The 57,671-nt window shown below is 70.4% G+C and carries 38 protein-coding genes, 1 pseudogene and 1 riboswitch; of the genes and pseudogenes, 24 read left to right on the plus strand and 15 right to left on the minus strand.

Annotated features, from left to right (window positions below; translation table 11 throughout):
- The first annotated feature begins 215 nt into the window (after positions 1-215).
- From QMZ92_RS25575 to QMZ92_RS25595, 5 genes are all read left to right on the plus strand, one after another.
- Complete coding sequence (locus QMZ92_RS25575) at positions 216-2,549, plus strand: phospholipase D-like domain-containing protein (protein WP_283299832.1); 2,334 nt, start codon at positions 216-218, stop codon at positions 2,547-2,549.
- Positions 2,550-2,951: 402 nt separating this feature from the next.
- Entirely contained in the window at positions 2,952-5,486 is a 2,535-nt protein-coding gene (locus tag QMZ92_RS25580) for a tetratricopeptide repeat protein (protein WP_283299834.1), read from the plus strand.
- Between the two features lie 26 nt (positions 5,487-5,512).
- On the plus strand, positions 5,513-5,821 hold the full coding sequence (locus QMZ92_RS25585) for a hypothetical protein (protein WP_283299836.1): 309 nt from the start codon (positions 5,513-5,515) through the stop codon (positions 5,819-5,821).
- 69 nt (positions 5,822-5,890) lie between these two features.
- Positions 5,891-6,526, plus strand: coding sequence for a nucleotide exchange factor GrpE (gene grpE, locus QMZ92_RS25590; RefSeq protein ID WP_283299837.1), 636 nt, complete (start codon positions 5,891-5,893; stop codon positions 6,524-6,526).
- A gap of 71 nt (positions 6,527-6,597) precedes the next feature.
- Entirely contained in the window at positions 6,598-9,099 is a 2,502-nt protein-coding gene (locus QMZ92_RS25595; RefSeq protein WP_283299838.1) for an Hsp70 family protein, read from the plus strand.
- A 9-nt stretch (positions 9,100-9,108) separates the two neighbouring features.
- On the opposite strand, the gene QMZ92_RS25600 is transcribed toward QMZ92_RS25595, so the two are convergent.
- On the minus strand, positions 9,109-9,585 hold the full coding sequence (locus QMZ92_RS25600; protein WP_283299839.1) for an ATP-binding protein: 477 nt from the start codon (positions 9,583-9,585) through the stop codon (positions 9,109-9,111).
- 248 nt (positions 9,586-9,833) lie between these two features.
- Between QMZ92_RS25600 and QMZ92_RS25605 the strand changes: the two genes are divergently transcribed.
- From QMZ92_RS25605 to QMZ92_RS25650, 10 genes are all read left to right on the plus strand, one after another.
- Complete coding sequence (locus QMZ92_RS25605) at positions 9,834-10,646, plus strand: helix-turn-helix domain-containing protein (RefSeq protein ID WP_283299840.1); 813 nt, start codon at positions 9,834-9,836, stop codon at positions 10,644-10,646.
- A complete protein-coding gene (locus QMZ92_RS25610; protein ID WP_283299841.1) occupies positions 10,643-10,861 on the plus strand; it encodes a DUF397 domain-containing protein in 219 nt (72 codons plus the stop codon). Before QMZ92_RS25605 ends, QMZ92_RS25610 begins: the two co-directional genes overlap by 4 nt.
- Before the next feature lie 148 nt (positions 10,862-11,009).
- On the plus strand, positions 11,010-12,749 hold the full coding sequence (locus tag QMZ92_RS25615) for an N-6 DNA methylase (RefSeq protein ID WP_283299842.1): 1,740 nt from the start codon (positions 11,010-11,012) through the stop codon (positions 12,747-12,749).
- Positions 12,750-12,808: 59 nt separating this feature from the next.
- The gene (locus QMZ92_RS25620; RefSeq protein ID WP_283299843.1) at positions 12,809-13,912 is read left to right on the plus strand and encodes a serine/threonine-protein kinase; all 1,104 of its coding nucleotides are present in this window, start codon (positions 12,809-12,811) and stop codon (positions 13,910-13,912) included.
- A 91-nt stretch (positions 13,913-14,003) separates the two neighbouring features.
- Complete coding sequence (locus tag QMZ92_RS25625; RefSeq protein WP_283299844.1) at positions 14,004-17,015, plus strand: DEAD/DEAH box helicase; 3,012 nt, start codon at positions 14,004-14,006, stop codon at positions 17,013-17,015.
- Positions 17,016-17,019: 4 nt separating this feature from the next.
- Positions 17,020-21,972 (plus strand): Eco57I restriction-modification methylase domain-containing protein, encoded by a 4,953-nt coding sequence (locus QMZ92_RS25630; RefSeq protein WP_283299845.1) that lies wholly within the window; start codon positions 17,020-17,022, stop codon positions 21,970-21,972.
- A gap of 9 nt (positions 21,973-21,981) precedes the next feature.
- Complete coding sequence (locus tag QMZ92_RS25635; RefSeq protein ID WP_283299846.1) at positions 21,982-28,731, plus strand: DEAD/DEAH box helicase; 6,750 nt, start codon at positions 21,982-21,984, stop codon at positions 28,729-28,731.
- Positions 28,731-30,872 (plus strand): UvrD-helicase domain-containing protein, encoded by a 2,142-nt coding sequence (locus QMZ92_RS25640; RefSeq protein ID WP_283299847.1) that lies wholly within the window; start codon positions 28,731-28,733, stop codon positions 30,870-30,872. Before QMZ92_RS25635 ends, QMZ92_RS25640 begins: the two co-directional genes overlap by 1 nt.
- 97 nt (positions 30,873-30,969) lie before the next feature.
- Positions 30,970-32,346, plus strand: coding sequence for an AAA family ATPase (locus tag QMZ92_RS25645; protein ID WP_283299848.1), 1,377 nt, complete (start codon positions 30,970-30,972; stop codon positions 32,344-32,346).
- 146 nt (positions 32,347-32,492) lie between these two features.
- Positions 32,493-33,089, plus strand: a complete 597-nt coding sequence (locus QMZ92_RS25650; RefSeq protein WP_283299849.1) for an HNH endonuclease — start codon at positions 32,493-32,495, stop codon at positions 33,087-33,089.
- A gap of 790 nt (positions 33,090-33,879) precedes the next feature.
- Here QMZ92_RS25650 and QMZ92_RS25655 read toward each other — a convergent pair.
- Positions 33,880-34,647 (minus strand): IclR family transcriptional regulator, encoded by a 768-nt coding sequence (locus QMZ92_RS25655; protein ID WP_283299850.1) that lies wholly within the window; start codon positions 34,645-34,647, stop codon positions 33,880-33,882.
- Between the two features lie 278 nt (positions 34,648-34,925).
- On the opposite strand from QMZ92_RS25655, the gene QMZ92_RS25660 reads away from it, so the two are divergent.
- Both QMZ92_RS25660 and QMZ92_RS25665 read left to right on the plus strand, forming a co-directional pair.
- Positions 34,926-35,447 carry a hypothetical protein gene (locus tag QMZ92_RS25660; protein WP_161239160.1) on the plus strand — a complete coding sequence of 174 codons (522 nt, stop codon included), beginning with the start codon at positions 34,926-34,928 and terminating at the stop codon, positions 35,445-35,447.
- A 435-nt stretch (positions 35,448-35,882) separates the two neighbouring features.
- Positions 35,883-37,088, plus strand: a complete 1,206-nt coding sequence (locus QMZ92_RS25665) for an ISAs1 family transposase (protein ID WP_283299852.1) — start codon at positions 35,883-35,885, stop codon at positions 37,086-37,088.
- A 210-nt stretch (positions 37,089-37,298) separates the two neighbouring features.
- On the opposite strand, the gene QMZ92_RS25670 is transcribed toward QMZ92_RS25665, so the two are convergent.
- Positions 37,299-37,538: a chaplin gene (locus QMZ92_RS25670; RefSeq protein ID WP_283299854.1), complete on the minus strand. Its 240-nt coding sequence runs from the start codon at positions 37,536-37,538 to the stop codon at positions 37,299-37,301.
- A 134-nt stretch (positions 37,539-37,672) separates the two neighbouring features.
- Positions 37,673-37,912: a chaplin gene (locus tag QMZ92_RS25675; protein ID WP_138054089.1), complete on the minus strand. Its 240-nt coding sequence runs from the start codon at positions 37,910-37,912 to the stop codon at positions 37,673-37,675.
- 298 nt (positions 37,913-38,210) lie between these two features.
- Here QMZ92_RS25675 and QMZ92_RS25680 point away from each other — a divergent pair, with 298 nt between their 5' ends.
- Complete coding sequence (locus QMZ92_RS25680) at positions 38,211-39,464, plus strand: glycosyltransferase family 4 protein (protein ID WP_502962136.1); 1,254 nt, start codon at positions 38,211-38,213, stop codon at positions 39,462-39,464.
- A 174-nt stretch (positions 39,465-39,638) separates the two neighbouring features.
- Here the strand turns inward: QMZ92_RS25680 and QMZ92_RS25685 are convergent, their stop codons facing one another.
- The 3 genes from QMZ92_RS25685 to QMZ92_RS25695 all read right to left on the minus strand — a co-directional run bounded on the left by QMZ92_RS25685 (position 39,639) and on the right by QMZ92_RS25695 (position 41,369).
- Positions 39,639-40,439: a chaplin gene (locus QMZ92_RS25685; RefSeq protein ID WP_283299855.1), complete on the minus strand. Its 801-nt coding sequence runs from the start codon at positions 40,437-40,439 to the stop codon at positions 39,639-39,641.
- 112 nt (positions 40,440-40,551) lie between these two features.
- A complete protein-coding gene (locus QMZ92_RS25690; protein ID WP_283299856.1) occupies positions 40,552-40,785 on the minus strand; it encodes a chaplin in 234 nt (77 codons plus the stop codon).
- A 173-nt stretch (positions 40,786-40,958) separates the two neighbouring features.
- The gene (locus QMZ92_RS25695; RefSeq protein WP_027734391.1) at positions 40,959-41,369 is read right to left on the minus strand and encodes a rodlin; all 411 of its coding nucleotides are present in this window, start codon (positions 41,367-41,369) and stop codon (positions 40,959-40,961) included.
- A 333-nt stretch (positions 41,370-41,702) separates the two neighbouring features.
- On the opposite strand from QMZ92_RS25695, the gene QMZ92_RS25700 reads away from it, so the two are divergent.
- Complete coding sequence (locus QMZ92_RS25700) at positions 41,703-42,113, plus strand: rodlin (protein WP_283299857.1); 411 nt, start codon at positions 41,703-41,705, stop codon at positions 42,111-42,113.
- Positions 42,114-42,262: 149 nt separating this feature from the next.
- Here QMZ92_RS25700 and QMZ92_RS25705 read toward each other — a convergent pair whose 3' ends face one another.
- Positions 42,263-42,505: a hypothetical protein gene (locus tag QMZ92_RS25705; protein WP_283299858.1), complete on the minus strand. Its 243-nt coding sequence runs from the start codon at positions 42,503-42,505 to the stop codon at positions 42,263-42,265.
- A 201-nt stretch (positions 42,506-42,706) separates the two neighbouring features.
- On the opposite strand from QMZ92_RS25705, the gene QMZ92_RS25710 reads away from it, so the two are divergent.
- Positions 42,707-43,114, plus strand: a complete 408-nt coding sequence (locus QMZ92_RS25710) for a rodlin (protein ID WP_283299859.1) — start codon at positions 42,707-42,709, stop codon at positions 43,112-43,114.
- A 142-nt stretch (positions 43,115-43,256) separates the two neighbouring features.
- On the opposite strand, the gene QMZ92_RS25715 is transcribed toward QMZ92_RS25710, so the two are convergent.
- From QMZ92_RS25715 to cobN, 4 genes and pseudogenes are all read right to left on the minus strand, one after another.
- The gene (locus tag QMZ92_RS25715; RefSeq protein WP_283299860.1) at positions 43,257-44,417 is read right to left on the minus strand and encodes a methyltransferase; all 1,161 of its coding nucleotides are present in this window, start codon (positions 44,415-44,417) and stop codon (positions 43,257-43,259) included.
- Positions 44,418-44,429: 12 nt separating this feature from the next.
- On the minus strand, positions 44,430-44,993 hold the full coding sequence (locus QMZ92_RS25720; RefSeq protein ID WP_283299861.1) for a DM13 domain-containing protein: 564 nt from the start codon (positions 44,991-44,993) through the stop codon (positions 44,430-44,432).
- A gap of 58 nt (positions 44,994-45,051) precedes the next feature.
- Positions 45,052-46,035, minus strand: a pseudogene (locus tag QMZ92_RS25725) (hypothetical protein); the annotation flags it as partial.
- Positions 46,036-46,106: 71 nt separating this feature from the next.
- Positions 46,107-49,748 carry a cobaltochelatase subunit CobN gene (gene cobN / locus QMZ92_RS25730; protein WP_283299862.1) on the minus strand — a complete coding sequence of 1,214 codons (3,642 nt, stop codon included), beginning with the start codon at positions 49,746-49,748 and terminating at the stop codon, positions 46,107-46,109.
- Positions 49,749-49,785: 37 nt separating this feature from the next.
- Positions 49,786-49,922: riboswitch (cobalamin riboswitch) on the minus strand.
- Positions 49,923-49,979: 57 nt separating this feature from the next.
- Here cobN and QMZ92_RS25735 point away from each other — a divergent pair.
- From QMZ92_RS25735 to QMZ92_RS25745, 3 genes are read left to right on the plus strand one after another with little or no spacing between them, the layout of a single operon-like run.
- The gene (locus tag QMZ92_RS25735; protein WP_502962137.1) at positions 49,980-51,296 is read left to right on the plus strand and encodes a ferredoxin-like domain-containing protein; all 1,317 of its coding nucleotides are present in this window, start codon (positions 49,980-49,982) and stop codon (positions 51,294-51,296) included.
- Positions 51,293-51,934 carry a precorrin-8X methylmutase gene (locus QMZ92_RS25740; protein ID WP_283299865.1) on the plus strand — a complete coding sequence of 214 codons (642 nt, stop codon included), beginning with the start codon at positions 51,293-51,295 and terminating at the stop codon, positions 51,932-51,934. Before QMZ92_RS25735 ends, QMZ92_RS25740 begins: the two co-directional genes overlap by 4 nt.
- Entirely contained in the window at positions 51,931-53,472 is a 1,542-nt protein-coding gene (locus tag QMZ92_RS25745; RefSeq protein WP_283299866.1) for a precorrin-2 C(20)-methyltransferase, read from the plus strand. The genes QMZ92_RS25740 and QMZ92_RS25745 overlap by 4 nt, the downstream gene beginning before the upstream one ends.
- 208 nt (positions 53,473-53,680) lie before the next feature.
- On the opposite strand, the gene QMZ92_RS25750 is transcribed toward QMZ92_RS25745, so the two are convergent.
- Positions 53,681-54,808 (minus strand): cobalt-precorrin-5B (C(1))-methyltransferase, encoded by a 1,128-nt coding sequence (locus QMZ92_RS25750; protein ID WP_283299867.1) that lies wholly within the window; start codon positions 54,806-54,808, stop codon positions 53,681-53,683.
- Positions 54,809-54,819: 11 nt separating this feature from the next.
- Here QMZ92_RS25750 and QMZ92_RS25755 point away from each other — a divergent pair, with 11 nt between their 5' ends.
- Complete coding sequence (locus QMZ92_RS25755) at positions 54,820-55,554, plus strand: cobalt-precorrin-6A reductase (RefSeq protein ID WP_283299868.1); 735 nt, start codon at positions 54,820-54,822, stop codon at positions 55,552-55,554.
- A 16-nt stretch (positions 55,555-55,570) separates the two neighbouring features.
- Here QMZ92_RS25755 and cobM read toward each other — a convergent pair whose 3' ends face one another.
- Positions 55,571-56,320 (minus strand): precorrin-4 C(11)-methyltransferase, encoded by a 750-nt coding sequence (cobM, locus tag QMZ92_RS25760; RefSeq protein WP_283299869.1) that lies wholly within the window; start codon positions 56,318-56,320, stop codon positions 55,571-55,573.
- Complete coding sequence (gene cbiE / locus QMZ92_RS25765; protein WP_283299870.1) at positions 56,317-57,558, minus strand: precorrin-6y C5,15-methyltransferase (decarboxylating) subunit CbiE; 1,242 nt, start codon at positions 57,556-57,558, stop codon at positions 56,317-56,319. The genes cobM and cbiE overlap by 4 nt, the downstream gene beginning before the upstream one ends.
- Positions 57,559-57,671: the final 113 nt, after the last annotated feature.

Genomic DNA, 57,671 nt, shown 5'->3' on the forward strand with positions numbered 1-57,671 from the left:
GGCGCGAGGCGGTAGTGTGCACGCAGAAAGTGCCTTCCTGCTGGGATGACAGAGACCTTCGACAAGCCTCATCTTCCCAGCTCAGAGGGCACTTTCGCGTTTCGGATCAAGATCCGGACACCGCGGCAAGTGAAACAGGCAGGCTAGCCTCCTGCCGGCGTGCGTTCCATCCCAAGGTCGTCCTTCTGATCGGAGAACACGCCTGCCGGCTCGCGGTGGGTTCGGGGAACCCGACGCTGTCCGGCTGGGGCGCCAACGACGAGCTGTGGACGGTGGTGGAGACCGAGGACGACGACTCCCACGCCCTCCTGGCCGACCTCGCCGACTGGTTGGACGCACTGCCCTCCGCCGTGGAACTGGCCCCCTGGTCGGCGAGTCATCTGGCGGAACTGGCTGCCCTTCTGACCGAACGGCATGTCAACGCCCCGGCCGGACCGGAATCCGGTGCCCGGCTTCTGCACAATCTCCAGGAGAGTCTGTTGGACCAACTGCCGCTCGGTCCTGTCGACGAACTGCACGCGTACGCCCCGTTCGTCGACGAGGCCAGTCATGCCCTCAGCGAGCTGGTCGGCCGTCTGACACCCCGCCGCACCATCCTCGGGCTCCAGCCTCGCTGGTCCAGCTATGACGCCGGAGCGATCAAGAGGGCACTCGGCGGCTTCGACGCGCAGATCCGTTTTCTCGAGGAGACTCGGATGCGGCACGGCAAGTTCGTCGAGTGGCAGGCCGGCGGCCGCCGATACGCTCTCACCGGGAGCCCGAATCTGACCCGCGCCGCGCTGTGCACCAGCACCCGGGACGGCGGCAACTGCGAGCTCGCCGTACTCGCCGCCGACACCGCGCCGCTGCTTCCCGAACAGGGGCGCGTCACCTCACTCGCGAGCCTGACGGGCCGCACCATCCGGCCCTTCCAGTCCACCGGTCACACGCTCGTCCTGCTGGGCGCGAAGGCGGACAGCGAAGGCCTGCACGTCTCTCTGGCGCACCCCCAGCCCCTGCCCGTGGTGATCAGCACGTCTCCGGACGGTTCACCGGGTTCCTGGACACGGACCGGAACCATTCCGGCGGGGGCGGCGGCCTGCTCCTTCCCGCTGCCCGAGGTTCCTGGTGCGGCGGTTCGCGCCACGTGCGCTCGTCCTGACGGCACCACTGCCGAATCCGCCGTCGTCTTCGTCTACAGCCCCGTGCACTGCGCACGGCGCCACAGCGCCGACAGCGGTCCCCGGCTGAGATACGACTACACGGTGCAGACCCTGTTCGCCGACGAGCGTGCCGCACGCCGTTTCGAAGCCGATCTGCTGCGCCTGCGCGAACTCACCGCCGGAACGTCCGCTCCCCGGGTGAGCCCGGCGGGAGAGGCGACAGCGGGCTCGGTGACATCGAGCGGCGTCGACCGCTGGGACGCCTACCTCGCCGACTGCCGCCGGATGATCGGGGCACCGTTGACGGATCTGGCGTTCGGCACCTCGCCGCTCGACCTGCCGCAGGCACCGTCGTCGCGGTGGATCGTGTCGGCGGTCACTCTTGGCGTGCGCGAGGAGGACGACGAAGAGCACGAGGACGAGACGGAGGAGGTGGACCTCCCCACCACGAGCGTGCCGGTCGCCCCGTACGTCGCGCCGGAGCAGCGTGCCCGTTTCCGCGCCTGGGCCCAGCGCTGGGTCGCGGCGCTCACGGGCCCTGACGATTCAGCCGCAGCACCGGTTCCGGTCCGGCTGCTCGTGGCCGGCCTGTACGTCCAGCTCCTGGCCGCCGGAGTCTGGGACGAGCAGGACCAGAGCTGGCGCGACGGGCTCAGCCGCCTCCTCGAAGCACTCGGTTCCGAAGACCTGACGGCCGAGGCGGACCACGATGATCCGCCCGAGACCCGGCGACGGCTGGACGCGGTGGCGGCCGTGGTGATGACACTGCTCGCCCAGGACGCCACCTTCACCGGCGGCGCCGAGCACGACGTACTGGCGGCCCGCACCTGGCACGGCAGCAAGACGATGATCGCGCGTGCCGAGCCCGCCGAGGCGGAGGACCTGATGATCCCGCCGGAGCGGGCGCTCGCCCGCGTCGCGCCCTGGAGCGAGGTGGACGGACTCATCGCGCTGGCGCAGGAGGACGACCCCTACGCGGAGGCGATCGAGGGGCTCACCGCGGCTGGCTGGTCGGTCGTGTGCGAGGACGGGCTCTGGGAGATCACGGGCTCCTTCGGCAATCCGCTTCCGGTCGTGGCCAAGGCCGCCGAACGACTCGGGCGGCACCACGCCGACGGCGTGCTTGTACGGGCCCGCAGCAAGAACCGCTGGGCCTTCATGGCATGGGCGGACCCCTACCTGGTCCTGCTGAATCCCCCGGCACGCGTCTGGCGCACCTACCAGGTACGACTCCCCGCCACACCGGAATCACGGTTCAGCGGCGGCGACCTTTCCGCGGTACCCGGCCGCGTCGGTTCCCCGGCCCCGCTGCAGAAGGGCCCGCCGGAAGCTCTCAGGAAGATTCTCGCCGAAGCAGGCCTCAGTTACCCGGATTTGGTCAGTCGCCTGTTCACACTCGACACGTGACGGGGAGGGAAGCGATCAGTGCCGTGACGCCACCGGTGACGGACCGTCGAGCGGCTGATTTCCCTCGGTCGACCTCGTCCCACCGTCACGCCGCTGCGCAAGGCGGGCAGGCGCGATCGCACTCCGCCGCCCGTACCGCTCGCCACTGCGCCGTCGGAACTCGTGCCGGTCGGCGCTTGTCTCAGCCAGCGAGATCTCTCACCGGTGCCCGACATCGCCTCGGCGGGCCATCTGCGGACTGATGGAAGTCCGGGCCGAAGTGGGCCTTTTCCAGACGGAGTTGATGCGGCAGTTGTTCGAGGACGCCACCTGAGACTCTATGCTGCACAGGCATATGCAGAGTCAACAGGGGGCCTTGGGCGACGGCGTCCGTGCCGACGGCAAAACCGGAGGGGAACGGTGGTGTCACACTCCGCGCCGAACGAGGGCGGGGTAAACGGGGGAACGGCCGAGAGGCCATCCGCTGCGTTCGAGCGGGCCGTTGCCGCCTACGCCCACGGAAACTTCGCGCTTGCCGTCAGCCATCTGCGGCTGTTGGAACGCGACGCCGACACCGGCCACGCGGTGATCGACGCCCGCCACGCTGCCTTGCGCGGGGCACTCGCGGCTCGCGCCGGCAACTGGACGGAGTGCTGTGACTGGTACATCCGGTCGCTGGTTCCTTCAGGAACCGTCGGTGCCCGTCCGCCCGAGTCGACCGAGCCCTGCCACAACGACGACTGCACCTCACCTGCCGACAACCGGTGTGGCCAGTGCTCCCGCTGGTTCTGCGCGGCGCACGGCGCCGAAAGCATGGACGAGGTCTCCCGCTGCGGCCCGTGCCTCGATGTGGCAGTGCACAACCTGGTGCATGCGGCGATTCTGGCCGACCGTGTCAAGGCCGCCGCAGAGGCGCTCGCTCCATGGGCCGGCGCTGCGAACTCGGCCACAGCGCAGGCACTGCTGGCGTGCCTCGCCCCGGAACATACCGTGGGCTTCGGTGAACAGAGCGACGTGCTCGACGCGTTCGCGAAGGAGCGGCGCAAGGCGCTTGTGCTGTACCGAGCGTCCATGACGCTCGCCGACACGGACCTGGAACGGGTGAGTGTCCCGGTGTCTGACACGGCGTCCTCGTCGTTCCCGGCACCGTACGAGTGGCTGCGCCATTGGAGGGCCCGTGGGCTGAGCCGTGCGGGTCGGCACGCCGAGGCGTGGCAAGTCCGGTACGAGGACTGGCTGGCGAGACCGGTCGACACCGTGGTCGTGCACGCCCTGGCCGTCGAGGCTCTCCGGGTCTTCGCGGACGACACCGAGACGGACAGCCGGAGGCGTCTGGCGTCCGTACGGCAGGCCATGGCCTGCTGGGCGATGGTTCTGCACTCCGCCTCTTACTGGCAGGAACTGGCACGGCGCTCCGGGCACCCATGGACGCCCGCCGAGCGGAAGGATGCCTCGGACCAGGTAGCCGAGCGTATCCGCCAGGTCCTGCGGGACGACGACAGGGCTGCGGAACGGCCGGTGGTGGACAGCCTGGAGCTGGCCTGGGATGTCGAGCTCGCCGCTGCCCGTTGCCTGGCCGGGGTCCTGGCCACGGCGGACTGCGGATGGCCCGTTCAAGCCGGCGGCGACCTCGCTTTCGGCCCCGGCTTCCTCGACCTCCTGCGGTCGGCCGGAGCCCCATGGAAGGCCCTGGCCGAGGAGGTCGACGGCTGGGTGTCGGACGCGGGCCGCTCGGGTGCGGCGAGCGGCGATCGGCTCCGTGATCTGATGTCACCCGAGGGGCGCTACACGGTGCTCCTGGAGACCGGCAGGTTCGACCAGGTCATCGCCGCACTCGAGGCCGGGACGGCGACGGAACCCCGGGCCCCGGGGGACGCCGGCCCTCCGCACGGCCCGCAGCGCGTCCTCGGCGCGGCACTGGTCGCTCGGGCGCTCGACCATCTGAAGGCCAAGCGCTGGTCCGACGCAGTACGGGACTTCGAGGACGCGGCGAGCGCTGGCGCCTCGCTCACCCTCCACGAGGAGGAGATCGGTCGGGCAGGCCGGCAGGCCGGACTCGCTCTGGTGCAGAACCGTGTCAGGCCGGACTGGCAGGCGTATACCGGCCTTCTCCAGCGCGCCCTCGACCTGGCACCGGAAGACGAGGAACTGAAGCGGAACCTGGCTGTCGGGTGCGTGCACCTGGGCCGGCAGGCCCAGCAGCAGGGGGACCAGGACAGGGCACGTGCCCGCTTCGCTCAGGCGTACGAGCTGGATCCTTCGAACGAATCCGTCGTCGCAGCGCTGAACGAATCCGACACCCGGTGGGCCGAAGACCTCCTCCAGAAACAGCCCGTGTCCGTGCTCACACGTGCCATCGCGGAGCTGCGCAGGATCCTTGACCGCGACGCGACCCTCCGGCCCGTCCGCAAGGCCTTGGCAACGGCTCTGTACGAGCGCTCCCTCGATGTGGCCCTGACCGGCGCCCGCGCCGAGGCCACGGGTCTGATGAGGGAGGCCCGCGGCCTCCTGGAGCCGGGCTCGGACGACTGGGCTCCGGGGCGGGGGCCGAAGGAGGCCGTCGCGAACGGACTCTGCGAACGAGCGTTTCCGGTCGACGTGTCCGACGAGGACGAGCTGCGGCACGCGCTTGACGTGATCGCCGTCGCCCGCACCTACGAAGTCCTCCCGGGTGTCGCCGACGAACAGGCCGCGCTCCTGGCCCACCTCGTAGGACTGTTGTGCCGGAACGAGGACTACGACGAGGCCATACGGTTCGTCCGCCGGTGCCCACGAGACGCCGAGGACCGGAGCGGATTCGACAGGGCCGTCGCCGAGGCCTACGCCGGACGCGCCCGACGACGCCTCTCCGAGGGCGACACCGTCGCCGCCCACGCCGACGTACGGGCGGTTCGCAAGTACGACCCGACGCATCCGCTGGCTCTTTTCGGGCCGGGTGATGCCGATCAGCTGTGGTGAGGGGACGACACGGGGTGACCATGTCCATGTTCGGCAATTCTCCGTACGAGGTACTGGGTCTGGAGGTCGGCGCGTCCAGGGCCGACGTCCTGGCCGCCTACCAACGGTGCTCGAAGGCGGCCCGGCGCGATCGTGAACTGCGCGACCGCCTCTCCCGGGCGCGCAACGCCCTCTCCCGCCCCGGAGAACGTCGGGTGGCGGAGCTGCTGACACCGCTGCCCGGCGCACTGCCGTCCGATGCGAGCGGTGCGCTGCTCGCCGAGGCCCGTCGGCACATGTCCCGAGTCGCCCCCCTGATGCCCGACCCGGCGAGCTTCGCCCCGCCGTCCGGCTGACGGCCCCACGACCGCTCGGTGATCCGCCTCTGTACGCCTCACGCCCCTTCAACGTCCCGGGAGCCCGCGTTGACCGCACCGTCCTCCGCACAGCCCGACTCCGACTCCGAACGTCTGATCGCGCAACTGCGCAGACGGTGCGAGGCGTTGGAGCGGCGGCGTGCCCAGTACGAGGACGAACTGGCCCGGAAGGACGCCGAGTGGGAGACGTCGCTCCGCCGCCTGCTCACCGGCCTGCTCGACGTCGACGACGCGCTCGCGGAGTCCCTGCGCTGGTCGGCACGCCGGCACTCCACGGTGCCGCATCACGCCGCCGCGCCGCTGGCGAGCCTGACGGAACAGGTGTCCGCCGCGCACAGGCTGCTGCGCCGCCAGTTGCTGACCGCGGATGTCAGGCCGATGGACCTCGTGCACCAGCGCGCCGAACCCGGGATCGCACGGGTCGTGGGTGCCCGTCCCACATCCAGGCACCCCGCCGACCTGGTACTGGAGGAACGCGTACCAGGCTTCTACCTGGGGCAGCAGGTGCTGCGGACAGCCGAGGTCGTGGTCGCCGTCCCCGGCTCCGACCCTGACATCGGCCCTGGCCCGGAACCGTCTCAGGAACCGGTGAGGGAGCCGGAGCAGCCCGGCCGGTCGACGACGGCACGACGGCAGCCTCGGCGGCTGCCGCGGCACAAGCGCCGTACTCGCCGCCGTTCCTGACCCGCCCACTGCGGAACCCCCTCCACTGCCCGGTACCGCAGCCCGCCCACTCCAAGAACAGGAAGCCTGAAGTGCACAGGACACTCGGAATCGACCTCGGCACCACCAATTCGGTCATGGCCTGGATCAAGGACGGCGAACCGGAGGTCATCGCGACCGCACCGGAGGAGAGCGGGACTCCGTCGGTCGTGGGCCTCTCCGGAGACGGAACCCTCCTGGTCGGGCGGGAGGCACTGAACTGGCTGGAGCGGGACGCCTCGCGGGTGATCGCCACGGTCAAGCGCCTCATGGGCCGCCAGTTCAAGGACCCGAAGGTGCGGCAGGCCGTCCTGGGTATGGGGCAGGTCGGTCCGGAGATCACCGAGGGGCCGGACGGCGGAATCCTGATCAGACTCGGAGACCACGACTACACCCCGGTCCAGATCTCCGCGATCATCCTCAGGCGGCTCAAGCGGGACGCGGAGGAACGCCTTGGTACGGAGTTCACCCGCGCCGTGATAACCGCGCCCGCGTACTTCGGCGAACGGCAGATCGCGGCCACCCGTGAGGCGGGCAGACTGGCCGGGTTCCACGTGGTACGAGTGCTCATGGAACCCACGTCGGCAGCGCTCGCGCACGGCCTCGGACGCGCTCATGATGCTGACCAGGCAACCGTCCTCGTCTACGACCTCGGCGGTGGCACCTTCGACGTCTCGATCCTGACGCTGATGCCCGGGTTCGTCGATGTGCTCGGCGTGGGCGGGGACAACCTGCTCGGCGGTACGGACTTCGACGGCAGCCTGGCCGATCACCTGCAGGGACTCCTCAACGAGCGCAGCCCCGGACACGAACCCCTGCCGGGTGACGCCTCAAAGATCCGGAAGGCCGCGGAGCACGCCAAGATCCGCCTGTCGGCGGCGTCCTCGACCGAGGTGATCGTGTCTCCGCTCGGCGAGTCGGGCGCCGTCCTCTCGGAGACCGTCGACCGGAAGCACTTCGAGAACCTGATCGCCGAGCGGATCGAGGAGACCGTCGACCTGACCCGGCGGACCGTGACGGAGGCGTCCCTGCTACCGGAGGACATCAACCAGGTCCTCCTGGTCGGTGGCTCGAGCGCCATCCCCCTGGTGGCGGAACGACTGGCGGAGCTCTTCGGCCGCGAGAAACTGCGTACGGACGTGGACCCGATGACGTGCGTCGCGCTCGGTGCGGCCGTCCAGTCGGCGCTCGTCGACACCCTTGACTGCCCCGACTGCCGCGCGACCTGCCCGTTGGACGCCGACACCTGTTCCGACTGCGCCACCCCGCTCGTCGGCACTCCGACGGTCGAATGCCCGGCCTGCCACGTCCCTGCGCCCGAGAACACCGGCTCGTGCCCCGTCTGCGCGTCGGACCTCTCCGCGCTCTCGGCCCAGCGGCCCGCACCGCCCGCCCCGTCCGTCTGCGGTGAGTGCGGAGAGGAGAACGGTCCAGACGCGATGGAGTGCGACCTGTGCGGGGCGAAACTGCGCGACAGCGGCGGTCTGAAATGCCCGAGCTGCGCGTTCGTGAACCAGCCGGGCCTCGCCTGGTGCTCACTCTGCAAAGCGGAGCTGCCCGTCGCGGCCCCGTCCGATGTGACCCCTCGTCCCATCGGCGTCCGTACCAGCGACGGCAGTCTGGTGGTTCTGGTCGAGGCGGGCACCCGCTACCCGACAGAGCAGCCGATCCGGCACGATTTCCAGCTCACCGCCAATCCCGGGGACATGCTGGAGATCGCCCTGCACGAGGGAGACCTCCAGCCTGCGGAGCGCAACGACCTCTGCGGCGTCTCCATGTACGAACTGCCCGAGGGAAGCACGGGCACCAAAGCCCTCACCATCGCCGTGCACCTGGACGGGGACCGCTCGATCCGGCTGGAGACCCGGCTCGACGGATCCTCGTTCACCCCGGCCGTCTTCCGACGCAACCCGCTGCCCCCGGAGTTCCGCAGGCGGGCGCGGGAGACACACGGACGGTTCCAGACGTTCCTCGCCGACTGGCGCCATGAGCTCACCCCGGCGGAATCCGCGGTCCTGGCAGAGACGGCGACCGCACTGGAGCAGGTCGTCAGGGGCGAGGCTCCCGGGCGTTCCCTGGACACACTCCTGGAAGATGCGGATGTCCTGCTGGAACGTCAGCAGAGCGTGCGCTGGGCCACGGCTCTAGCATACCGCTATCCGCATCACGTGGCCGAGCTGATGCCGGACGAGGACCTTGAGGCGATGCTGCGCCACCGCAGCGCCCTGAAGTCGATGCGCGAGGCGGCGGACTTCGACCGCGGACACAAGATCGCCGAAGAGGTGCTGAGCATCCGGCGCCGCCTCGGAGAGGACCTGTACAAAGTGATGAGCGCTCTGGCCTTCGCCTCGCACAACGGGGTCAACGCCGCGTTGCAGCAACGCATCCAGCAGACCGGCGACATGCTGACCGAGGCGGCTCGGCAAGGCGACCTCGCCCGGGTGGACGCGGCCAAGTCCCGGGTCACCGACCTCTACGCGGACATGCGCCGGGAGCAGGCGGAGTTCCGGGCGCCGGAGCGCAGGACCGTGCGTCCGGAGAAGCCGGCCCGCTGACCCGCCGGCTCAGCGCATCGCCGTTCCGCTCCGTCGTGGAGTCAGCTCCGCCCACACGGTCTTCCCGGGTGCGGCGGGGCGCGGGTCGGTGCCCCAGCGGGTCGCCAGCCGGGCCACGAGCAGCAGCCCCCGGCCGGACTCCGCATCGCCGGGCACTTCAGGAACGGACCGGGGCGGCACCCGCTCGGTGCGGGTGTCCGTCACCTCGACGCGGAGGGTGTCGCGGGTTGCCGTCAGCCGGAGGTGGAAGTCCCGGCCAGGCACGTGGCCGTGCCGCACGGCGTTGGCGGCGAGTTCGGCCGCGATGAGGGTGAGGGTCTCGTTCGCTGCGGAGTCGTGGGCGTATCCCCACTGGTCCAGCCGATGCGAGACGAGACGGCGGGCGAGGCGGGCACCGCGCCGTGTGGAGGTGAAACACATGGCGAACTCGTGTTGGGCAGCCGGTGGTTGGGGCGTCGGTGCGATGGCGGTGTCCGAGGATTCCATGGCAGCGAGCCTGACGGGGGCCGTGCGGCGCTGACCAGCGACGACGCCTGTACGGGGCTGGTCTGTACAGATCGTCGCGACGGACGTACAGGCAGGGGCAAGTCCTCGTACGGGGGAACTTGTGGACGTTCAGGCTCGACTGTTCCGCCACCGTGCGTAGCGTGCCCTATCGCGCTGCGTGCGGTGGCCTCACCGTGTACAGCCGCGTACCAGAGCCGTGGGCGGACAGGTTGCCGGAGGTGGCGGGCATGGCGGAGCAGGACGACGGGGCGGGCTTCCTGCGGTGCTTCGGGCAGCAGTTGAAGCTGCTTCGGGAGCGGGCCGGGCTGACCCGGGCCGAGTTGGGCTCCCGGCTCGGTTACGGGGAGGACCAGATCACGTCGGTCGAGCTCGGCCGACGCATCCCCAAGCCGGAGCTGATCGACAGGGCGGACGAGGTGCTGAACGCGGGCGGCGTCCTGCGGGCGATGAAGGAGGAGGTGGCGCGGGCGCGTTATCCGGCGTTCTTCCGGGATGCGGCGCGGCTGGAGGCCGAGGCCGTTGAGCTGCATGTGTACGCCAACCAGGCGGTGCCGGGTCTGTTGCAGACGGAGGAGTACGCGCGGGCTGTATTCGCGATGATGCGCCCACCCCTGGAAGAGGAAGTAGTCGACCAGCGTGTGGCTGCTCGATTGGCACGCCAGAACATCTTCACCAAACGCCCGGCGCCACTCATGAGTTTCGTCATCGACGAGTCGGTCCTACGAAGGCCGATCGGAGGACGAGGCATCCTGAGAGGCCAGTTGGAGCAGGTCCTTCTCACAGGCCAGAAACGAACGGTGGAGGTGCAGATCATGCCGCTGAGCCAAGAGGAGAACGCAGGACTGGCAGGCCCCTTCACCTTGACCGAGACCAGGGGAGGACGCAGGATCGCGTACGTCGAGGTACAGAACGTGCGCCACGTGCACACGGAACGACACCTCGTCCGGGGGCTTGAGGTGAAGTACGGGATCCTTCGTGCGCAGGCACTCACGCCTCGGGAATCGCTGGCCTACGTCGAGAAGTTGCTGGGGGCGCTATGAAGGTCGAGAAGGTCGAGTCGGCTGAATCTCGGCTGACGTGGATCAAGAGCAGTTACAGCAGCGAAGAAGGCGGCGAGTGCGTGGAGGTGGCGGCCTCGCGACGGACCGTCCACGTCCGGGACTCGAAGGCGGTCACCGGCCCCGCACTCATCATGGACCGCACCGCATGGGCGGCCTTCATCGGCTTCGCCGCGTGCCACGGCAACGAGGGTTGACCTTCTCACTCGTAGGCTGACCGTTTGCCCCCTTGAGGTGCGGTTCCTCGCTCCTTGGATTCCGAAATGGGCAGGAATGTCACCGCACTGTTAGCGATGTTAACGTAGGCATCTTGCCTATGCCCTTTGAGGTGTGTACGGTCCCGTCATGGCCGCCGACGAATCCGCCCCCGCGGCGGTCGTCACGGCTGCCGAGATCGCCCGCCTCGCCGGGGTGACCCGTGCCGCCGTCTCTAACTGGCGCCGCCGTCACCCCGACTTCCCGCGCCCCGCCGCCGGCACCGCGACCAGCCCCCTCTTCGCGCTCACGGAAGTCCAGCAGTGGCTGGACCGGCAGGGCAAGGGACGGGAAACCTCCGCTGAAGTCGACCTGTGGCACGAACTGCGCGCTCAGTACGGCGACGACCTGCTCACCGCACTCGGCGCGGTCGGCGCGCGGTTGCTCGGAACCACCGCCGAGCAGCCGCTGGCCCAGCCCGCCGCGACTGCCCTCACCGCCTTGTCCGCGGAACGTGGCGCACACGCCCTCTACGCCGACCTTGTCGAGCGCTGTATCGCCTCCACAACCCGCAGCGGCGGTGAGCCGATGACCACCCTCGCCCTGGAGCGGATCGTCGCGGCGTTCGCCGGGCCGGCCGACGAGGCAGCCGGAGCATCGGACCGCACAATCGGCACGGTCTACGACCCGGCGTGCGGCATCGGGACGCTGCTGCTCACTGCCGTCCCGAGTGCTCACCGGTACGGCCAGGAACTCAATCCGGCGACCGCGGCCATCGCCGAGTTCCGCGCCCGGCTCGGCGGCAGGACCGCCACGCTGGCCCGTGGAGACTCGCTGCGCAAGGACGCCTTCCCCGACCTGCGTGCCGATCTGGTCGTCTGCGATCCCCCGGTGGGCGTGGTCGACTGGGGGCGGGACGACCTGCTGCTCGACCCCCGCTGGGAGCTGGGCGTACCCCCGCGCTCGGAGAGCGAACTCGCCTGGGTCCAGCACTGCTACGCCCATACCGCCCCCGGCGGCCGTGCGCTGCTGGTGCTGCCCTCGTCCGTCGCATACCGCAGGGCCGGTCGCCGTATCCGGGCCGAACTGGTCCGCCGAGGACTGCTGGCCTCCGTGGTGGCACTGCCGCCTGGTCTGATGTCCAGCCACTCGCAGCCCGTGCACCTGTGGATCCTGCGGCGACCGGCCCAGGGCGACCCCGCCCCGACACACATCCGCATGATCGACCTCAGCACCGCCGACCCGGACGGCATCGGCAACGGCAACGGCATCGGCATGAAGGACTGCGCACCGACGCCGGAGCAGATCGCAGACGTTCCGCCCGTCGACATCCTGGACGACGACGTCGACCTGAGCCCCGGCCGCTACGTCACCCCCCATCACGGCGACTACCCCGTCGAGTACGCCGCCCTGCGCGACCGCGTCCAGAGCCTCGCCAGGGACCTGTTCGACCTGCTCCCCGAGCTCCCTGCCGGCCCCGGCCGCATCGAGGCCGCGCCGATGGGAGTCGGCGATCTCGTCCGGGGCGGTCTGGTCGACCTGGACGGCACCGAGCCGACCTCCCGGACCGACCAGCTCGACACCGACTACCTGCGCGGTTTCCTGCGCAGCGCCGCCAACACCCGCCGCAGCACCACCGCCAGTGGCACCCTCCGCCTGAACGCCTCGGGTGCGCAGGTTCCGCAGATGGACATCGGGCGCCAGCGGGAGTACGGCGAGGCATTCCGGCGTCTGGCCGCCTTCGAGGAACTGCTGCGCGAGGCCGCCGCCATCGGCGACCGGGTCGGTGCACTCGCGTACGACGGGCTGACCAAGGGCGCCCTGCTACCGCCGTCGGCCATCAGTGCCTCTTCGGGGAAGAGCGAGTCCCAGGAGGCGAAGGATCAGTGAACCGACCCGCTGATAACCTCGCTCTCGTCCAGCCAGGTCAGGACAGTACGGGGGCAAAGGTGCTGCAGCCGCTCAGAGCGGGCGACCCGACGACGGTCGGGAACTTCCGACTGGTCGGCCGACTGGGGCAGGGCGCGATGGGTGTCGTGTACCTGGGCTACCGTTCGACCCGCCCGGTCGCGGTGAAGGTCGTCAGACCTCAGCTCGCGGAGGACGAGTACTTCCGCAAGCGTTTCGCCCTGGAGCTGGAGGCGATCCGCCGCGTCGGCGGCTTCCACACCGCCGCTCTGGTGGACGCCGACCCACACGCGGCGACGCCTTGGATCGCGACCCAGTACATCAACGCGCCCTCACTGCTGGAGCTGGTGGAGCAGCACGGCCCGGTCAGCGAGCTGGGTGCGTGGTGGCTGGCAGCGGGTCTCGCGGACGCCCTGATGCACATCCACTCGGTGCGTTTACTGCACCGGGACCTCAAGCCCGGCAACGTCCTGGTCGCTACGGACGGCGTCCGGGTCATAGACTTCGGCATCTCCCACGTCAGCGGCGGTACCGGCCTGACCACGGCGAGCGCGGCCCTCGGCACCCTCTCCTACATGGCACCGGAACAGGCGGCGGACTCCCGTAAGGCCAGCGAGGCGTCGGACGTCTACAGCCTCGGCGCGACGCTGGCGCACGCGGCGACCGGCCACGTCCCCTTCTACGCACAGATGCCGGCACAGCGGACGCTGGACATCCAGCCCGACCTGACCGGCCTCCCGCCCGCGCTGCTCGACCTGGTCACCCACACGCTGGCCTTCGACGCCGAGGACCGGCCGACGGCACAGAACGTGCTGGAGGAGGCGATGGGACGCCTGCTCGACTTCGGCGTGCCGACGGAGGCGCAGGCGTACCCGCCGCTGCCGGAGGCGTTCCTCGCGGCGGTGCTGGAGCGGCAGGCCACACCGGTCGAGGCACCGGATGCCGTACCGGATCCCGATGCCGCGGTGGCCGACGAGCCGGACGGCGTTCCGGACATCGCCCCTGAGCCGGTGCCCGAGGCCGCGCCGTTCCCCAGGCCCGCGGAGCCGCTCGATCCCGGGCCCCAGCCGGACGCCATGCCGGACCGCTGGGCCGCACGATGGCGCAGCCGTATCGAGGACCGCCGCGGCGACTACGGCGGCTGACCCCGTCAAACCCGCGCACAAACCACAAACGCCCAGTGCTTGAACGGCACAGCGGCACAGCAGCAGAGCAGCAATCGAAGGAGACCCGCCGATGACCACCGTCGCCGACAGTGCGTCAGGCAACGTCCCGGGCGATGCGTCCGGTGGCGTCCGGTTCGCCGCCGGGATGCAGGTCCGCGCCCGCGACGAGGACTGGCTGGTCGTGGAGGCCGCCGAGACCGCCAAGGATGGCACCCGCCTGGACGTACGGGGCATCTCGCCCCTGGTCCGCGACCAGCGGGCGGTCTTCTTCGCGCACGAAGGCCTCGACCAGGTGACCCCGCTGCGTCCCGAGGACACCGAGCTCGTCCCCGACGACTCCCCCGAGTGCCGCCGTTCGCGCCTGTTCATCGACGCGTTGATCCGCAAGACCCCGCTGCCCCTCTCCGAGCAGCGCCTCGCCACCGTGGGCACCCACCTCGTCGACGACCTCGCCTACCAGCGTGAACCCGCCAAGGCCGCCCTGCGCGCCCTCCGCCCCCGACTGCTGATCGCGGACGCGGTCGGCCTCGGCAAGACGCTTGAGGTCGGGCTGCTGCTGTCCGAACTGATCAGGCGCGGACGCGGCGAGCGCATCCTGGTGGTGACGCCGAAGCACATCCTGGAACAGTTCCAGCACGAGCTGTGGACGCGGTTCGCGATCCCGGTGGTGCGGCTGGACTCGGCCGGTATCGAGCGGATCAAGAACGACATCCCCGCCGGCCGCAACCCCTTCTCCTACTACAAGCGCGCGATCATCTCGATCGACACCCTGCGCTCCGACCGCTGGCGCAGCCACCTCATGCAGGTCACCTGGGACGCCGTCGTCATCGACGAGTCGCACAAGCTCATCAACACCGGGACGAAGAACAACCGCCTCGCGCAGCTCCTCGCGCCGAAGACCGACGCCCTGATCCTGGCGAGCGCCACACCGCACAACGGCCAGCGGGAGTCCTTCGGCGAACTGCTGAGCCTGCTCGACCCGACGGCCATCCCCAACACCAGCGACTACGACGAGACGCAGCTCCAGCACCTCTACATCCGGCGCCACAAGATGTCGCCCGACGTCTCGGCCGAGATCGGCCACATGTGGGCCACGCGCAAGCCGCCCGTCGCCATCGACTGCACGGCGACCCCGGCCGAGCAGCGGGTCTTCGACGAGCTTTACGACGTCTGGATCAACCCGAAGGACGGCCGCACGGCCCCTGTCTCCGGCAAGGGCGCCCGGCTCTTCCCCTACACGCTGCTGAAGTCCTTCCTCTCCTCCCACTCCGCGCTCGTCGAAACGGTCGACAACCGGATCGACAGCATCGACCGGAGCACCAACCCACAAGAGCGCCAGGCCGAACGCGACGCCCTGGTCAACCTCGGCACCATCGCCGAGGCCATAGACATCGAGGACGCCGCCAAGTTCCGGCAACTGGTGAAGGTCCTCAAGGAGGAGATCAAGGTCGGCCCCGGCTCCGACACCCGTGTCGTCATCTTCTCCGAGCGCCGCGCCACCCTTCAGATACTGCAGGACACCCTGCCCGCGGCCCTCGGCTTCGCCCCGAGCAAGGGAAAGACCAGCGGCGCCGTCCGCCAGCTCCACGGCGGCCTCTCCGACGACGAGCAGCAGCGCACCGTCAAGGACTTCGGCCTGGCCAGCAGCGAACTGCGGGTCCTGCTCACCGGCGACATCGCCGCCGAGGGCGTCAACCTGCACCGCCAGTGCCACCAGATGATCCACTACGACCTGCCCTGGTCGCTGATCACCATCGAGCAGCGCAACGGCCGTATCGACCGCTACGGCCAGCAGCACTGCCCCGAGATCCGCGCGCTGTTGCTGCTCACCGCCGACGAGGACCCCGACCGCCCCTCGGCAGACCGAGCGGTGTCCGAGCGCCTGCTGCAGCGTGAGGACGAGGTCCACCGCACCCTCGGCGAGGCTGCCTCCATCCTGGGCCTGCGCGACGAGGACGCCGAGACGAACGCCATCATGGAACGGCTCCTGGCGAACGAGGAACCGTTCGACGCTGCCGTTCCGTCGGTCCCGCTGGACCCCTTCGAGGCGTTCCTCGCCGACCACACCCCGGACGGCGACTCACCGGGCTACCGGGTGCCGCAACTGTTCGCCTCCACCCGCGCGTTCGTCGAAGAGGCCCTAGAGGAGGTCTACGACAACCCGGAGCAGCGCATCGGCAAGCACTGGGACGCCGACCACCCCAAGATGATGGTCTTCACCCCGGACCGGGAACTCCAGCGCCGCCTGCTGGTCCTCCCCAAGTCGTACCTGGACGAGCGGCAGGTCCTGGACCAGCTCCGGGTCACCTTCGACAAGCAGTTCGGCCAGGACCGGCTGGACCGCGCCCGCGAGCGCAGCGGCAACCGCGCCAAGGGCGCGATCACCAAGCAGGAGCGCACCGAGACCTCCGGCTGGCCCGACGTCAGCTACCTCACGGACCAGCACCCGGTGGTGGAGTGGCTCACCGACAAGGTCCTCGTCAGACTCACTCAGGACCGCCGGAACGGCTCGGACCAGAGCCGCGACCGCGCTCCGGTCATCACGGCGGACGTGGATGAACCGATCTTCCTGGTTCAGGGCATGTACACCAACGCCAAGGGTCACCCCACCGTGCTGGCCTGGATGTGTGTGACGGGCCTGGAAAGCGGCACGCCGGTCTTCGACGACGACCTGGTGGGAGTGCTTGAGCGGGCCGGGGTGAAGCCGAAGATGCTCAACCGACCGTTCACCGGGGACAAGGCGGCCTTGCAAGCACTGGTCCCGGCGGCGGTAAGGGCGAGCCGCGAGCACATCGCCGCGCTGCGCACCGAGCAGGAAACTCCGCTGGTGGAACAACTCGTGGAATATGAGCAGCGTTTGGCAGCCTGGCGTAAGGCCAGCCTGTCCACGTTCGAACAGCTCAGCTTCAGCGGCATCCGGCGGAAGCACGAGGAGACGCGCGTGCAGAAGACCGCGGTGGAGGTCGAGCAGCTCATCGAGCAGTTGGCCACACAGGGCGAGGCGATGGTGCGTGTGATCGGAGTCCTGGCGCCACCCGCGGCTGCCAGCGGCAAGGTAGTTCAGCAGCAGAGGGGTGCGTGACACCGTGGCATTCGAAGCGATCACCAACCGCGGTGAGTACATCTCCGCCCACTACCTCGCCGAACTGTTCGCCAAGGACCTCACCGAGCTGCGCAAGCGCTGGACCTCCGCCGATCGGGCGGGCGCTCCGTCGTCCCGGTCGGGGGTGAAGGGCCTGCGCCGCGAGTACTTCAAGGCGAAGGTCCGCATCACCGAGAACAAGGCCTTCGACGGTCCGGAGGTACGGGATCTCAACGACCGCCTGTTGGCGGCGCTGGCGTATGTCGAGCCGGAGGGCGAGGGCAAGGACGCTGAGCCCGCCGCTCCGGAGCCCGCGGGTTCCACTCACACCCGACTCCGCCGGGGCGACTTCGGCGTCATGCAGGGCGACAAGGAACGGTCGGTGCCGGTGGCGCTCGCCGTCACGGGTCCCGGTGGCCTGGAACTCGTCGCCCTGGACGTCACCTGGGAAGTGGACGGCGAGCTCGTCGTCGCGGACGTCGAGGACGGCGGCGCACAGCTCCTCGACCCGATCCAGCTCGACGGCAAGCAGCTCATCACCGGCGCGGCCGACGCCGTCACCTTCCTCTTCGGCTGCGAGGACGGCTACGCCCCGCGCTACGTCCTGCTCCTCGCGGGCGGCGCGGTACTGCTCGCCGACCGAACGGCCTGGCACGAGGGCCGGTTCCTCGCGGTGAGCGTGGACGAGGCCCTGGACCGCAACCTCAGCGCGGACGGCGAGGAACTGGAGGCGGTGTCCGCGTTGTTCGGCGCGGAGTCGCTGCTGACGGAGGGCGGTGTCGCCGGGTACCTGGACGGCCTGGTCGACAAGGGTCGCAAGCACGCGGTGGGTGTGTCGAAGGAGCTGCGGGAGGGGCTGCGGCAGTCCGTCGAGCTCATCGCCCAGGAGATCCTCGACCGGCTCAAGGAGGGCGGCGCCGATCCGGCGGAGCTGGGCGACCCGGCCGACCTCGCGAGTCGGCTCACTCGGGAGTCGCTGCGGTACCTGTACCGGATCCTGTTCCTGCTCTACGCGGAGGCGAGGCCTGAGCTTGGCATCCTGCCCAGCAAGGATGACGCCTACCAGGACGGCTACGGCCTGGCCCGGCTCGGCGAGTTGGTCTCCTACGACCTTCCGGAGGAGGCTCAGGACGGCACCCACTTCGCCGATTCGCTGAATCTACTCTTCCGGCTGGTCGACCAGGGCCACCGCCCTCTGGGCACAGACGCGGCGCCGACCGAGGACGGAGTGACCGTCCTCGACGCGGACGGCCTGCGCTTCGAGGCCCTGCGCAGCGACCTGTTCAAGGCCGACGCCACACCGCTGATCGGCTCGGTGTCGGTCGAGGGCGAGCGGATCGACACGCAGCTGCGGAACAAGGTGCTGTGGCGCGTGCTCAACCTGCTGATGCTCACACAGGGGCGGCGCAGCGGACGCGGCAAGGCCAGCGGTGGCACCGGAAAGGGTTTCATCTCGTACGCGCAGCTGGGCATCAACCAGCTCGGTGCGGTGTACGAGGGCCTGATGTCGTACACCGGTTTCTTCGCGTGGGATGACCTGTATGAGGTCGCCAAGCCGGATTCGGACGGGCTGAGCGGCACCTGGGTCGTGCCGTTGAAGGACGCCGACAACTACGACGAGGAAGTCTTCGTCAAACGGACGGACGAGCTGACGGGCGCGAAGAAGCGTGTCCTGCACAAGAAGGGCAGCTTCGTGTACCGCCTGTCAGGGCGGGAACGGCAGCGGTCGGCCTCGTACTACACGCCAGAGGTGTTGACCCGGAGCACGGTCAAGCACGCGCTGGCGGAGCTGCTGGACCAGGACGGTGAGACGACGCCTGCGCGGGCGATCCTGGACCTGACAGTGTGTGAGCCCGCCCTGGGCTCGGGCGCGTTCCTCAATGAGGCCATCAATCAGCTGGCTGCGGAGTACCTGAAGCGCAGGATGGCGGAGCTGGGTGGAGAACAACTGCCTCCGGACCGGTACGAGGCGGAGCTGCAGAAGGTCAAGGCGTACCTGGCCCTGCACAACTGCTACGGCGTCGACCTCAACCAGACCGCTGTTGAGCTGGCCGAAGTCTCGCTGTGGCTCAACTCGATGCACGAGGGCCTGAAGGCCCCCTGGTTCGGCCTGCACCTGCGGCGCGGCAACTCGCTGATCGGGGCGCGGCGGGCGGTGTATGCGGCGGATGCGCTGAAGCGGAAGGCGTGGCTGACGACAGTCCCGACGGACCGGCCGCTGCGGGCGGGGGCCGAGGAGGGCCAGTTCCAGGCGGGCCAGGAGATCCACCACTTCCTACTGCCGGCCAAGGGGTGGGGCGCGGTCGCCGACGCCAAGCAGGCCAAGGAACTGGCCAAAGACGAGCGCGATGCGCTGGCGAAGTGGCGGACGGCCGTCACTTCGACGCCGTCGGTGGCGCAAGGTAAGCGGCTGCTGGCGCTGGCGACCCGAGTCGAGCGACTGTGGGAGCTGACCCGGCGCCGCCTGATCGTAAGCGAGCGGGAGGTACGGCGCCAGATCGACGTATGGGAGATCGACCCCGACCAGCCGCTGGAGAAGGCGTCGGGAGACGTGACCCGCGAGCAGATCGAGAACGCACTGAACGAGCCGGGCTCACCGCGCGGCCGGCTGAAGCTGGTCATGGATGCTTGGTGCGCCCTGTGGTTCTGGCCGGTTGGGCAGGTCGACACCCCTATACCGCCAAGCATGGAGGAGTGGCTGTCCTTCTGCGAAGCAGTGCTGGGTGTTCCAGCCGCCAAGGCGAAGGCGAGGCCCTCCGGCCGGGTCGGTGGCGGCGCAGCCGGGCTGGATGACGAGTTCGGGCTGTTCGCCGACACCGGCGAGTTCGAGAAGCTCGCGATGGACGACGAGTTCGACCGGGTGATGAGCCAGTGCGTCGAATTGCCCTCGGTGATGGTGCGGTTCCCGTGGCTGAGTGAGGTGGATGCGATCTCCCGACGGGAGGGGTTCTTTCACTGGGAGTTGGAGTTCGCGCACGTCTTCGAGCATGGTGGGTTCGACCTGCAGGTGGGAAACCCGCCCTGGCACAAGCCGATTTGGGACGATGAACTGGCTCTGGCTGAGTACGACCCGTGGTTTGGTTTGATCAAAGAAGCCCCCGAGGGAATCCGTTTGGCTAGACGCGATGCCATCCTGATGAACTCGGCATCAGTACGTGACTACCTTTCGGATTTGAACTCATGGGCTGGAACGAATGAGAGCCTCGGATCGCCTACCCTGAATCCGGTAAGCGTCGGAATGAAGAACAATCTGTACCTGAACTTCACGATGCAAGCATGGCGAAATGTTAATCAAACTGGAACAATCGGCCTCCTGCATCCCGAGGGGCATTTCTCTGACCCTAAGGGTGGGGCATTCCGGGCTGGTACATACAGAAGGCTTCGCAGGCACTTTCAGTTCCGGAATGAGGCTCAACTATTTTCCGAGATTGACCATATCAACGTCTATGGGATCCACATTTACGGCTCACCTCGGGAGCCAAAATTCATTAACATGAGCGGCCTCTTCATTCCAGAGACTATCGACAAGTCACTGGTGCATGATGGCAGTGGCGAGATTCCAGGACTACAGCATGAAAGTGGTGGGTGGGATACTCGCGCCCATTCGGCCCGGGTCGTTCTCGTAGATAGAGTGACGCTCTCGGAATGGGCATCACTTCTTGATGTCGAGGGCACGCCGGCTACTGAGGCGCGAATGGCGCGCCCACTCACGAGTGTAGACAGTGACGCATTGCATGTTATGGCCCGCACTCCGGATCGGCTCGACGCCAACACGCATTGGATGACGCTCGCGTTCGACGAAAAGAAGGCAAGAAAAGACGGCTTCACCGTATGGAGGACGGAGGTTCCTGGTTCATTGAGTGACGCCGTCCTCCAGGGGCCGCATTTCACTGTCGCGAATCCTTTCAGTAAACAACCCAACCCGGGGTGTAAGTCTAGCAACGACTACTCCCCTTATGACCTTGAACAACTGAATGAAGTAGTAATTCCGCGCACCAACTACGCTCGCGCTTGCTCATTTAGCAGATTTTCTTCGGCGCAACGGGTCTGGGGCGAGAAGCGGTCGACTGAATATTTTCGGGTAATTTGGCGAAATATGACCACTTCTGCACTCGAGCGGGCCCTTCATGCTGCAATCATGATGCCTGGCCCAACCCATGTGCATGCAGTTCACACTCTCGCTTTCCCTGATGCGCGCAAAACCGCAATTACGGCTGGCCTCTGGTCTTCCATTCCACTCGACTTCCTCGTCAAGGCTTCGGGCACTTCAAAGGTCAGCATGGAGCTCGCTGCGCATTTTCCTGCACCTTTCATGCATCCACTCGTTACCCCCTTGCTACTCCGAACTCTTCGCCTTAACTGTCTGACCCGCGACTACGATCCGCTGTGGAAAGAACTCTTCGAGACCGTTTGGCTAACGGACCGCTGGACCGACCCCGAATCCGCCCGGCCACCAATCCAGGCCGTCGAACCCACCTGGTCCATGGCAACCCCCCTCCGCACCGAGTACGACCGCCGCATGGCCCTAGTCGAGATCGACGCCCTCGTCGCCCTCATGCTCGGCCTAACCGCCGAGCAGCTCTGCGCCATGTACCGCTCCCAGTTCGCAGTACTACGCAAGTACGAGTGGGAGATGTTCTTCGCCCCCGACGGCCACAAGATCGGCGCGGCGACCCACAACGTCGGCATCCGCCAGACCCCCGAAGAGACCACCTTCGTCAAGGCCTGGGCCAAAGCCGCCCGCGCAGGCGACCCCACACCCGCCATCCCCGAGGGTTGGGTGAAGCCGAACCGCGAGGCCGAAATGACCCGCGCCCACGCGGACTTCACCGCCCGCCTCCACGCCGGCGAGTACGGCGACTACGCCGCCTACCTCGCCGAGCACCCCCTCACCACGCCCACGCCCGCCCCCGCCGAGTCCACCGCCACGTCCACCCCCGCCCCGGAAAGCAGGTAGCACCCAGCCATGCTTCCCTCCCTGGCCGCCGAGGATCTGCGCCGTGCCCTCGCCGCGTACCTGACGACGAGCTTCGCGCTCGCCGACGATGACGTCCGCGAAGAGCTGGAGGCTTTCCTTGAGCGGCCGGAGAGTCGCCTCTTCCGGGGCCCGTACCTCCGCGTCCGTACGCCCTTCCGGTACGCGCCTCCCGGCTGGGAGAAGGTACTGGACTGGTCGCCCGACCTCCGCCCCTACACCCACCAGGCGACCGCCTGGCGGCGGCTGTCCAGCAAGTCGGGCCATGCCCCCGAGCCGACGATCGTCACCACCGGAACGGGCTCCGGTAAGACTGAGTCGTTCCTCGTCCCCATCCTCGACCACTGCGCCCGTGCCCGCGCCGCCGGGGTGAAGGGTGTCAAGGCGCTGCTGCTCTACCCGATGAACGCGCTGGCCGACGACCAGGCCCGCCGTATCGACGACTTTCTCGCCAAGAACGCCGCCCTGTCCTCCGTCACCGCCGGCATCTACATCGGCGGTGCCTCCGGCAACCGCCCCCCGGACGACGAGGACGAGAACGCTCCCGGCTCCTACGCCCGCGAGTCCGGCGCGAGCACCGTCACCCCCGCCCAACTGTCCCCCGACAGCCGCCTGATCACCGACCGTGAGGCCATCCGCGCGAACCCGCCGGACCTGCTGCTCACCAACTACAAGATGCTGGACCTCCTCCTCCAGCGCATCCCGGACGTCCCGCTCTGGCAGGACGGCGGGCTGACGTACGTCGTCCTGGACGAGTTCCACACCTACGACGGCGCCCAGGGCACCGATGTGGCGATGCTGCTGCGCCGCCTGGGCGCGGCCACCGGCAAGGCCGAGCCCGGGCGTCCCCTCGGCACGATCACCCCCGTCGCCACCTCCGCCACCCTCGGCGGCGGAACCGGCGCGACCGATGGAACGGGCGCCGTCGGCCGCGCCACGGCCACCAGCGGCACCCCCTCCGCCGAAGCGGCCCCCACCCCCGACGGCCCCCAGAAGTCCGACCGCGAACTCCTCCTCGAATTTGCCGAGAAGGTCTTCGGCACCCCCTTCCCGGACGCCGCCCTCATCGGCGAGGACCGTCAGTCGCCGGGCGAGTTCGTCGCCGAGCCCGACTTCCTCCTCCCCGTGCCCTCCCCGGCCGCCCTCGCCGCCGTCCCCGACCCCCTCGACGACCCGTCCGCCCTCCACCGACTCGCAGAACTCGTCGTCGGCAAGGACTTCGCCGACCCGATCCAACTCGGCGAGAAGCTCCGCCAGCACAACCTCATCCGCGCCCTCCTCGATGTCGCGGGCGACACTCCCGTCACCGTCCCCGAGATCGCCCGCGAGTTCGCGAAACGCGGCGGCGGCGCGGCCTGGGACGAGGCGGCCCGCACCGACATCGACCTGGTCGCGACCGGCCTCGCACGGCTCCTCGCGCTGGTCTCGACAGCCCGCGCCTACGACCCGATCGCCGACCGCACCATCCCCTTCCTCCGCGTCGAGGCCCAGCTCTGGGTCCGCGAGGTGCGCCGCGTGATCCGCGCCGCGACGCCGACGCCCCACTTCCGCTGGTTCGACGACGACGGCCCCACCGGCGACACCCGGCCCAACCCGGCCAACCTCGCCGTCTACCCCTCCGCCGAGGTGGACAGCACCGCCGACGCCGACACGGACCCGTATGCCCCCGGCGACGGCGCCTCCGCCCTCACTCCGGACAGCCCCGTCCCGTTCGTCCGCCCCGTCGGCCCGGCCTACCGTGCCCATCTCCCCGCCGTGTACTGCCGCCACTGCGGGCGCTCCGGCTGGGCCGCGCTCTCCACGGATCTGGAGTGGCAGCAGCTCAAGACCAAGCCGCTGGAGATCTACCGGGCCTCTGCCCAGGGCAACCGGGCCGTGCGCTGGATGATCCGCGCCAGGCCCGGCGAGTACACCCCCGTCTTCCTCCATGCCGAGGAAGCTGAACTGCGCACGGCGCCGAGCAACGACACCGTGCCCGTCATCACTGTCGCCGGGCCGGTACCCGCCAACGCGGGCGACAAGTGCCCCTCCTGCGACCTGACCGACGGCATGCGCTTCCTCGGTGCGGGCACCGCCACCCTCGCCTCCGTCACCACCACCCAGCTCTTCTCCGACCGCGGCCTGACCGACGACGAGCGCAAGCTGCTGGTCTTCACCGACTCCGTCCAGGACGCCACCCACCGGGCCGCGTTCATCGCCAACCGCAGCTTCGGCTTCACCTTCCGCGGGCTGCTCGCCGAGCAACTCAGGCCCGGTGCCCCCGTCGCCGTACACGATCTGGCCACCGATGCCGCCGAAGCCGTGGTGACGTCGGCCGAGAAGGGCGAGATGAGCAAGCTCGCCTCGATCGTGCCGCCCGACCTGCGCGACAACCCGGAGATCCGGACGCTCCTCAGCGGCGACGGGTTCAGCGACGCGGGCGCGTACATGCTGCAGGACCGCATGGTCTTCCAGACGCTGCTGGAGTTCGGGCTGCGCTCACGCCTGGGCCGTACCCTCGAACTGACCCGGACCGCTGCCGCCGAGGTTCACCTCCCCGACGCCGCCGCCGTCGCGGCTCTGCTGCGGGAAGCCCACCAGCGTCTCCCGGGGCAGATCACCCTCCCCACCGACGACGCCGACTACGTCGTCTACCTGCGCGGCCTGCTGGAGCGCATGCGCCTGCGTGGGGCGCTGTTCCACCCCTGGCTCAAGGAGTACATCGCCCAGGCCGGCGCCCGGCGCTGGCCGATCTGGGGCGGGCGGCCCACGGGCATGCCCGCGTTCCCGCGCGGCCTGGCCGCACCGACGTTCCCGGTCCTCGGGCGCCTCGGCACGTCCGAGTTCGACTCGCTGGCCCGCGACAACACCTGGTTCGCCGACTGGGGGCACCGCACCCTCGGCTGCGAGCGACGCGAGGCCCGCGCCCTCGCCGAACAGGCCATGAAGCTGCTCGCGCAGCGTGAGGTACTGGCGACCTACCCGGCCGAGGGCGGCTCGACCGTCTTCGCCCTCAGGCCGCGCACCATCATGGTGCACAGCCTCGCCACCGGCCCGTCGTCCCCTGACGACGGCAGCGGGGCGGACGGGGCCGGGGCCGACGGAACGGGCGTCAACGACCACGGCGTCCGCTGCGACAGCTGCACCTGGCGACAGACCGTCCCGCCCGGCCGGCGCGAGGACTGGCTCGGCACGCCCTGCCTGCGCTTCCAGTGCGGCGGCACCTTCACCACCGACGACCGCGACTACAGCGACGACTACTACCGCCGTCTCTACACGGTCGACCGGCCCGGTGACGTCCTCACCGCCGAGCACACGGGCGCACTCAGCCGGGCCCGCCGCGAGGAGGTCGAGCAGGCATTCAAGAACCGCCCCTCGCCGTTCGACCCGAACGTGCTGACCTGCACGCCCACCCTGGAACTCGGCATCGACATCGGCGACCTGTCCGCCGTACTGCTCGCCTCCCTGCCGCCCGCGCCCGCCAACTACGCGCAGCGCATCGGCCGTGCCGGCCGCAGCACCGGCAACTCGCTCACCGTCACCTTCGTACCGCGCGGTGCCCGCAACCAGTACTACCTGCACGCACCCGAGCAGATGCTCGCAGGCCGGATCATCCCGCCGGACTGCTACCTCGACGCCTCCGAGATCCTGCGCCGCCAGTACCTGGCGTACCTGCTGGACCGGGCCGCCGACCGCAGCCTGTGGCAGGGGACGATGATGCCCGAGGAGCCCATGCCGCACCGCATCGGCGGGCTCTTCACCCGAGGGCTCGCCGAGGACGGCTGGTTCCGCCGCTTCCTGGACGTCGCCCACGCCCGCCACGCTGAACTCGCGTCCTCCTTCGTCCAGCTTTTCCCGGGGATGTCGGCCGAGGCCGAGCAGGGCCTGCGGCAGTTCGCTCAGCTGGAGCTGGAGCAGACCGTAGGCCAGGCCGCCACCGCATGGCGCAAGCGCCTGGAGGCACTGCGCTCCCGGTCCCGGCAGATCGGCCGGGCCTTCGACGCCCTGTCCACCGCCTCCGGGGACCGCGAACGCGACGAGCAGCGCCGCCAGCTCTACGCCGAGCGCAGGTCGGTCAACCGGCGCAGGGACGCCCTGGTCGGCGAGAACTCGGTCAACGCCATGGTCCGTCTGGGCCTGCTGCCCAACTACACCCTCCACGACGACGCCACGCTGCTCGACGCGACCCTGTGGTGGAAGGACGCCGACGGCGAGTTCCAGGACCAGCTGACCGAGTACGGGCGGGGCTCACGGATGGGCCTACTGGAACTCGCGCCCGGCAACACCTTCCACACCGACGGCTACAAGTACATCGTCAACGGCCTGGATCTCGGCGCCGGCGAGGGCGACACCGCCTACGCCAAGTGGCGGCTGTGCCCCGAGTGCGGCTACGTCGCCACCGCCGAGTCCGGGCTGGACCTCACGGCCTGCCCGCGCTGCCTGACGCCGCAGATCGCCGATCCCGGCGCGCTCCACACCGTGCTCGTGCCCGAGCGGGTCACCGCCCGTGAGCGGCGCGAGGACGCACGGCTCACCGACGAGCGTGACGAGCGGGAGCGGCGCCGGTTCAACGACATCACGCTGGTGGACATCGACTCGGAACAACCCCAGGGACTGCGTGCCTGGAAGCGGGTCGGGGAGCTGCCGTTCGGTGTGGAGTTCGCCCGGGTGGCCACCATCCGCACCCTCAACCTCGGCCCGGCCGCCGCGGCGGGTCCGGAGCACCAGATCGCCGGCGACGACGTCCAGGTGCCCGGCTTCGAGACCTGCCTGGAGTGCGGGGCCGTACGCGGTGTGCACCCCCAGGCATGGGACCGGGCCGCCCAGCGGATCGGTACCCGGCACGCGTACTGGTGCGGCCACAAGGACGACGGGATCGACGCCGAGACGGCGTCGATGCAGCGACTCGTCCTCGCGCACGAGCTGACGACGCAGGCGCTGCGGATCCTGCTGCCCGTCTCCACGATGGAACTGCAGACCCGGCTGGTGTCGTTCAAGGCCGCGCTGCTGCTGGGCATCACCAAGCACTTCGGCGGCGCTCCCGACCATCTGCGCGTCGTACCCGCGACCATGCCGGGCGGCACCCGGGAACTGCGCCGCCGCTTCCTGGTGCTGCACGACTCCATGCCGGGCGGCACCGGCTACCTGGAGCACCTCGCCGACGCGACCGTGCTGCACCGGGTGCTCACCCTCGCCCAGACCGCCCTGCGGGACTGCCCCTGCGGCAAGGAGAACCTGCGCACCCCCTGCCACCGCTGCCTGCTGCCGCACGTCAGCAGCAACGAACACCCCTTCGCGTCGCTGCGGGTCGCCAGGGAGCTCCTGGACGAGATCCTCACGGGCTGGGACACGGAGCAGGTCGACACCCTGTCCGGGGTGCGCATCGACCAGCTCGCGGAGAGCGAGCTGGAGAAGCAGTTCGTCCGCACCCTCGTCGACTGGGGCAGCCGCCGCCCGGAGTCCGGCTCGGTGACGCCCCGCGCCGGGGAACGCGGCATGGAGTACGAACTGCGCTTCACCCGCCCGGACGGCAGCGGCACCCGCTGGCTCTTCCAGGACCATGTGCGGCAGCTGACGTCCGCGCCCAGTGAACCGGACTATCTGCTGACCCGGATCGACGGGCCGTCGACGCGCATCGCGGTCTTCCTCGACGGCTACGCCTTCCACGCCAGCACCGGCATCAACCGGATCGCCGACGACGCCGCCAAGCGCGAGGCACTGCGGGCCGAGGGCATGCAGGTGTGGCAGTTCACGCACGCGGACGTCATGGCGTGGAAGGCGGCGGTGGAGGGGACCGCGGACGACCGTGAGGTGCGCACCCCTGCCGAACCGCTCCTCGGTGAGGGCGCGCTGCGGACCGCCCGGCAGATCCACCAAATGCTGACGGGCGGCGCACGCCCCGACGACACCCTGGACCCGGCACTGCGCAACCCGATCGAGACGCTGCTCGCGGTGCTCGCCGATCCCGACGCGGAGAAGTGGTCCCGCAGGGCGGCGGCGCTGATCAGCGGTTTCGCCGGGGGCGGAGCGGCCCGGCAGCCGGTTGACCGGCGTGCGGTTGGCCAGCGGCTGCCGGACGTGCTCGCGGGCGGCCCCTTGCCGGTCGCCGACAACCCGGCCGCCGCCGACGCCATCGCGATGGACGTCCGCACCCTGGGCGGGCTGCGCGTCATCGGACTGCTCGACCGGCGGGCCGAGCCCGCGACCGGGCAGCCCGGGATGTCCGCCTGGTCGGCGTTCACCGTGCTGGACGACCGCGACGAGGCCGTCGCCGAGCCCGGCCATCGGGCGCGGTGGGCCGACTGGCTGCGGTGGTCCAATCTGCTGCAGCTGCTGACGGGCGACCGGGGTTCGGCACTGCCTCGTTCGTTCCACCAGGTCGCGATGTCCACGGCCGGGCAGCTCGACCCGCACACGGTCGCCCTCCTCGCGGGTGCGCTACCCACGACCACGGGCCTGCCCGACGAGCTGCCGGAGCCCTGGGCGGAGGCGGTCGAGTGGGCCTCCTCGCAGGCCGAGGAACTGCTGTTCGCCCTGTGCCGGGAAGCCCGCACCCGTCACTTCGGCGCCCCGGAGGTCGGCTTCGAGCTCGACGACCGGGTCGCACAGCAGGCGGAACTCGCCTGGCCGGACGCCAGGGTGGCGGTGTTCCTCGACGTGGACGAGCACCGTGACACCGCGTTCGCGGAGGCCGGCTGGCACGTCGTACACGCCGAAACAGTTGATGTGGCCCAGTTGGCCGAGCGTTTGGAGAATGTGTGATGTCCAAGGCCCAGGTCGTCATGGCGGACGTCTTCGGCAAGTACTACGACAAGCTCGACGGGTCGGTCCAGGCACAGGTCCTGCAGTTCATCATGAAGATGCAGCGCGACCCGGACGCCAACGGCCTCAACCTCAAGCCGCCGAAGGGCGCCGAGGACAAGCGGGTGCGCACGGCCAGGATCAACGACAACTTCCGCGCGGTGCTGATGCACTACGCCGACCGCATCTACTACCTGGTCGCGGTGCTGCCGCACGACGACGCCTACACTCTCGCGTCCCACATCATCTTCGACATCAACAAGGTCACCGGCGGCGTCGAGCTGATCAACCTAGCCAGCCTCCACGGCACCCTGAGCGGGCAGCCCGCCCAGGCAGCCGCCACCGAGCAGCCGTCCGTCTTCGCCCACGTCTCGGACGCCGACTTCGACCGGCTCGGCGTGCACCCCTCGGTAGTACCGGCGTTGCGGGAGATCCGCAGCATCGACGCGATACTCGGCTTCGTGGAGCACCTGCCCAAGCTCGCCAGGGACGTGATCCTCTGCCTCGCCGACGGTATGACCGTCGAGGACGTCTGGGAGCACGTCAGTTCGGTCGCCGCGACCAGTGACACCATCGACCCGGACGACTACGAGGCCGCCAACGAGCGCCCCGCTACCAAGGAGTCCTTCGTCGTCACCGGCGACGTCGCCGAGTTCGGCCGGATCATGTCCGAGCCGCTGTCGGCCTGGCGGATCTTCCTGCACCCGGCCCAGCGCGCCCTGGCCGAGCGCAAGACCCCCAACAAGGGGTCAGTACGGGTCACCGGCGGCCCCGGCACGGGCAAGACCGTCGTCGCCCTGCACCGGGTCAAGGCGCTGGCCGAACGGCTGCCGCCCGGCCAGGCGATCCTGCTCACCACCTACACCACCACGCTCGCCGAACTGCTGCGCTCGCTCCTTGAGGACCTCGGCGGCACCCAGCTCACCGCGAAGGTGGACGTCCGCAACATCGACAAGGTCGCCTACGGCATCGCCAAGGAGGTCTTCGGCGCGAAGACCCCCAAGTCCCTCGGCGACGACGAGATCCGCAGGCGCTGGGAGGACCTGGCCGAGGAACAGCAACCGCACCGCTGGGACGCGCGTTTCCTGGAGGCCGAGTGGAAGCAGGTCGTGCTCGCCCAGGACGTGCGCAGCCGCGACGAGTACCTCGTCGCCAGCCGGGCCGGTCGCGGCCGACGCCTCAACCGCCCGGAACGGGCACAGGTGTGGGGGCTGATCGAGGTGTTCGAGCACCGGCTGGACGCGGCCGGTGAGGTCGGCGTCACCCAACTCGCAGCGCAGGCCGCCCGGATCGCCTCGGGCTGGAGCGACGAGACCCGCCCGTACCGGCACATCGTCGTGGACGAGGCCCAGGACCTGCACGCCGCGCACTGGAAGCTGCTGCGGGCGCTCGTCCCGGCCGGCGAGGACGACCTCTTCATCGTCGGCGACGCCCACCAGCGGATCTACGACAACCGGACCACGTTGAGCGCCCACGGCATCAACGTGCGGGGCAGACGCTCCAGGCGACTGACCCTGAACTACCGCACGACCCGTCAGATCCTCGGAACGTCACTGAGCCTGCTGGGCGACGCGAGCTTCGACGACCTCGACGACGCGACCGAGGACCTGGGTGGCTACCGCTCCGTTCTCGGCGGGGCGAAGCCCGAGTTGACCGAATACCCGAGCACGGCCGCGGAACTCGCGGGCCTGGCCGGACGGGTCGGGGAGTGGCTGGGCGAAGGGCTGAAGGAGGACGAGATCGTCGTCACCGCCCGGACCAACAAGCTCGCGGACGCGGCGGTGGAGGCGTTGCACAACGCGGGGATCAAGGCCGTCAGGGTGAAGCCGCGGCAGACTCCGGCGATCGGTTCCGGGGTGCACGTGATGACGATGCACCGGATCAAGGGCCTGGAGTACCGGGCGGTCGCCATCATCGGAGCGGGCGCGGATCACGTGCCGCAGCCCGGCGCCGTCACCCCAGCCTCCGAGGACCGTACCCAGCACGACCGCGACCTGCAGCGCGAGCGCTCGCTGCTGTTCGTCGCGGCCACCAGGGCCCGCGAGCAGCTCTCCATCACCTGGGCCGGACCACGCAGCCCGTTCCTGGAGGGAAGCCACTGACCTGCGGTGACGCGACACAACGCCGCCGCGTTAGAGTCACCACGGAGCCGGCCGTCGTCCGGCTCTCACCTCAGAACGGGATCCGGGCGGACGAGACATGTACCTGAAGAACCTTCGCCTACGGAACATCAGGTCGTTCCACGGTGCACGCGACGTCGACCTGGACCTGACCAGGCCCGACGGCTCCTACGCCGGCTGGACGGTCCTGGCGGGCCGCAACGGCTCGGGGAAGACGACTCTGCTGCGCGCGGTCGCCCTGACGATCAGCGGACCTGCCGTGGCCCGCAGTCTCGTCCCCGGGTTCGACACCTGGGTCTCGCGGGACGAGACGGTGGCGAAAGCCGAGGTGTGCCTGGTCCATGACCCGGAGCAGGACCAATTCAGTTCGGGGCGGCGTCCGGTCCGACCCATCTGGGCAGGACTCCGCTGGACGGCGGCGGAGCAGACGTCACTCTCGGGCAAGCCGGGTTCCAGCCGGGCCGGGCAGCCGGCGCTGAACGCCATCGGCTACCAGAAGGAACGCCCCGTCGCCCAGCGCGGCCCATGGGCGGACAATCCGGTGGGATGGTTCTGCGCGGGGTACGGTCCCTTCCGCAGGCTCGCCGGGGGCTCGAGCGACATCCAGCGGCTGATGTCCAGCTCAGGCGCGGTAGCCCGGCTGACGAGCCTCTTCCACGAGGACGCGTCGCTGGCGGAAGGCGTGAGCTGGCTCATCGAGCAGCACCTGCGCGCGTTCGAGGACCGCGACGGCGCCCGGGACCTCAAGGCGGCCGCTCTGGCCATCCTGGGCGACGACCTGCTGCCCGACGACTACCGGATCGACAACGTCGACTCCGAAGGCCTATGGGTCGTCAACCGCAACCACCGGTTCCCGCTGCGGGAGATGAGCGACGGCTACCGCACGGTGGCTGCCCTGGTCGTGGACATCCTCAAGCAGATCCATGACGCCTACGGCGAACTCGTCCTGGACACGACGGACGGCACGCCGAACGTTCCGAGTTCCGGGGTCGTCATCATCGACGAGATCGACGCCCATCTGCACGTGTCCTGGCAGAAGCGCATCGGCGGCTGGCTGAAGGCGCACTTCCCGAACATCCAGTTCATCGTCACCACGCACAGCCCCTACGTCTGCCAGGCAGCGGACCCGGGCGGACTGATCCGGCTGCCGGGCCCCGACGAGGAGGGCCCTGTGGAGGTCGTGCCCCAGCACCTCTACGACCGCATCGTCTTCGGCAGCGGTGACGACGCCGTGCTCTCGGACCTGTTCGGGCTCGACACCCCCTACTCGGACCAGGCCGAACAGAAGCGCGAGGAACTCATCGCCCTGGAACTGGACGTCGTGCGAGGCCGGGCCAGCGAAGAGGAAAAGGACCGATACCGCCACCTGAAGCGCAAGTTGGCCAGTTCACCGGCAGCTCGCGTCGATGAAATCGCAGCCGGGCTCCACTCCCGCCGTCCACGGCGCGATTCATGATCCGAGTGACGAGGGTGCCACTCCCGCAGTCGACGCTGACTTCCATGGCCGGCTACACCGGTGACATCGGGCAGGCCGCTGCACCCAAGACGCGAGCGGGGCAGTTATGGAAGCACACGTCCGTCCGCAGGCATATACACCCCGTGTTGAGAAGCGCCCTCGCGGAGATGGCACCCGGGCTGGAGCGGTGCATGTACTGCGGGGACAACCAGGGCACGGACATCGACCACTTCGAGCCCGTCCGTGTCAATCCGTTACGGACCTTCGACTGGAACAACCACCTGCTGGCGTGCTCCCTGTGCAACAGCCACCTCAAACGTGGCCTCTTCCCCCTCGCCGACGACGGCACGCCCCTGCTCATCGACCCGAGCCGTGAGGACCCCGCTCCGCATCTGCACCTCTCGCTCGCAGCCGGTGAATACCTCGACCTCACCGACAGGGGTACCGCGACGATCAAGGTTTTCGGTCTCAATCGGAGCATCCTCGTCCGGGGACGGCGCAACGCGTATCGGATCACCCCGCTCCTCCTGGACCAGTGGCGTGCTGCCTTCGAGAAGGACGACCTGGAGGAGGCGGCAGCCTGTGCGGCAACCATCTGGGAGCAGCCCACCGCCGATGTTGTTCATGCCATGTTCCACCAAGCAGTCGCCCCGGGCGCCGGGGACATCTTCACCGACGAGTCCGACACCCTCGCTCTGCTGCGCGATCCGGTGATCCGTACCGGACTGCTGGGCACCTGCTAGGTCAGCGCCCTGCGCAAGCACCTTCTCGCTGAGAGCTTCCCTCGAGAGAAGAAATGGGAGGACACCACCGTGAAGCTGAGTTCGGCGGTCGGTGACATCACCGAAGTGGCCGACTGCACAGTACCCGGGTAACAGTCCCTGAAGTATCCGTGCGGCTTGCGCCCAGATATAGATCAGATTCGCCGCATTGAGCTCCGAGATGAAGCCTGCTTCTCCCAGGACTCGAGTGGCCGGTTAAGCGGCCACATGTCAGGATCGGACTGTGCCTGCTTTCCTGGACGCCGCCGAAAGTTCGAGGTGCCCTACCGTGCCGCCTCCCAGGATGCGGCGGGTGGTGTTCGTCGCGTTGCTGAGCTCGGACGGGCGGCTTGCCCTGGTGGCAGACGACGTGCCTGGAGCTGTTCCCCGATGGATGCTCCCGTCAGGATCGGTCCGAGCCGCAGAGTCCTACCGTGAGGCGGCAGTGCGCGTACTCCGCGATGCGGTCGGCGCAATGCCGGTGCACGGGGGCGCCGTTGAAGGATGCCGTTGGGCTCAGGTGCCTGTGCCCATAGGCCGGAGCCGTCGAGAGGCGCACGTGTTCATCTTTCGTCTCGTTGGGGCTGGTGCTCCGCCGGAGCATCTGCCCTGGGGAGCGACACACTGGGCGGGACCTGAGCAGTGGCAGGAGTTGTGCACACGGTGCGATCTGCCAGATGTGGATGTGCTGTTGACGGGATACCTGGAGGGGTGGATCCCGGACGGGCGGATCACGTTGGGGCCTTGAGTCCCGGCACCTCGGCACCCGCTATCACTCTGCCCTGGCGATCGTGGTGGCGGTCTCCTGCAGGGCCGTCGCAACCGCTGGCATGTCCTGTTCGCGCAGACGTACGGCGGGTGCGTACACGGAGATCGCGGCGAGCGGTTCCCCGATGCGGTTGCGGATGGCCACGCCTACGCCGTGCAGGTCGTGTGCACTTTCCTCGAGGTCTGCCGCCCATCCCCGGGCTCTAACTTCCTCCAACTCCACCTCAAGCAGTGGCCACTCAGTGATGCTTCCGGCCGCCGTGGCAGGGAGCGCGGCCGGGAGTGTCGCGCGCACATCTGCCGGGTCGCGCAGTGCGAGCAAAGCCTTGCCCGCCGCTGTGACGTGGGCGGGGAGCTCCTGTCCGAGCGGAACGCTGACGCGCAGGACATGCCGGCACTCGACTCCGTCGAGTAGTCGGACGACGGCCGCATCCAGGGAGTACAGGCACACCGTCTCCTGCAGCTTCTCGGAGAGCTCCTCCAGGGGTCTGCGCGCCTGTCGTCGGACGTCCAGCTGGGCGATCGCGGCCAGTCCCATGCGTACGAGCTGCGGACCCGCTGAGTATCCGTGCTGGCCAGGATCGTGACGCAGGAAACCCGTGCGCTGCAGGGTGACCAGGATGCGGTGAGCAGTGGAACGTGAGATACCGAGCTCCCGGGCGGTTTCTGTAACACCGATTTCCCCCCGGTCATACGCCAGGACGAGAACATCCAGGGCCTTCGTCACCGACGCCAAGGCCTCTGTCGCCGACAGATGCTTGCCATCCACCATGAAGGAACCGTAACGCTCAAACGTTCCCGGAGACCGGGAGCTTCGACAGAATCCACACGTCAGGATTCTGTGATGGCACGTCTCACAGTTCCGGTGCGGCATCGCACGAACCCGGCGAGCCAACTCTGCCCCAAGACAGGTCGAGTCCTGCGATAACTCCGACCGGACTTGCCGTGCTTGAGCACACTGTTGACCGTTTGATAGCGCCTCACAGGAACTGCGTGCGTGCCACAGTGTGCCGTCCCTACACTGGCAGCGACCTTCCTTAGGAGTTCGCTATGGCGGGATACCGGACCAGCGCACCTGCATCAGACAAGGGTGTCTACATCGGCCAGGCCCGGCATGCCGTGAAGGAGCTGATCACTTCACTGCGCGGCGAGTTGGCGACATTGGAAGCCGTGTACGCGATGATGTGCCAGGGCGCCGAATCCACCGATGTCCGCGAAGAGCCGCCGGACACTGGCGAGGACGCGGAAACCGCCCAGCCTTCCCGGGAGGGTCCGTCTGAAGTTTCTGTCGCCGACGAGGATCCTTCGTCCGAAGATGCGCGCCCGGGGATTGGCACTCGGACCCTGGGGCCACCGCGTAACGGAAGCATGCGCGATGCGATCCTCACACTCCTGTGCGCCGCTCAAGAGGCAATGTCCATCACCGATATCGCGGCGGCGGTGCGCCCGGGAGCGGACGCGACGGTTCGCTCATCCGTAGGAAAAACCCTCAACCGTATGAAGCAACTTGGCGAGGTGGAAAACGTAGCACCGGGAATGTTCCGGGCCGTGCTGTCATCCAGGGCCGCTTGATCCACCCGAGAACGACCCTAACCCAACAAGCAGGCCTCCCTCGATTAGCGGTCGAGGGAGGCCGCCAAACACGCGAACGGACGCTTCTCCTAGCAGGGTTCCGGTCCGTCGCGCACGTTCACTCTAGCGCCCCCACGGGCAGGGCCATTGCGCGATTGGGATTGGTCCGGTTCGCCGGTCTCGTGAGTGACGTGGCGTCATGTCCTTGGTGCGGCATGGGAGCCCGGAGAGCAGAGCAGGCACGGTGCTGGTGATCATGTGGTTGTCGAGACCCATGAGANCAGGGCCATTGCGCGATTGGGATTGGTCCGGTTCGCCGGTCTCGTGAGTGACGTGGCGTCATGTCCTTGGTGCGGCATGGGAGCCCGGAGAGCAGAGCAGGCACGGTGCTGGTGATCATGTGGTTGTCGAGACCCATGAGAACCGAGCGAGACCGTGCCTGCCCGAACATCATCGCCCATCCCTTCCGCACTTGAGCAACTGGGCTCCCCGACTGATCCCCTCACCTCAAGCGATGTCGCTGACCTGCGGCGTTTCCTGATCCGGGTCGCCGATCCCCGCGATGCGCGAGGACTGCGGTATCCGGCTCTCGCGTTGCTGTGCGCAGCCGTCTCGGCGGTGCTGACCGGGGCTCGCTCGCTCATCGCGATCAGCGAGTGGATCACGGATGCCCCGCAGCATGTGCTGGGCGTCCTCGGCTTCGCTGCCGATCCGCTTACCGGTCTGCGGCCGGTGCCGCACGCCGCAACGGTGCGCCGCCTGCTGCAGCGTGTGGACGGTGACGCGCTGGACGCGGCGATCAGCGCGTATCTGCAGGCCAGAACGCCGTCCCTGGTCGAGCCGGACACGGAGAAAGGGCCACTGCGACGGGTGATTGCGGTCGACGGCAAGGTGGTCCGCGGATCGCGGACCACCACGGCCGCGGCGATTCAGTTGCTGGCGGCGATGGACCACCACGGCGTGGTCCTGGCCCAGCGGCAGGTCGCTTCCAAGAGCAACGAGATCCCCTCCTTCGCGCCGTTGCTGGACGGTCTTGAGTTGGAGAACACGGTGGTGACCGCCGACGCCCTGCACACCCAGCACGATCACGGCGCCTATCTGATCAGTCGCGGCGCGTACTACGTGGCCATCGTGAAGAACAACCATCCGGGCCTGTACGCCCAGGTCAGAAAGCTGCCCTGGCGGGACATCCCGCTCGGGCACCGCACTCGCGACCACGCCCACCACCGCGAGGAGGTCCGCCGGCTCAAGGTCGCCGCGTTCAGCCACCTCGACTACCCCGGCGCCCGCCAGGCGATCCAAGTCGTACGGTGGCGACGCGACTTGAGCACCGGGAAGCTGACCATCGAGCGCGTCTACCTGATCACCAGCCTGACCGTCTTCGACGCCACCTGCACCGAGCTCGCCACCTGGATCAGAGGCCACTGGGGTATCGAGAACCTCCTGCACCACGTCCGGGACCGCACATTCCGCGAGGACGACTCCAAGGTCCGCACCGGCACCCTGCCCCGCGCCATGGCCTCCCTGCGCAACCTCGCCATCAGCGTCTTCCGCCAGGACGGCCACACCAACATCGCCGCCGCCCTCCGCCACACCGGCCGCGACTACCACCGGCCCCTACGAGCCCTCGGACTCACGTGACGAACCCAGACAGATCTCGATCATGCAATGACCCTGGATTCTCCCAGCCCACCCGAATGAAGCTCCCCGTTCGGATGTTCCTATCGGATTCCGCTCGCCGGCCACGGGCGGGAAAGGGCACCGGTCCGGGCCCCGGGAACGCACTCGGCACGAAAAGGCCGCCCTTCCCGCCGGGGCGGGAAGGGCGGCCCAAGGCGCCCGTGCAGGCGATCAGTCGTTGACGCAGGCGTTGCCGAAGGACGGGTTCAGCAGACCGACGACGTCGGCGGTGTTGCCGCAGGCGTTGACCGGCACATGGACCGGGAGCTGGACGACGTTGCCGGAGAGCACGCCCGGCGAAGCCGCCGCTGCGGCCTCCGCGCCGCTGTCGGCGGCGGCGATGCCGGTGGAACCCGCAACAGCGGCGGCGGCGAGGGTGGACAGGACGAAAGCCTTCGCGGTACGCGACATGGAGAAGCACTCCTTGGTCAAAATGTTCAGTGGCCGTGCGTGACTGCCCGGTCCGATGGTTCAACGGCAGCGAGGTCTGCCAGGTTGTGCGGCCGAAGGAGTGAATAACCGGTCGGCGCACAGGGTTGCGGGCGTCAGTCGTTGGCGCAGACGTTGCCGAAGGCCGGGTTCAGCAGACCGACAACGTCGACGGTGTTGCCGCAGACGCCCACCGGGACGTGGACCGGGAGCTGGGCCACGTTGCCGGACGCGACGCCGGGCGAGCCCTCGGCGGCACCGGCCGCGCCGCTGTCCGCGACGGCCATGCCCGCACCGCCCATGATCAGGGCGACGCCCGTGCCCGCAAACACGACCGACTTCGCGATTCGCTTCATTATTTCTTCCTTCCGGGGGGTTAGTGATGCGGCGCAAGCAACAACGAGGGCACCCGAAGTCCGGACACGGAGGAACACCAAAAGGATTAATCCGCACTCCGGCACTCCGGCTCGGACACGGAAAGAGAGGTCCGGCGCCGGAAAGAAATAGGGCTAGAGTCACCTCTCGCGCCCGCTCCGCGAAGAGCGCACGAAGCCGCCCCCCACCGGCCCGCTCATGTGAATAGCCTTGGATATGAATCGGAATCGACGATCCGCGCAGCGTGCTGAGTCCCGGCAGCAGCCGGATCACTTTCCGATGCCCCGTGCACCGGAACTCCCGCCGCCCCTTCCGTCCGGAGAGGGCCCCGACCGGGTTCGGCGCACCGTCCAGCGCCCGCCGTCCGGACCGGGAGCGGCCCCACGTGCGGACCGGACGGTCGTGCTCCACGTCGTCCAGCAGGCCGACGGCGGGATGGCCCGGGTCGTCCTGGACCTGGTGGCCCATCAGGTCCGCGGAGGAACCCCGGTGGCGGTGGCCTGCCCGGGCGGCGGCATGCTCGCGGACGCCGTGCTCGCGCTCGGCGCCGGTGTCCACCGGTGGCGTGCCGGGAAGAGGGCCGGCCCGCTGCTGCCCCGCGAGGTGGGGCAGCTCTCCAGGATCGTCGCCGTCGCCGGCCCGCGGCTCGTGCACGCGCACGGACCCAAGGCCGGGCTCGCCGCCCGGCTCGCGCTGCGCGGCCGGATCCCCACCGTCTTCCAGCCGCACGTCTGGTCGTTCGGTGCGGTCGGCCCCCTCCTGGCCGGCCCGGCCCGCCGCTGGGAGCGCTACGGGGCCCGCTGGGCGGACCGCATCGTCTGCGTCAGCGAGACGGAGCGGCGCAAGGGCGCGGCGGCCGGCGTCGAGGCGCTGTGGACCGTCGTCCCCAACGGCGTGGACACCGAGCGGTTCCGACCCGCCGCGGACGGAGCGCGGCGGAACCTTCCGCCGCTGGTCGCCGACCTGCCCGCGTCCGCACCCCTCGTGGTGTGCGTGGGACGGCTGTGTCGGCAGAAGGGGCAGGACGTACTGCTGGCGGCATGGGAACAGGTCCTGCGCAGACTGCCGAACGCCCGCCTCGTGCTGGTCGGGGACGGCCCCGGGGCCGACGCCCTGCGCGCGTCGGCCCCGGCGTCGGTCCGGTTCGCGGGCGACCAGCCGGACTCCGCGCCCTGGTACCGGGCCGCTGATCTGGTCGTCGTCCCGTCGCGCTGGGAGAGCATGGCCCTGACGCCCCTGGAGGCGATGGCCTGCGGCCGGCCGGTCGTGGTCACGGATGTCGCGGGAACGCGGGAGAGCCTGCCCCCGGGGCACGCACTGTTCTGCACGACGCCCCCGCAGGATCCGTACGCCCTGGCCACGGCCGTGGGCGACCTGCTGCTCAACGGCCCGCTGCGCAGGACGCTGGGCAGCCAGGGCCGCCAGCACGTCCTCACGACGCACGACGTACGGCACAGCGCCTCCGCGATCGCGAACGTCTACCGCGAGGTGTCGGCCGCCCGCCCCACGCGCGGCGGCACGACGGGGGACTGACCGACCGCGCTCGAGGGCGCCGACCCGTCGATGAGGCCGTTCCCGGACCGCGCCCGCCCGGCGAGGGACGACCCCGGGCCCGTCGCCGACCGGACGGCCCGCCCTGACACGCCACGGCCGGGAGAGTCCGATGAGGGACTCTCCCGGCCGGGTTCACACGGGGAGCGCGGCCGTTCAGCGACGCGCGGCGGCCGTCCCGCGGCGGTACAGCAGGGCACCGCCGGCCAGCAGGCCGACCGCGGCGGCACCGGCCGCCAGGGTGCCGGCGTTGCCGCCGGTCTGGGCCAGCTGCTCCGTCGTCGAGGAGTCGACGGCCCGGTCGTCGACCGGGGTGTCCACCACGGGGACCAGGACCTCCGGCACCTCCGGCACCTCGGGAACCTCGGGAACCTCCGGGATCTCGGGGGTGACCGGGATCTCCGGCGTCTCGGGCGACTGCGGCGTCACCGGGGTCTCGGGCATCTCCGGCGTCACCGGAGTCTCCGGCGTCACCGGGGTCTCGGGCATCTCCGGCGTCACCGGAGTCTCCGGCGTCACCGGAGTCTCGGCCGTGCCGCTGCCGCAGTTGTTGCCGCCGGCCGGGTTCAGGGCGCCGATGACGTCGATGGTGTTCCCGCAGGCGTTGACCGGGACGTCCACCGGCACCTGGACGTTGTTGCCGGAGGCGATGCCCGGGGAGCCCACAGCGGCACCCTCCGCGGACGCGCCCGTGGATCCGGCCGCGCCCTCGTCGGAGGCGTTGACGCAGGCGTTGCCGAACGCGGGGTTGAGGACCCCGACCACGTTCAGGGAATTGCCGCAGACGTTGACCGGCACGTGCACGGGGGCCTGGACGTTGTTGCCCGACAGTACGCCGGGGGAGTTCGCAGCCTCGGCGTCGGCCTGGGAGTCGGCGCTGGCGTACACACTGGTCAAGGACAGAATCCCGGTGGCCGCCGCGGCCGTCAGAATTCCCTTGCTGATGACCTGTCGCATGTTGTTGTTCTTCCCGCTTTCGCTTCGCGAGCCGATCCCGGGGCGGTGCCGCAGGGCACGCCCCAGGACCGACGGAAAACGACCCTTCAGGGCTGTATGCGAGGACTGGATGTCAGTCGTTCACACAGAGGTTGCCGAACGCAGGGTTCAGCACGGCAATGAGATTGACGGAGTTGCCGCAGGAATTCACCGGAATGTGCACGGGAATCTGGATGACGTTCCCGGAAAGCACTCCCGGCGAGCCGGTCGCGACACCGGTGGCACCGGAGTCCGCAAGCGCGGGCGAAGCCATTCCCATGGCCATCACGAGTCCCGCCAGCACCGTCGCGGTCCTTCTGAACTTCATATCGGATTTCCTTCTGCTCGGCGGTCGGAGTGACGTGGAAACGCACGGGCAATGCCACGACGCCCTGCCAACGAGCCGCGCCGACCGAGGAAACCCTTCTACGGCCCCGGACTCCGCTCAATTCACTCGAATGCCCGGACGGCCGAACCCGACAGCCGGGCCGGATCTGGGGCTCAGCCGTTGCCCTCGCCGTTACCCGAGAGCACCGGGATGTCGGAGAGGATGTGCGACAGGGCCTCGTCGCCCTTGGCCTGGGTCGAGTTCTCCGTGCACTGCTGGGCCTGCGGGCTGGACAGGACGTTGAGGTCCTGGACGCCGACCGGCACCAGACCGACGAGCGAACCGGCGTTGGCCTTGGCCGGCAGACCGACGCAGGGCTTGTTCAGCGAACCCTGCACCAGGGCGAGCTGCGGGCTCTGGGCACCGTAGGTGGCCGAGTTGCCGAACACCTGCGAGGCACCGACGCCACTGGCGGACGTCGTACCGGTGTCGTCGCCGATGGCCAGGGCCTGGGGGGCGGCGGCGGCGGAGGCACCGATTACGGAGGCCGTGACCGCAGCCGCAGCCATAACCTTCTTGATCATCACTTGCTTGCCTTTCTGCAGGAAAACTCCAGCTCGTCTGCGCACCGACTCAAACTGAACGGAGGACGTTTGGTTGCGTTGTTTCACCCGAACAGCCCTCATGACGCGTGCGTTCGCGACGCGCACGGGAAGGCCGCCGGCAGATCGGGGAAACGTTCCGGCCGAACGGCACGCCCGCCGCCGTCGGGCACCGTCCTTTGGAGTGAAGCGGAAGAACCAAGTCCGCTGGTCCGAGTTGGTCAGGAGGCTCCGGGAAACGGGCGCCTCAGTCCCCTCTCAGAAACCCGGGAGCCCGGCAGCCCAAGGACCTGAACCCAGGAAAGGGATCAACTCGTGCTGAAGAAGGCTATGGCGGCTGCGGCCGTCTCCGCGTCGGTCGTCGGCGCCTCGGCCGCGGCGGCGCCGCAGGCCCTGGCCGTCGGCAATGACACGGGCACCACGTCGGCCAGTGGCGTCGGCGCGTCGCAGGTGTTCGGCAACTCCGCCACGTACGGCAACATGAGCCCGCAGATGGCTCTCGTCCAGGGTTCGCTGAACAAGCCCTGCGTCGGTCTGCCGGCCAAGCTGAACGCCGGTTCGCTCGTCGGTCTGGTGCCGGTCGGCGTCCAGGACCTCAACGTCCTGTCCAGCCCGCAGGCCCAGCAGTGCACGGAGAACTCGACCCAGGCCAAGGGCGACGAGGCCCTGTCGCACATCCTCTCCGACATCCCGGTGCTCTCGGCCAACGGTCAGGGCAACGGCTGACCGTCGCCCACACCGGCCGGGCCGGACCGTTCGCGGTGCTCCGCGGCGGCCCGGCCCGTTCGCGTGGGCACCCGGTGCCCTCCCGGAGGCCGTGTCGCCACGCCGCTCGTACCGCGCCCGCCCGTGGGAGCGACGGGCGCGGTGGCCGCTCACCAGCGGGGCCAGGACCAGGAGACGAGGTCGGACCACTCACGGTCATGGACGCCGGGAACGGTCCTCCCCTGGGCGTACCAACTGGCCATGAGGGACGCGTAGATGGGCTCCACCGAGCGGTCCGCGACCGGCCGGACCGCCGGCCTGACCCGGTCCACCGGCTCCCTATCGCCTTCCGGTTCCCTGCGACTCGCCGGAATCAGCCCCTGCCGTTCCCAACGGCCCTTGTGCTCCGCCATGCCCCCAATATCCCTTACCGCCCAGGCTCGTTGCTGCGAAAGAACCGAACGTCCCGAACAGCGCCCTCCGCGCTGGGCTGATCGGGTTACAGGCCGCAACCGGGGCACGGAGGCCGGTGTTGATCACTGCGTACATCACTCACCGGTGGAGTGCGCATCCCGACGCCCCGAACATCGCGAACCTCCCCGAAGGGAATCACCATGAAGAAGCTGTGGGCAGCAGCAGCCGTGACCGCGTCCGTGGCCGGAGCCGCGCTGACCGCCGCCCCGCAGGCCCTGGCCATCGGCGACGACGGCGGCACGACGTCGCTGAGTGGCAACGACGCCGCGCAGATCTACGGCAACTCGGCCACCTACGGCGCCCAGAGCCCGCAGCTCAGCGCCGTTCAGGGTTCGCTGAACAAGCTGTGCGTGGGGCTGCCCGCCAAGGCCAACGCCGGTTCGCTCGTCGGTCTCGTGCCGGTCGGCGTCCAGGACATCGGCGCCCTGGCCAACCCGCAGGACCAGCAGTGCGCCGAGAACTCGACCCAGGCCAAGGGCGACGAGCCGCTGTCGCACGTCCTGGACGACGTCCCGGTGCTCTCCGGCAACGGCGTCAACAACCACTGATCCCGTACACGCCACGGTTCAGGGCCCGGGGGCCCGGCTCGGCGGACCGCCTCACGCGGCTCGGCCGGCCGGGCCCCCGGGCGTCGGGTCCGGACCGGCTCCCGGCTCCCGACTCCCGGCTCCCGACTCGACGTCCCGCCCGTCAGCCGCGCTTCACCGCGCGCAGGACCACGAACTTCGGATTGCTCGCGACCGTCCCGCAGTTCCCGAAGATCCGGCGCAGTTTGACGTGGTAGCCGAGGTGCCGGTTGCCGATCACCCACAGTTCGCCGCCGGGGCGCAGGGCCCTGCGGGCACCGGTGAACATGCGCCACGAGGTGCTGTCGGTCAGCGCTCGGTGGGTGTGGAAAGGCGGATTGTTCAGCACGAGGTCGACGGACTCGCGCTCTGTCCCGGACAGCGCGTCGCCGACGGCGAAGGCGGCACCGGCGGACGGTCCGGTGTTCGCCCGGAAGGTGGCCTCGGCCGAGGCGACGGCCTGGAACGACTCGTCCGTGAACACCACCTCGGCCTCCGGGTTGGCGACCGCCACGGCCGTACCGACCACGCCGTTGCCGCAGCCCAGGTCCACGACGCGCAGCGGACCGCGGCGGTCGGGGAGGTGTTCGAGGAAGAAGCGGGTGCCGATGTCCAGGCGGTCGGCGCAGAAGATCCCCGCGTGATTGGTCACCGGGCGTCCCGACATGACGCCGATGCCGGCCGGCAGCGTGTAGCTGCGGGGCCAGGGGTCGTCCTGGACGGCCGCGGGTCCGGTGCGGTCCGGTGCGGGGGCGCAGTGGATGAGCCTTGCCTTCTTGACCGCAAGTGACGTACGGGTGGGACCGATGATCCGCTCGAAGAGCCTCAGCGTCGAGGTGTGGATCTCCGTCGCCATGCCGGTGCCGACCACGAGCGTGTCGGCGGTCAGCCGGGGCGCGAGCCGCTGGAGCTGGTCCTCGAGCAGAGCGAGGCTCTTGGGGACACGGACCAGTAGGACGTCGATCCGGTCCGGCGGGGTGTCCTGGGTCGACAGCAGGCGCACGCCGCCGGCCTCCTCGACGGAGCGGTTGCGGACGAGGTTGGCGCGGGTCGCCTGCTGGGTGAGCCACGAGTCGGTGATCTGCACGGGCCGCTGCGCCGCGAGTGCCGTGACCAGCGCTCCCCAGCGGTCGCCCACCACGACCACGGTGCCGTCGAGCGTCTCGCCCTCCAGATGGCGCAGCAGGTACTCGTCCGAGGCGTCCCAGGCGCGGAGCGGGTCACGGGGGTCCTCGGGGAAGCGGGTGAGCCCGAGGTCGCCCCATGACGTGGTGAAGATGTTCATCGTGCTCTCAGGCTACGCGGCCGCCTTGCCGAGCTCCGCGGCGCCGAAGGAGACGTCGAAGCGGTCGCACCAGATGGTGACGCTGGTCAGGCGGTTGAGATCGGCGTCGGCGGGCAGCGCGTAGTTCTGGTCGCCCTTGTTGCCCTTCAGCTTGCCGAGGCTGACGTACTGCCCGTCGTCGAAGACGTGCCAGCCGTCCTTGCCCTCCTTCACCGGTGCGTCGGTGAGCCAGACGCGCAAGTCGGGGCCGCTGCTGGTGTCCAGGCCCTCGATCCGGAGCGTGCGGGAGCCGTCGGCGAGCCGGACGATCTTCACACTGCCGGTCGTGTCGTGCTCATGGCTGATGAAGCGCCCCGTGGCCAGCACTTCCGGCGCGGACGCGGCCGGCGGCGTCGTGTCCGCGGACGCCCCCGGTGCGTCCGGCGAGGCCGGGGCGGCCGCGGGCAGTTCCTCGCGCACGGTCTCGTCCACCCAGAGCTTCCAGGGCTGGAACCAGTACAGCCCGGCGACGGCCACCACCGCGACCACCACCAGCCCTACGATCACCACGGGTCTGCGTACCACCGAAGTCCTCATGGCTCCATTCAAGTCGTACGGGGCGGCGAAAGGAACGTTCCCGGTGGTGACGGAAGTCTTACGCCCGCCGTCCGCTCCGGCGGTCGAGCTGGGTCACCACGCCGGCGTGGAAGCGGTCGACGGCCTGGTCGACGCTGTGGATGAACCCGGACTCCGCGTTGCCGCGGGTGTTGCCCATGCTCTTGAACAGCGAGAGCCGGAAGCCGGTGATCTGCGCGTCGTCCCGGGGGAGGATGTCGCCCGGCTCCGGACGCAGGCGCTCCAGGGTGCCGCGCGGGCCTCCCGTCGATCCGTCGGTCAGCGTCTCGACATGGAGGTCGGCGGGTGCCTCGGCCGGCTGCCGAACGAGCCGCTTCGCCCACGTCAGCGGGTACCCCCGCTCGGGTGCCGGGATCTCGATGGACGTGCGGAGCTTCCCGGTCCGCAGATCGGCGGTGATCGCCATGATGGCGGGTGTTCCCTCGATGCGCAGATCGGCGGTGAGCCGGCCGTCCGTGCAGAGGTCGTCGGCGAGACCCGCACAGCGGAAGTCGGGGTCGGTGCCGCGCTTCGCACGCTGTACGGGCAGGACCTTCTGGCCGAGTTCGCCGCCGAGCCGGAGACAGACCTGCCGGATCAGCCTCTGCCAGTTCTCGACGACCTCCACGGCGCGCCGGTCGCCCTGGCAGAGGGTCTCCTCGTCGATGCCCCGTCGTACGGGCACCCAGGCGGGCCGCATGTTCTGGAAGCCGTGGCAACCGGAGTTCTCGTGCTGGAGGTAGTGCAGCAGTTCCTGCAGGAGCCAGGCGTGGGTGGCGTTGCCCACGCCTTCGTGCCGGATCAGCATCTGCGCCTGGTGGGCGACCTCGGCCCAGGAGAGGTGCCACGGCGCGACCTTGCTCCGGCGACGCCCGTCGATCTTCACGTCGACGAGGGGCCGGCCCTCCAGGGCCACGTCGTTCGTGAACGTGATCACGGCCTCGTAGCCGCGACGGGCGGCGATGTCGACGTAGTCCTGGACCTGGTCCGGTCTCGGGGCGTTTCCATTGGTCACTCCGGCAGTCGCCGGTCCGGTCCGGACATCGCCGGGCGGTGACCGGGTACGACCGGAGTGCTTCCGGGGTGGGGCCTTGGTCAGCCGTCGCCCTCCAGGTCGCCCTCCGTCTCGAGGAAGACCTGGCGCAGCGCGTCGACGACCGCCGGGTCGGGCTTCTCCCACATGCCGCGGGACTCCGCCTCCAGCAGTCGTTCCGCGATGCCGTGGAGGGCCCAGGGGTTGGCCTGCTGGAGGAACTCGCGGTTCTCCGGGTCCAGGACGTACGCCTGGGCGAGCTTGTCGTACATCCAGTCGGCCACCACGCCGGTCGTGGCGTCGTAGCCGAACAAGTAGTCCACGGTGGCGGCGAGTTCGAAGGCTCCCTTGTAGCCGTGGCGGCGCATCGCCTCGATCCACCTGGGGTTGACGACGCGGGCCCGGAAGACGCGGGAGGTCTCCTCCACGAGCGTGCGGGTGCGGACCGTCTCCGGGCGGGTGGAGTCGCCGATGTACGCCTCGGGCGCGGTGCCGCGCAGGGCGCGCACGGTGGCGACCATGCCGCCGTGGTACTGGAAGTAGTCGTCGGAGTCGGCGATGTCGTGCTCGCGGGTGTCGGTGTTCTTCGCCGCGACCGCGATCCGCCTGTACGCCGTCTCCATCTCCTCGCGCGCCGCCCGGCCTTCGAGACCGCGGCCGTACGCGTAGCCGCCCCACACCGTGTAGACCTCGGCGAGGTCGGCGTCGGTGCGCCAGTCGCGGGAGTCGATCAGCTGGAGCAGGCCGGCGCCGTACGTACCCGGGCGGGAGCCGAAGATGCGGGTGGTGGCGCGCCGTTCGTCGCCGTGCTCCGCGAGGTCGGCCTGGGCGTGGGCGCGTACGAAGTTCTCGTCGGCGGGCTCGTCAAGCGAGGCGGCGAGCCGGACAGCGTCGTCGAGGAGGCCGATGACGTGCGGGAACGCGTCGCGGAAGAAGCCCGAGATGCGCAGCGTCACATCGACGCGGGGACGGCCGAGCTCGGCGAGCGGCACCGGTTCGAGGCCGTTGACGCGGCGGGAGGCGTCGTCCCAGACGGGGCGGACGCCGAGCAGCGCCAGCGCCTCGGCCACGTCGTCGCCGGCGGTGCGCATCGCGCTCGTGCCCCACAGGGACAGTCCGACGGACGTCGGCCAGGAGCCGTTGTCCGTGCGGTAGCGCTCCAGGAGGGAGTCGGCGAGGGCCTGGCCGGTCTCCCAGGCGAGTCGGGAGGGCACGGCCTTGGGGTCGACGGAGTAGAAGTTCCGTCCCGTCGGAAGGACGTTGACCAGGCCGCGCAGCGGCGAGCCGGACGGTCCGGCCGGGACGAAGCCGCCGTTCAGCGCGTGGACGGTGTGGTCGAGTTCGTCGGTGGTGGCGGCGAGGCGCGGGACGACCTCCCGGGCGGCGAAGCCGAGGATGTCGGCGACCGCCTCGCCGTGGCCCTCGGCCACGGCGGCGACGGCGGCCGGGTCCCAGCCGGCGTCCTCCATGGCCTCGACCAGGGCGCGGGCCCGGGACTCGGCCTCGTCGGCGGTGGTCCGGGTCGCGGCGGACTCGTCGAGGCCGAGCGCCTCGCGCAGTCCTGGCAGGGCGGTGGTGCCGCCCCAGATCTGCCGGGCGCGCAGGATCGACAGGACGAGGTTGACCCGCTCCGGGCCGGTGGGCGCACCACCGAGGACGTGCAGTCCGTCGCGGATCTGGGCGTCCTTGACCTCGCAGAGCCAGCCGTCGACGTGCAGCAGGAAGTCGTCGAAGCCGTCGTCGTCGGGGCGGTCCTCCATACCGAGGTCGTGGTCGAGCTTCGCCGCCTGGATGAGGGTCCAGATCTGGGCGCGGATCGCGGGAAGCTTCGCCGGGTCCATGGAGGAGATCTGGGCGTACTCGTCGAGCAGTTGCTCCAGGCGCGCGATGTCGCCGTAGGAGTCGGCGCGGGCCATCGGCGGGACGAGGTGGTCGATGAGGGTGGCGTGGACGCGGCGCTTGGCCTGGGTGCCCTCTCCCGGGTCGTTGACCAGGAACGGGTAGATCAGCGGCAGATCGCCGAGCGCGGCGTCGGGCGCGCAGGCCGCGGACAGCCCGGCGTTCTTGCCGGGCAGCCATTCCAGGTTGCCGTGCTTGCCGAGGTGGACCATCGCGTCCGCGCCGAATCCTCCTCCCCCAGAGCCTTCGGCCCGGGAGGTACCCCCGGTCGACTGCGGGGACGCGATCCAGCGGTAGGCGGCGAGGTAGTGGTGCGAGGGCGGCAGATCGGGGTCGTGGTAGATCGCGATCGGGTTCTCGCCGAATCCGCGCGGCGGCTGGATGACGACCAGCAGGTTGCCGCGGCGCAGGGCGGCCAGCACGATGTCGCCCTCCGGGTTGCGGGAGCGGTCCAGGAACATCTCGCCCGGCGCCGGTCCCCAGTGCTCCTCGACCGCCTCACGCAGTTCGGAGGGCAGGGTCGCGTACCAGCGCCGGTAGTCGGCGGCCGGGATGCGGACCGGGTTCCGGGCGAGCTGCTCCTCGGTGAGCCAGTCCTGGTCGTGGCCGCCGGCCTCGATGAGCGCGCGGATCAGTTCGTCGCCGTCGCCGGACTTCAGTCCGGGGATCTCCTCGGTGCCGAAGTCGTAGCCCTCGTCGAGGAGCCGGCGCAGCAGGGCGACGGCGGAGGCGGGGGTGTCGAGGCCGACGGCGTTGCCGATGCGGGAGTGCTTCGTCGGGTACGCGGAGAGGACGAGCGCGAGGCGCTTCTCGGCGTTCGGGATGTGCCGCAGCCGGGCGTGGCGCACGGCGATGCCGGCGACGCGGGCGGCGCGCTCGGGGTCGGCGACGTACGCGGGGAGGCCGTCCTCGTCGATCTCCTTGAACGAGAACGGCACGGTGATGAGGCGGCCGTCGAACTCGGGGACGGCGACCTGGCTGGCGGCGTCCAGCGGGGACAGCCCCTCGTCGTTCTCCTCCCAGGCGCTGCGCGGCCCGGTCAGGCACAGGGCCTGCAGCACGGGCACGTCGAGGGAGGCGAGCGCGCCCGCGTCCCACGCCTCGTCGTCCCCTCCGGCCTGGGCCTCGGCGGGCCGGGTACCGCCGGCGGCGAGGACGGTGGTGACGACGGCGTCGGCGTCGCGGAGCCGATCCAGCAGCTCCGGCTCGGGGGCTCGCAGTGAGGCGACGTACAGCGGCAGGGCCCGGCCGCCCGCGTCCTCGACGGCGTCGCACAGCGCGCCGACGAAGGCGGTGTTGCCGCTCATGTGGTGGGCCCGGTAGTAGAGCACGGCGACGAGCGGGCCGCTGTCGCGACGCGGGGTGCGCTCCAGCTCGCCCCATGTGGGGGCGGGCGCGGGCGGCGCGAAGCCGTGACCGGTGAGCAGGACGGTGTCCGACAGGAACCGGGCGAGCTGCTCCAGGTTGTCCGGGCCGCCGTGGGCGAGGTAGGCGTGGGCCTCCGCCGCGATGCCGATGGGAACGGTGGACGTCTCCATCAGCTGGGCGTCCGGGGCCTGTTCGCCGGTGAGGACGACCACCGGCCGGCCCTGGGCCAGCAGCGCGTCGAGGCCCTCCTGCCAGGCACGGACGCCGCCGAGGAGGCGCACGACGACCAGATCGGTGCCGTCGAGGAGCTCGGTCAGCCGGTCGAGGGGGAGGCGTGAAGGGTTCGCGAAGCGGTACCGGACCGGGCCCTCGGCGGCGCGGGCGCTGAGCAGGTCGGTGTCGGAGGTCGACAGCAGCAGGATCGTCGCGTGCGTCATCGCGTGCGCAGGCCTTCCTCGGGGTTTCCGCGCCCCGGGTGGTCGTGGTCGGCGGGAGTTCCTGACTCACCGGACCCCGTCGCCGGGACCCGGTTCACAGTGGCGGGACCGCGCCGGATTCTCACCGGGCTTCCTCCCTAGGGCCCTGGGACCCCGTGCCTTTCTGCATAGTAGAGGCTGCGGCCCGCCGGCAGGGCGGCCACCTGGAAGGACGTGGGTATGCTCGCCGCCATGCCGCCCACACCGACAACCCCCCCGGACCGGGGCGAACCCCGCATACGGGACCGGGGCGACGCCTGCCCTGGCGCGCTGCGGCTGCATGCGGCGGACGACGGGTGGCTCGCCCGACTCCGCCTCCCTGCCGGATTGCTGACGGGACATCAGGTACGTGTGCTGGCCACCGCGGCCGGTCGGCTGGGGAACGGGGCGCTGAGCATCACCTCCCGGGGGAACGCCGAGCTGCGCGGCCTGTCGGACGGCTGCGGGGCGGAGCTGGCGGAACTGCTGCGTGACGCCGGGCTGCTGCCCGCCGAGACCCATGAGCGGGTGCGCAACGTCGTGGCCTCACCGCTGGCCGGACTGGACGGACTCGGCCGTGCCGACGTGCAGTTGTGGGCCCGGGAGCTGGACGAGCTGCTGTGCGCCGCCGACTGGGCGACGGGGCTCTCGGGCCGGTTCCTGTTCGCCCTGGACGACGGCCGGGGCGACGTCGCCGGACTCGGCGCGGATGTGACGTTGCTCGCAGAGGCGGACCGGCGGGCGGTGCTGCGGGTCGGGCGCCACGCCTTCCGTGTATGTGCCGCCCACGCCGCACGCGCGGCGCTCGCCGCGGCGGAGGCGTTCCTGACCGCAGCCGCCGGGGCGGGCACGGGTGCGTGGCGCGTGCGGGAGCTGCCGGAGGGGCAGGACATCGGCGTGGACGTGTGGCTGGAGCGGGCGGGGGTGGCGGCGGAACCGCTCCCCCCTCTCACCGGAACGGAACCCTCCGCCCTGGGTCCGGCCCCGGGCCTGCCTGCGGATCGGCCCGAGGGGCCCGGAACCGGACCGCTGCCCGGTGTCGTGGAGGGGCCGGACGGCTGGGCCGTGTCCGTCGCCGCTCCGCTCGGGCGGCTCACCGTCGCGCAGCTGCGGGAACTGCTGCCGGCCCCCGCTGACGAGGTGCGGCTGACCCCGTGGCGCGGGGCCGTCCTGCCCGGGTTCGCGGACCGCGGCACGGCACTGGCGCGCCTCGAAGCACTGGGGCGGGGCGGCTTCATCACCGGCACCGACTCGCCCTGGTACGGGATCGGCGCGTGCACCGGCCGGCCCGGGTGCGCCAGGTCCCTGGCCGACGTGCGGGCCGACGCGACTCCCGGCCGGGGCGGACTGCCCGTGTACTGGTCGGGCTGCGAGCGGCGCTGCGGCCGTCCGCAGGGGGAGTACGTGGACGTCGTGGCCACCGGGGACGGCGCGTACCGGGTGACCGCGCACGGCACTCCCGTACCCGTACCGTCCCGCGCCGAGCTCGCAGTCACCATCGCCACAGCCCGAACCCGTACGACGAAATGAGCGACAAGACCGTGTTCGACTACGAGAAGGACGGCGCGGAGATCTACCGCCAGTCCTTTGCCACCATCCGCGCAGAGGCGGCGCTCGACGCGCTCCCGGCCGACGTCGGCCAGGTCGCGGTGCGGATGATCCACGCCTGCGGCATGGTCGACCTCGTCCGCGACCTCGCGTACTCGCCCGGGGTGGTGGCCCGGGCCCGCGAGGCCCTGCGCTCCGGGGCGCCGATCCTGTGCGACGCACAGATGGTCGCGAGCGGCGTCACCCGCAAGCGGCTGCCCGCGGGCAACGAGGTGATCTGCACGCTTTCGGAGCCGTCCGTGCCGGAACTGGCCGCCCGGCTCGGCACGACCCGCAGCGCCGCCGCGCTCGAACTGTGGCGGGACCGCCTCGAAGGTTCCGTGGTCGCCGTGGGGAACGCCCCCACCGCGCTCTTCCGGCTGCTGGAGATGATCGACGAGGGGGCGCCCCGCCCTGCCGCCGTCATCGGTGTGCCGGTGGGCTTCATAGGCGCGGCCGAATCCAAGGAGGCCCTCGCCACGCACGGGGGCGGTCCGGAGTACCTGGTGGTGCGCGGCCGGCGCGGCGGCAGCGCCATGGCCGCCGCCGCGATCAACGCGATGGCGAGTGAGGCGGAGTGAGCACACAGCGGACCGGAAGGCTGTACGGCGTCGGGCTCGGCCCCGGCGACCCGTCGCTGATGACGCTCCGGGCGGCCCGGGTCGTCGCGGAGGCGGACGTCGTGGCGTACCACTGCGCCCGGCACGGCCGTTCCATCGCCCGCTCGATCGTGGCGGAACACCTGCGCCCCGACCACATCGAGGAGCGCCTGATGTACCCGATCACGGTCGAGACCACCGACCATCCCGGCGGCTACCGGGGGGCGCTCGACGACTTCTACGAGGAGGCCGCGGCCAGGCTCGCGGCGCATCTCGACGCCGGGCGGACGGTCGCCGTGCTCGCGGAGGGCGACCCGCTCTTCTACGGCTCCTACCAGCACATGCACAAGCGGCTCGCCCACCGGTACCCGACCGAGGTGATCCCCGGCGTGACCTCGGTGAGCGCGGCGGCCGCGCGGCTCGGGGAGCCGCTGTGCGAGGCGGAGGAGGTGCTGACGATCGTCCCGGGCACGCTGCCCGAGGAGGAACTGGCGGCCCGTCTCGCCGCCACCGACTCGGCGGTGGTGATGAAGCTCGGCCGGACCTTCCCCGCCGTACGGCGGGCGCTGGAGCGGGCGGGCCGGTTGGAGGACGCGCGCTATGTGGAGCGGGCCACGATGGCCGGCGAGCGCACGGAGCGGCTGGCGGACGTGGACCCGCAGTCGGTGCCGTACTTCTCGGTGGCGGTGCTGCCGAGCCGGATCGACGAGGTGCGACCCGAGGCGCGTCCCCGGGGCGAGGTCGTCGTCGTGGGCACCGGACCGGCCGGGCCACTGTGGCTGACGCCCGAGACCCGCGGCGCGCTCGCCGCCGCCGACGACCTGGTCGGATACACGACCTATCTGGACCGGGTACCGGTGCGTGCCGGGCAGCGTCGCCACGGATCGGACAACAAGGTGGAGTCCGAGCGGGCGGAGTTCGCCCTCGACCTCGCCCGGCGCGGCCGCCGGGTGGCCGTGGTGTCGGGCGGCGACCCGGGGATCTTCGCCATGGCCACGGCCGTGCTGGAGGTCGCGGCGCAGGAGCCGTACGCGGACGTTCCCGTGCGTGTGCTGCCGGGCCTCACCGCGGCGAACGCCGCCGCGGCGCGTGCCGGGGCACCGCTGGGGCACGACTACGCCACCATCTCCCTGTCCGACCGGCTGAAGCCGTGGGAGGTCATCGCGGAGCGGCTGACGGCGGCCGCGGCGGCCGATCTCGTCCTGGCCCTGTACAACCCCGGCTCGCGCAGCCGGACCTGGCAGGTCGCCAAGGCCCGTGAACTGCTGCTCGGACACCGCGCCCCGGACACCCCGGTCGTCGTCGCGCGCGACGTGGGCGGTCCGGAGGAGAGCGTGCGGATCGTGCGTCTCGGTGAACTCGACCCAGCGGTGGTGGACATGAGGACCCTGCTGCTGGTCGGCTCGTCGCAGACCAGGACGGTGCGCCGCGGTTCGGGCGAGCAGATCGTCTGGACCCCGCGCACGTACCCGGATCCGGCTCCGGTGCACGTACCCGTGGACGCCTCGGCCCCGGAGTGAGACCGCGCCGGGATAGATCCGGCGGGGAGGACGGGCGCCGAATGCGAAGGAGGGTTCGGGTCCGGGTCCGGGTCCGGTGCGGGTCCGGTTCGACCGCGGGGTTGGGCCGGGTGCGGGCGGCGTACGCGGAACGGGAACGAGGACCCCTTCGTCTCAGGCCCCTGGAGTTCGCCGGCCCAGTAGCGCTTCGCCTCGGATGCCCTTCGTCTCAGGGGCCCTTCGGCGCCGAGCGGCCGACCACCGTGCCCGCGCGGTCGACGCACACCACGTCCACCGTGACCGGCGCACCCCGCAGCACCTCCAGTGCCCGGTCACGCGCGGTCACCGCCACGAGATCGCCCAGCGGGACCCCGCGGGCCGCGCACGACTGCAACGCCGCGAGACCGGTGTTGGCGGCGGCGACCTCGGCCGCCAGCGTCCCGTCCGCCCCACCCCGGCGGGCCAGCTCCGCGAGGAAGCCCTTGTCCACCTGGGAGCGGGCCGAGTGCAGATCCATGTGCCCGGCCGCCAGTTTGGACAGTTTCGCGAAGCCGCCGCAGACGGTGAGCCGGTCGACAGGGTGCCTGCGGACGTACTTGAGCACCGCGCCCGCGAAGTCGCCCATGTCAAGCAGCGCGTCCTCGGGAATCCCGTACAGGGCGACGACCGTCTTCTCGGACGTGGAGCCCGTGCACCCGGCGAGATGGGTGCGTCCTGCCGCCCTGGCCACGTCCACACCGCGGCGGATCGAGTCGATCCACGCCGAGCAGGAGTAGGGCACGACGATTCCGGTGGTGCCGAGGACGGACAGTCCGCCGAGGATGCCGAGCCGCGGGTTCCAGGTGGAGCGCGCGATCTCCTCCCCGTGGTCGACGGAGACCGTGATCTCGACGTCGCCCGAGCCGCCGTACCGGGCGGCGGCCTCCGTGACGTGGTCCCGCATCATCTGCCGGGGCACGGGGTTGATCGCCGGCTCGCCGACGTCCAGCGGCAGCCCGGGGCGGGTGACGGTACCGACGCCCGGTCCGGCGCGGAACACCACCCCCGAACCGACGGGCAGGATCCGCACGGTCGCACGGACCAGCGCGCCGTGTGTGACGTCCGGGTCGTCGCCGGCGTCCTTGACCACGCCCGCCGTCGCGTGCCCGTCCGCCAGTTCCTCCACGGCCAGCCCGAACGCGGGCCTCTGTCCCTTGGGCAGCGTGATCGTCACCGGGTCCGGGAAGTCCCCGGTGAGCAGCGCGGTGTACGCGGCGGTCGTCGCGGCGGTGGCGCAGGCCCCGGTGGTCCAGCCGGGCCGGAGACCGGTGTGCTTGAGTTGGGCGCTGCGTCCGCCCACGGGCGCCGGTTCACTCATGGAGGTCCCCCGTGCACGTCCTGGTCCTCGGCGGTACGACGGAGGCGCGTGCCCTCGCCGAGTCGCTGCACGCGCGGGGGCAGCGGGTGACCACGTCACTCGCGGGACGGGTCGCGGCACCGCGGCTGCCCCGGGGGGAGGTGCGGATCGGCGGCTTCGGCGGGGCGGAGGGCCTCGCCGCCTGGCTGCGCGAGCACCAGGTGGACGCACTCATCGACGTCACCCATCCTTTCGCCGGGGCGATCAGTTTCAACGCGGCGCACGCCGCGGACCGGGCCCATGTTCCCCTGCTCGCGCTACGGCGCCCCGGCTGGGTCCCGGTGGCGGGCGACGACTGGCACCCGGTCGACTCCCTCGCGCAGGCGGCCGAGAGGCTGCCCTCGCTGGGGCGCCGGGTCTTCCTGACGACGGGCCGCATGGGGCTGGCGTGCTTCGCGCACCTGGACGACCTGTGGTTCCTGGTCCGCTCCGTCGACCCGCCGGAACAGCCGCACCCCGCGCGGATGCGGGTGCTCCTCGACCGCGGTCCCTTCACCCTCGACGGCGAACGGGCGCTTCTCGCCGACCACGCCGTCGACGTCCTGGTGACCAAGGACAGCGGCGCCGCCGCCACCTCGCCCAAGCTCACCGCGGCCCGCGAGGCGGGCCTCCCGGTCGTCGTGGTCCGCCGCCCGCCCGTACCCGAGGACGTCCCGACGGTGACGGGGGTGGAGGAGGCGCTGGCGTGGGTGACGGCGCTGGGGTAGGCGGGCCGGGCCGCCGTCAGCAGACGTGCCGGTTCCGCGCCGGGTCGTACAGGTGGCTGTCGCGGAACTGGGAGGCGGCCAGGGTGCGGCCCACCAGGATGACCGCCGTCTTCGTGACGCCCGCCTCCTTCGTCAGCCCGGCGATCTCGTCGAGCGTGCCCCGGAGGACCAGTTCGTCCGGGCGACTGGCCATGGCCACCACCGCGGCGGGGCAGTCGGGTCCGTAGTGCGGCAGCAGTTCGGCGACGACGCGGTCGACGTAGCGGGCGGCGAGGTGCAGGACGAGCAGGGCGCCGCTGCGGCCCAGGGTGGCCAGGTCCTCGCCGTCGGGCATGGGGGTGGCCTGCTGGGCGACGCGGGTCAGGACGACCGTCTGACCGACCGTCGGTACGGTCAGTTCGCGCTTCAGCGCGGCCGCCGCGGCCGCGAACGCCGGGACGCCGGGGACGACCTCGTACGGAATGCCCGCCGCGTCGAGCCGCCGCATCTGCTCCGCCACCGCGCTGAACACGGACGGGTCGCCCGAGTGCAACCGGGCCACGTCGTGCCCCTCCTCGTGGGCGCGGACGAACTCCCCGGTGATCGCGTCCAGATCGAGGTCCGCCGTGTCCACGAGGCGCGCGTCCGGCGGGCATTCGGCGAGGAGGTCGGCCGGTACGAGCGAGCCCGCGTAGAGGCAGACCCGGCACGACGCCAGCGTCCGAGCGCCGCGCAGGGTGATCAGATCGGCGGCACCGGGTCCGGCGCCGATGAAGTAGACGGTCATGAGAGTCCTCCTGCCGGGGATTTGGTGACGGACCACTGCGTCACGGGCATCGCCTGCCGCCATCCGGTGAAGCCGCCCACCGGTACGGCGTGCGCCACGGCGAGCCGCACCAGCTCGCCGCCGTACCGCCGGTGGCGCTCCGCCAGCAGCGCCTCCGACTCGAGCGTCACGGTGTTCGCGACCAGCCGACCGCCCTCCGGCAGCGCGTCCCAGCAGGCGTCGAGCAGTCCCGGCGCGGTGAGCCCGCCGCCGATGAACACCGCGTCGGGCACGGGCAGCCCGGCCAGACCGTCCGGCGCCGCCGCCGTGACGACCCGCAGTCCGGGCACACCGAGCGTCTGCGCGTTGCGCTCGATGCGCCGTGCCCGTTCCGCGTCCCGCTCGACGGTGACCGCCCGGCACGAGCGGTGCGTACGCATCCACTCGATCGCGATCGAGCCGGAGCCGCCACCGACGTCCCACAGCAGTTCGCCCGGCGCGGGCGCGAGCGCGGCCAGCGTCGCGGCGCGCACATGGCGCTTGGTCAGCTGGCCGTCGTTCTCGTACGCCTCGTCGGGCAGTCCGGGCACGGCGCCGAGCCGGGGCCGGCCGGGCTCACGGACGCAGTCCACGGCGAGGACGTTCAGGGGGTCGCCGGGCGGCCGGTCCCAGCCGGAGGCGGTACCGGTGACCACGCGTTCCCGCCCGGAGCCGAGTTGCTCCAGCACCCGCAGCCGGCTGGGGCCGAAGCCCCTCGCGGCCAGCAGTTCTGCCACCTCCGCCGGGGTCGCGGCGCCGGCGCTCAGCACCAGCAGCCGCCGGCCGTGGTGGAGCGCGGCGCCGAGCCCCGCGACGGGCCTGCCGACCGTCGTCACGACCTCGGTCTCCTCGACCGGCCAGCCGAGGCGGGCACAGGCGTACGAGACGGAGGACGGATGCGGCAGTACGCGCAGTGACTCAGGGCCGGCGATCTCGGTGAGGGTGCGGCCGATGCCGTAGAACATCGGGTCGCCGCTCGCGAGGACGGCAAGGCGGCGGTCGGCGTGCTCGGCGAGCAGCGCGGGCACGGCGGGGCGCAGCGGCGACGGCCACGGCACGCGCTCGCCCGGGCATTCGTGGACGGACAGCAGGGCGAGCTGGCGTGCGCCGCCGACGAGCACGTCGGCGGAGCGCAGCACGGCGCGGGAGGTCTCGGGCAGTCCGTCCCAGCCGTCGGCACCGATCCCGACGACGGAGACGGCGGAGCGGGGGTCGGACATCACGGAGCGGACTCTACTGTCCGCGCAGGTGGCCCCCGGTGCGCGGGGGATGAGACAACGGTCACCGGCGCGCGGGCCCCCAAGATCACGTAATACTGAAGTGGAGAACGAAC

Origin of the sequence: Streptomyces sp. HNM0645 (assembly GCF_030056615.1) — a bacterium.
Classification (GTDB): domain Bacteria; phylum Actinomycetota; class Actinomycetes; order Streptomycetales; family Streptomycetaceae; genus Streptomyces; species Streptomyces marianii.

What these genes read in the sequence shown, in the direction of transcription:
- QMZ92_RS25585 (WP_283299836.1), top strand. Translation starts at nt 5,513, where the DNA reads ATGTTCGGCAATTCTCCGTACGAGGTACTGGGTCTGGAGGTCGGCGCG.
- QMZ92_RS25600 (WP_283299839.1), bottom strand. Translation starts at nt 9,585, where the DNA reads ATGGAATCCTCGGACACCGCCATCGCACCGACGCCCCAACCACCGGCT.
- QMZ92_RS25605 (WP_283299840.1), top strand. Translation starts at nt 9,834, where the DNA reads ATGGCGGAGCAGGACGACGGGGCGGGCTTCCTGCGGTGCTTCGGGCAG.
- QMZ92_RS25610 (WP_283299841.1), top strand. Translation starts at nt 10,643, where the DNA reads ATGAAGGTCGAGAAGGTCGAGTCGGCTGAATCTCGGCTGACGTGGATC.
- QMZ92_RS25615 (WP_283299842.1), top strand. Translation starts at nt 11,010, where the DNA reads ATGGCCGCCGACGAATCCGCCCCCGCGGCGGTCGTCACGGCTGCCGAG.
- QMZ92_RS25625 (WP_283299844.1), top strand. Translation starts at nt 14,004, where the DNA reads ATGACCACCGTCGCCGACAGTGCGTCAGGCAACGTCCCGGGCGATGCG.
- QMZ92_RS25635 (WP_283299846.1), top strand. Translation starts at nt 21,982, where the DNA reads ATGCTTCCCTCCCTGGCCGCCGAGGATCTGCGCCGTGCCCTCGCCGCG.
- QMZ92_RS25640 (WP_283299847.1), top strand. Translation starts at nt 28,731, where the DNA reads ATGTCCAAGGCCCAGGTCGTCATGGCGGACGTCTTCGGCAAGTACTAC.
- QMZ92_RS25645 (WP_283299848.1), top strand. Translation starts at nt 30,970, where the DNA reads ATGTACCTGAAGAACCTTCGCCTACGGAACATCAGGTCGTTCCACGGT.
- QMZ92_RS25655 (WP_283299850.1), bottom strand. Translation starts at nt 34,647, where the DNA reads ATGGTGGATGGCAAGCATCTGTCGGCGACAGAGGCCTTGGCGTCGGTG.
- QMZ92_RS25660 (WP_161239160.1), top strand. Translation starts at nt 34,926, where the DNA reads ATGGCGGGATACCGGACCAGCGCACCTGCATCAGACAAGGGTGTCTAC.
- QMZ92_RS25670 (WP_283299854.1), bottom strand. Translation starts at nt 37,538, where the DNA reads ATGTCGCGTACCGCGAAGGCTTTCGTCCTGTCCACCCTCGCCGCCGCC.
- QMZ92_RS25675 (WP_138054089.1), bottom strand. Translation starts at nt 37,912, where the DNA reads ATGAAGCGAATCGCGAAGTCGGTCGTGTTTGCGGGCACGGGCGTCGCC.
- QMZ92_RS25680 (WP_502962136.1), top strand. Translation starts at nt 38,211, where the DNA reads ATGCCCCGTGCACCGGAACTCCCGCCGCCCCTTCCGTCCGGAGAGGGC.
- QMZ92_RS25685 (WP_283299855.1), bottom strand. Translation starts at nt 40,439, where the DNA reads ATGCGACAGGTCATCAGCAAGGGAATTCTGACGGCCGCGGCGGCCACC.
- QMZ92_RS25690 (WP_283299856.1), bottom strand. Translation starts at nt 40,785, where the DNA reads ATGAAGTTCAGAAGGACCGCGACGGTGCTGGCGGGACTCGTGATGGCC.
- QMZ92_RS25695 (WP_027734391.1), bottom strand. Translation starts at nt 41,369, where the DNA reads ATGATCAAGAAGGTTATGGCTGCGGCTGCGGTCACGGCCTCCGTAATC.
- QMZ92_RS25705 (WP_283299858.1), bottom strand. Translation starts at nt 42,505, where the DNA reads ATGGCGGAGCACAAGGGCCGTTGGGAACGGCAGGGGCTGATTCCGGCG.
- QMZ92_RS25710 (WP_283299859.1), top strand. Translation starts at nt 42,707, where the DNA reads ATGAAGAAGCTGTGGGCAGCAGCAGCCGTGACCGCGTCCGTGGCCGGA.
- QMZ92_RS25715 (WP_283299860.1), bottom strand. Translation starts at nt 44,417, where the DNA reads ATGAACATCTTCACCACGTCATGGGGCGACCTCGGGCTCACCCGCTTC.
- QMZ92_RS25720 (WP_283299861.1), bottom strand. Translation starts at nt 44,993, where the DNA reads ATGAGGACTTCGGTGGTACGCAGACCCGTGGTGATCGTAGGGCTGGTG.
- cobN (WP_283299862.1), bottom strand. Translation starts at nt 49,748, where the DNA reads ATGACGCACGCGACGATCCTGCTGCTGTCGACCTCCGACACCGACCTG.
- QMZ92_RS25735 (WP_502962137.1), top strand. Translation starts at nt 49,980, where the DNA reads ATGCCGCCCACACCGACAACCCCCCCGGACCGGGGCGAACCCCGCATA.
- QMZ92_RS25740 (WP_283299865.1), top strand. Translation starts at nt 51,293, where the DNA reads ATGAGCGACAAGACCGTGTTCGACTACGAGAAGGACGGCGCGGAGATC.
- QMZ92_RS25750 (WP_283299867.1), bottom strand. Translation starts at nt 54,808, where the DNA reads ATGAGTGAACCGGCGCCCGTGGGCGGACGCAGCGCCCAACTCAAGCAC.
- cobM (WP_283299869.1), bottom strand. Translation starts at nt 56,320, where the DNA reads ATGACCGTCTACTTCATCGGCGCCGGACCCGGTGCCGCCGATCTGATC.
- cbiE (WP_283299870.1), bottom strand. Translation starts at nt 57,558, where the DNA reads ATGTCCGACCCCCGCTCCGCCGTCTCCGTCGTCGGGATCGGTGCCGAC.